Below are 57,671 nucleotides of genomic sequence, written 5' to 3' on the forward strand. Positions count from 1 at the left end.
CTATCTCATAACGGGTTGGAAAGGAGAATTTGGGATAAGAGGAGATGCGGAGGTGTTGGATTTCCTCTATCAAGTTGGGCTTGGTGAGAAGAATTCGATGGGATTCGGAATGTTTGTAATTGAAGAATAGGAGGATAAAATGGATATGGAATTTAGGAATTGTAAGTTAGAGCTTGACTTAAAATGTCATGCGCCAATTATTCATTTCCAGCCGGAAGAAGAAGGAGCCACTTTGCGTGCTAGTGAAGTCAAGCCAAAATTTGATCGGTACTTGATGAAGAAAGTTCCAAGTCTGAAAAACTGTTTCAAAAATCAGTATTTACCATATAAAATGAAGTTTATTGATAATAGTCCTAATGTCATTTACAAGTATAGTAAAAATGAAGGCAAGTATGATAAGCAGACAAATAATAACGAAGGCAACTTCCAATTATATTTTGCCAGAGATGAGAAACGCAGAGTAGAAACAAATCCTACAATGACAATTACTTGTTTTGATCCGCTCCTTCAGAAATTGATAGTTGAACATATCAAAAACTTTTTTATAGTGACAAATTTTGGGGCTGCTCAAGGAAAAGGGTATGGTAGTTTTACTGTAATTGATGAAGAACAGAGTAAAATTGAAAGAATTCTAAGGGAAGAGTTTGGATTAAAGACTCTTTATAAAATGGATTTTAGGAAAGCAGCTAAAAATTTGAAGTTCTCAAAGAAGATAAAAGTGATTTTTGAAAATATTGAAAAATTCTATAAAATAACCAAGAGTGGCTATAACTATCAGGGAGAATATGCTCGAAGTGCCTTGTTTTATTATATGCATGATAAAATGATTGGAAATGAAAAAGCTGCTTTAAAGGATAAAGTAATAGAAAAACCTTTTGGAACTATCCCCTACCACCTTAATCAGCAGACACATAACGAAAAATATGTTCGAGCACTGCTGGGGCTATCTTCTTATTTATCATTTACAGATATAAGAAAAAACACAAAAAAAGAAGAGAAAGATATTTCTGTTAATATTAACATTATGCATGAAGCAAATAAAATTGAAGCAAATATTGAACGATTTTCTTCACCAATAACTTTTAAAGTAATCAACGATATTGTTTACATTATTCCTAAACAGAGATGGTGTAAGTATATTTTAAACAAGAAATTTAAATTTAAATATAAGGTATCGAAAAATGTTCCTAGAAGCTGGATGAGTGCCATAAAAGATAATAAAATGAGAAAAATAGAATATGAGAGATTTATAAGAAAACTGGATGAAAAATTAAAAAGGGAAGAGATATACCTACAAACTCCAGAGGAGTTTGATTTACTAAAATTTTTAGACTTTGCTGTGCAATATTATAATAAAATGGAACCCAAAGGTTATGCACATACCATCCAAATTTCATATGATATTAGATAACAGGGGAGATGAATAAATGAAATATGTAGGTATAACAATCGGTCCAATTTTTAAAACCATTGGAGAGGCGATCTCTCCGGCAGGTTTGTGGTTTGGCAGTTATTTTTTCTCAACGGTGACAAAGAAACTCTGTGAAAAACTTGTTGGGATTCCAAATGTCAATATTTTTTCACCGTTTTATGACTCTAATAGTAATCAAAACCCACAAGAAGATGGTATTGGTCGTTACCATGATCGGATTTTATTTTTAGATAATGATAGTACATTAACTTCGGAAGGACTTGAAACAATAATTTCAAAAGTGAAAGAGGAAATGACTGAGAAATTCGGAAAGTTTAATACAAAGGAGATTAGGGACTTTGTTGACAACTATCTGAGAATTGATTTTGTTATTCTTGATGAAAAAACCATGAATGGAATTATAGAAAAAAGAGAAAAAGAAGGTGAGGATGGAAACAATATAGCTATTATACTGAATGATGCTTTGGATGCGCTGGAGCTAATGGCAGCAGGTAAGGGAAGAACAGATATGAACTTATTTGCTCCATTCTTTGCAGGCAAGAAAGACAATCGGAATTGCTATATTAAAGGAAGTGAGCTATTTACAGATACCAAGCTAAATAGCCAGTTGCTTACAAGCTACTCAGACCACGCTTCTGAATTGAAATCAATAGAAGATATAGCTCTATCTCGAAAGAAAGAGGAAAACTCTTCTGACAGGTCCCCTAGTGGTGAGATAGCACCAATCAGAAGCGAATATTATGCAGTCGTTAATTCGGATGGGGATAAGGTCGGAACTCTTTTGAAAGCTTTATGTAAAGATGTAGAAATCCCTGAACAATCTGATAGGATAAACAGTTTTTCGAGGGCCTGTTTAGACTATGCTGGTGAAGCGGCTAAGCTTGTCGGAGATTATGGCGGGATGACTATTTATGCTGGGGGGGATGATTTACTGTTTATCGCCCCTGTTCATTCTATTTTTGCCCTATGTCAGAAACTAAATATATTATTTATAGATACTTTGTCAAAAAGTATTAAGGAGTTAAAGGAGGAAGTCAAGATTAGCTTGTCTTTTGGTGCTGCTATTCAGTATGTAAAATATCCTCTATATGAAGCGCTGGAAAGAGCTAGAGTTCAACTTTATAAGGCTAAAGAAAGTTACGGTAAACGTCCGAATGGTAGTGAAATCAGCGGAGGCAATCGTCTGGGGATAGAGTTGGTAAAACACAGCGGAAAAACCGTTCAATTGATGGTGGAAAATGAGAAGTTGGAGGCCATAGATAATCTGATAAAATATCGAGCAACTACGAACGATCAAGCACTGGAATCTGTCCTTTATAATCTGCAGGATACAGAAATTATTTTTAAGTTGTTGTTTGAGAAAACCGCACAGAATATATTTGATTTTCAAGAATATAAAATGAGGTTTTTGAATAACTTTAACAATCCAAACCAGTTGTCTTATCATAGTTATCTTGACGAAATAGCTAAATTTTTCTATGACAACTATTTGAAAGAGTATCAATATAAGCCAGATACGAAAGTAAAGGTTGATGGGGTTTGTACAAAACGAAACATAAGTATAGGGGAATTCTATACTAAAGAGTTACAGGCTATTTTATTTTTGGTGAAGTTTTGGCAGGGAGGTAAGTGATGACAGAATATCTTGTGACTTTTAAACCGCTGGGAGACTACTCTTTTGGCTCAGATAGGCGCTTTAGCTTTGCCGGTAGAAATAACTATTCAGCTGATGAGTATGCGCCTTATTTTATCCGTACTAATCGCGTTCCTGAACAGTCCACAGTCTTTGGGATGATACGCTATCTTATCTTAGTCAGTAATGGGATTGAGCTGAACCAGGATTTTCAGTATGATGGGAATACGCGAAATAAAATCGAAGCTCTAATCGGAGAGAAGAGCTTTTCTCTAAATGGAAGTGTACAACATTTCGGAAAATTAGAAAAAATCTCTCCCATCTTTCTGCTAAAAAATAGTGAGGAAATTGTCATACCAAATCCGTTTAACAACAAGCAGGGGAAAGAGGGGATTGAACAGTTTGCACCAATGATACTAGAAGAAATTAAAGTATCGACTAGTTTTGGTGAGATCTCTCTTCCTAAATCTAAGGAATATAATCCTAAAGAAGGGTATGGAAATGGCTATTATAATATTAATACAGGCTGTCTAGAAGCAATTGAAGATATTTTTAGGACTAAAGTAGCGACTGGTGTAAGGCGTGTTACGCAGAATGATCTGCAGAACCTGAAGATAAATATTCGAGATTTATGTGAGTCATTTGTGAATGACGCTATGAAACAGGGGGGGTCTAATTTAGATAGTAATAGCAATCTTAGTTTAACTGAGTTTATCAATGATTTTATGGATTTACTAGACGAGCACAACAAAAGGGAAAAAAATCTCTTTCAAGAAGAATTAGAAAAACTGATCAAAAATTTTGATGCTGACCGTCTATTTAAGCGAGAGGTACATCAGCTACATAAGGACTATGAATTTGCTGTCTATGTAAAGGTTAAGGATAATTTCATATTAAAAGATGGTATCGTTCCTATGGGACAGAAAGGCACCCTTTTCAAGGTTTCTGTTCAAAAATCTGAAAATAATGAGAATAATTTAGAAAGTGAAATCACAAAGCATTTCCAGAAACATACTCCAAAAGGGCAAACCTGGCATTACTGCCTCTCAGATGTGTGCCTCTTAAATGATGTGACAGGCTTTGCGATCTTAGAGGAAAAACTAGTTCGTCAGCTTCATACAGACCTTAAGGAAAATCGTCTGAAAGGTCTCAGTCTGCAAGGCCATCACCTTCTATACAAGGCGGGCAGTGTCTTTTATGGTGATGATAAAATTCCGTTAAAATCTGGCATAGAAGCAGCAGGCTATAATGTTATTTGCAAAATTGAAGGAAGTAAGGTGTAAAAAATGAAAGCAAAAATTTTTGTCATTGAATGTTTAACAAACTTGCATGTAGGAAATGGAGATGTTAATTTTAACATCATTGATAACGAAGTGGAGCGAGATGTTGTGACGGGATTCCCGACGATCAACTCTTCAGGCGTTAAAGGTGCTTTGAGGGCCTTCTTTGAAGAAAATAAGTTATTATCGAACATTAATGGAATATTTGGTTCGGACGAAAATGGGAGTACTACTTCAGGCGCATTAAAATTTCTTAGCGCGAATCTACTAGCCCTACCAATTCGTTCGATAAGTGGTGGGGATAAGCCTTATTCAATACATGCTCCGAAAACAGCTTGTGAAGATTTCAAGAAAATGCTTAAAAATTTTCAATTAGAAGATGTTTCAATAGAAGATATAAAGGGCGGAGATGAGAAGATAACTCTGGACGAAGATAATTCTTGCTACGAAAAGGATGGTTTACCAGTAATTGCTCGAAATAGTGTCGGAGAACAAACTAATTTGTGGTATGAGGAAGTTGTGCCCCACAAATCGATTTTCTATTTTGCAGTGGTGACATCAACCAGTGAGGCAGATGACCTTTTAGATGTGTTTACAGAGTCGGTGAGAGGAAAAATCATCCAGTTTGGTGCAAATGCTTCCGTAGGTTATGGACTTTGCAAGGTTATTAAAGTGATTTCAGAAAATGAAGAAGGAGCCAACAATGGATAAGAACAGAATAAATCAGTTGCTTCCTATTGCTGTTGAGGTGATTAAAAAAGAGCTTTCGGAGCCAATTCCAAATGAGTTTCGAGGATATATCGCTTCTTTCGGAGCGGCAGTTACTATGGGAAGTCTCCCTGCAGCAGTTGCCTACTATTCGGCTGCATCAAAAAATGCCAAAGAAGATCGCACCAAGCTCCCTGTTATGATTTTGGAAGTTTTGAAGGGAGAAAATGCAGCTATTACAGTAGACACCTTGTTTGAGTATGTGACATCGTTCAAAAATGATAATGAGAGTTTCGCTATTAAAGAAGATGTACTGCATGCAGCAATCGCAATCAAACTAGGGTTAAATTTGTTTGAAATTGAGTCAAAGGATAAAAAAGTCAAGGAAGACGAGAAAAATGGAGGGTAAGGATGATGTTTAATTCAAAAAACATGTCTTATATCTACTATCATGAATATTTTGAAGGCTTAAAAGAGCGGAAAGAGCCATCAGGTCTAGTTTATGAACTGGGTAATTCAAAATCTAGTGAAGAGCAATTTCGTGAGAGAAATAAAGCTTTGCAGGATTTTAAATTTGACCTTTCTCTATCACCTCTGGAGCATTTGAAAAATGCTTCAAAAGATGTAGCAAGTGTTCAAACCTTTTTTTTGCAAACTATTTATCCTGGTCTCATGATAGGAACGGGCAATCCCCATGATTTGAAATCAAAGGGTTCTATATATTCTGGCTTTTCATTTGATTATGTAACGGGACTGCCCTATATACCTGGCTCCTCTGTCAAAGGGGTACTGAGAAGCGTCTTTCCTACGAAAGAAGATACCAAAGATGATATTAATCAGCAAAAGATGGAGTATATTAAGTCACTTCTTAAACCAGGACTTTCTGATAAAGAAGTTTATGGCTTGAAAGATGATATTTTCGAAGATAATGATGTCTTTTTAGATGCTTATCCCTGTCCAACCTCTAAAAAAAATACGAAGCAGCAGTGTTTAGCTTTGGAATTCATTACGCCTCATAGTGACATCATCAAGAATCCTATTCCAATCAACTGTCTGAAAGTTAAGCCTGGAATCTCTTTTGAATTTGGCTTTTATCTGAACGATTGTCAGCTTTCGGATGGACCTCAGATTACGATTAAAGAAAAAATAGAGTTATTTAAAACCATCTTGACTGATGTAGGCATTGGCGCCAAAACGAATGTTGGTTTCGGACAGTTAGAGTAGTAGAGCTCAATCGACAACTGTATTTACAAATCTTATCCGAGGGTCTCGTGCAACTCACGCAGCTATTAGAGGCAAAATATGGTGATATTAGATTGGATATTATCATTTCCAGTCGTGTAGCTCGAAAAGGTATAGAGGAGCATGTCCATATTCAGGAGTCTGAATATAAGCGTTCCTTTACAACGAGTTTAAAAACAAGTGAAGTCAGCTATCGTTCTGGGACAGATGTTCAATTTCAGTTAAAAAAAGCGACGGAATCACAAAGGTTAATTTTGGCGGATTTTGCTTCGAATATTCGTCGGATGTATCTGCGAGGCCTTCCAGTTTTTCGAGATCAGAGAGCAGTCTTGCGCAATTTATTTGAGGATTCTTATGTATTTTCTCTGTTAACACTGTCTTCAGACAGTCGTATCCGCTTTTTGCTTGCTCAAAATGATGTATCAGAAGCTCTGATGGAATACTATACATCCCAAGCTATAAAAAGTAATTAAACTTATTTGCATCTGATTGTCGATCGAATGGAGTATCTGAGTTACAGAGTGTTGAAGTCGTAATTAAAACAGTTTGCTTCAGAGATTTTAGCTTATACAGCGAGACAGGATGATTATGAGAAATCTATTGAGATATTTACAGAGATTTGTGATCAACTACTGCCACTTTTGAGAGATAAAAAGTATCCATATGAGTTGTTTGCCTTTGAAGTATTCCTGCAACTAAGCGATGTCTACCTGCGTTCTGGCCGTTCTTGTCAAGCAGGTCAAGTCATTTCTCAAAGTTTAGAATTGGTAAAGATTTCTGAAAATAGCTTAGAAAATCTTTTTAGTCTCTATCGAATCAAGGAAAAACTCGCTGTATTTTATATTGACAGTGGTCAGTATAAAAAAGCTTCTCACTTAATGGCAGATCTCCACGCTATTTTTAAAGAGCTGCTAGATTTATTGTTAGCTTATGATTCAATTTCAAATTATTTTCAATCCTTGAAGTCCGAATACTATGGGGATGTTCTCTGTATGGAAATCTATAGTCTCTTATTTCAAGCCCAGCAGGAAGATTTTAAATTAGAGACTATCATCCGTTTATCTGATGAGGGCTTGCAACAGTATCCGAGTTTCCCAGGAGAATTGGAACGTCATCGGCAATATCGTAGTAGAATTGAACTTCTGAGAAAGGATGCTAAAGCTGCGCTTCATTGGTTGATTTTAGCGATTGACTATGATCATAGGATGGATAGTGAGATAGATGAGGTTGTGATTCAAGATTTTTGGGATAGGGTTGAGCGACAAGAGACAACCATTAGTCAACAGTTCTATGCCATGTATTACTCTTTAATCATGACTGAGGCTTGTCAGCAGGATATAGAATTTGCTAAACTACTTTATACTGCCTTTGTCAAACATCCAATCTATCAAGAGTTCTTTTCATTTCACAAGCGAAATAAGTTAACAAAGTTAGTAAATACGGAGAAAATTTTCTACCATCCTATGGAGATAGTCTATTGGAATTTTGCTAATTATTATCGCTTTGAGGGAAAAATGGAAGACAGCCTGAATTGCTATGATAAGGATATTAAAGTATGTATGAGAAACCAAGATAGTTTCACGCTGAAACTACGCTCCATCCCAATCTATGCAGCTAAAATTAGCTGCGAGAAGTTGCAAGGGAAAAAATCTAATACTTACGAAAAATTAAAAGCTACCCTTCATCAATCGGAAAACATGATGAAGGGCTATACTGGCAAAAACGATGTTGATTTTTCAGAAACGGAAGAATTGCTGAGAGAATGGACGGGATTTTTTGACAATCTTGATCAAAAATCGGAGACTATTTCTGATAAGCTTTGGTCTTTTTCTCAGAAATGGAGATATTAAATGGAGTATCGTTTTATTGTAGATGCTGAGGTGGATGGTCTTTATGGTCCCCTGCTGACGATGGCTGTCATAGTCACAAAGCTAGATGGAACGGAAGTAGCCACTTTTTACGGTGGTGTACCTAGGCAGATTGCAGAGACCAAAGAAGCCTGGGTGTTGGAACATGTCATTCCCTACATAGGAGCTTATCAAGCTTTTGATACAGAAGAAGAGCTCTTGGAAGAGGTCTGGCAGCTCTGGTGTACTTATCGGACTTCCGCGCGTTGCTTTGCAGATGTACCCTTTCCTGTAGAGAGTCGGCTTTTTCATAAGATGGTAGAAAAGGACAGGCAAAATAGAGCATTTATGGCTCCCTTTCCAATTATTGATGTTGCCAGTCTTTTGTACGCAAGAGGATTTGAACCCATTGGAAACCGACTGGATTTAGTTTCGCATTTCGAAGGAAGACTACATAATGCGCTAGATGATGTCAGACTATCAAGTCGTATCATCCAAAGACTGCTTGGTGAGTGAGATGTTTTCGTTATTCCTGAGACCATGAAGAGTCCAGATCCGCTTTTATTTTTTATTGAAGCAGTGCCAAGTGTATCTGGACGAGGAGAAACGATTGCTGTTGTCCAAGCAGTTTGAGTTATCGCATTTTCATAATTTGCGGGCAAACTGTCGCTATTATCTTAAAAGATATAAGTCCAATAAGTCTCTTTTAGAGATTGAAAAAGACTTGACGATGGCGATTAAGGAAGTTCATCGCAAAAAGTCGGTCGATGATTTGATGCTTTTAGAGGCACGAGTCAAGCAGATATACGATCCTATGTTTAATGAGATTCTGAATCAAAGTGGTTTTTCTTTTGTTAAGCGAACCAAGCGGCCACCTCGAGATCCACTAAATGCTTTGATTAGCTTTTGCAATACGATTTTGTACAGTCGTGTTCTGCGCCTGATCTGGCAGGCTAGACTGGATCCTAAAATTGGAGTGCTCCATGCTTCAAATAATCGTCCTTACAGTTTGCATCTGGATTTTGCGGATTATATGAAGCCGGTTATCGTGGATCGAGTGATTTTGAGTTTGATCAATAAACATCAAATCAATGCCACAGATCATTTTGAAGAAAGGGAAGATGGCTCGGTTTATCTGAATCGGGAAGGGAAGTATATCGTCTTGAGAAGTTTTGAGGAAAAACTACAGACGAGGCTAGTCATGGGAGGATCGACCTATACCTATGCCCAGCTCATCCAGCACGACATTCGGCAGTTTAAGAGAATCTTGCAGCAGGATGGGGACTTGAAGCGCTTTAAACCCTACAAATACTATTAAAAAGTCGGTCGATCTTTTCGATATTTTGTCTCTTTTTCAAAAGCTGTCAACCAAGCGGTTTAGGAGCGATGGGTACAAAAAGATCGACCGACTTTTTTCATTGAAATCTTGAAAAAAGCACTATTTTTTGATACAATCAATCTAGAAACAGCGAAAATACTGTTGTTATACCTTACCTATAAGGAATTGAGACGTTGCTTCCTACAACAAAAGCCAGAACCTCAATTCGTGATTCTGTTATACCTTACCTATAAGGAATTGAGATTTGACTGTCTCCTATGAGACTTTTTAATTTCTCCCAGCAGCTCTTTGGTTATACCTTACCTATAAGGAATTGAGACAATGTGGGTCTAGGTAATGTGGCTTCTCAACCTGACGTGAATCGTTCTACCTTACCTATAAGGAATTGAGACTCTATCTCCCACGTTAGGATATGATGAAGCAAATTGTTATACCTTACCTATAAGGAATTGAGACATTATCTTTGGGCGACGATCTGAAGTGTCCCAGTGAGTGACTTGAACACTATAAGTTGGACGTTATACCTTACCTATAAGGAATTGAGACGCTTGTCCCCAGAGTCCGTTAGTCTCTGCGTCGAATGAGAAAAGTTCTACCTTACCTATAAGGAATTGAGACGAGCGAGCAATATCACGATTGCGTTTATAAGGTTGGTCGTAATACCTTACCTATAAGGAATTGGTTTGTTCAACTGAAAAAACTTGCGGGAGCAAGTTTTTTGTGGTATATTGGAAGTGCTTTCATGATGAATATCTTATTCGGAGGTTGTTTATGTCTGAGAGTCAATCTGTATATAGTCACCATATCTTTGTTTTGCCCTTTGCGGCCAAGGGGCTGGAGTCTTTTCCGAAGTCTTCCAAGTGGAAGAAACTCAGCCAAGATGCTAATGAGCTTCCCTATCTAAATTTAGAAGATGCTGAAAAAAGTGAGCGATTAAAGTACGCTTATCGCCGATATTTTAATAAAGAAGCAGAGGAGCTGATTTTCCGCAATCCTGAGCTGGTCACAAACTATGCTTATACTGGCTTAGAAAAAGGTGAGGTGTATCGAATTTCTTATTATAATCAAATCAACAAACTTGAGTGTTATGATCTGACGCTTGACTATATCATGCTTCGTTATTTTCCAAATTTAAAAGCAGGTTTCCTGATTTTTTCAATGGAAAATCGTTACTATGATGAATTGGAAGATATTAAAAACATCAACCAGTATGGTCGCCATCTCTATGCTCCTTTTTTGACTCCATTGTTGTGTGGTTTAGTCTCACCAAATAATATTGAGCTGATTAAGAGTGAAAAAATTAACGAGCCTCCACAGCCGTGCGACTTGATTTCTACCTATGGAATCATGTCAGCTCCGAAAGAAATTTTGCAGGATTTCTTTGGCTTGCCAGAGGAAGCGATATTCCCAGAGGATATCTCGCAGTTTGAATCTAAGCCTCATCTGGAGATCATCATTGATGACCGCATGTATGTGGTGAGCTACATGATGGTTCCTGAAGTAGAGGAGTTGATTTATAAAACGGCGAATTGGGCGAATTTTGATGATTCGAAGCAGAGTTTAGAGGAGATGAAGCTTCTTTATAGTATTTTATACGTTGATAAGGGAGATTCAACATGTCTGAGTCGAGATATGCTAAAGGCAGAGTTGGAAAAGCTTCTCTATACGAGGTGGTCAGCTGAGGGAAGTCTTTATATGGCCAGTCAGCACTCGATGATTTTTATGAGTAGTTCTGATTTTCCAGAGTTTTTCCTCAAAGGCTACTTTTTGTCGGAATATCTGGACTTAGCCTTGATTACGCTCAGTCAGAGGATTGGTATTCTGAAGTATTCTAAGGATGCGGGGGATAGGGTCAATGCTAGAGTTTCTGATAAACTGAAGTTGCAGAAGGCTTACACGACCTTTAAAAATCAATTTCTGCTTCCGGAACTTTGCCCGCAGGAGCAGGCGATTGAGATCTACGAATTGCTGCAAACTTCTCTCTATATCGAGAAGCATATCAATCTCCTAGATAGTCAAATCAGTGAACTGCATGATATCAGCCAGACGGAAGCAAGCAATAAATTGAATGACAGAGTATTAGTACTAACCGTTTTAAGTATTGCATTAGCAATCATTCCGAACATCAAAGAACTGCAGGAACACTGTCTGACGATTTGCAATCTGAGCCTGACGTATTCATCTTGGCTTACTTTGCTTATTCCTCTTTTGACAATTGCTTTTATCTATTTCAAAAAGCGAAAATAAATGTATATTATCTGGACATACGATGCTCATCACAAGCGCGTGGCTAAGGTTTTGAAATCTTGAAAAAAGCCCTGTTTTTTGATACAATCAATCTAGCAACAGCGAAAATGCTGTTGTTATACCTTACCTATAAGGAATTGAGACGATCCATCATTTTGACCTCCGCCAACTGGGGCTTTGCCCTGATTAGCGTTATACCTTACCTATAAGGAATTGAGACCTTGCCATTCCACATTGTACCCCAACTCATCCAAGACTGAGATAGTTATACCTTACCTATAAGGAATTGAGACGCTCCGCACTTTGGACAAGGGAACTTATGCATCACTTTGCCTCCGTTATACCTTACCTATAAGGAATTGAGACTCGTCGTTTGGGTGACGAAAAGGAATATGCGAATATGAATGTAACGTTCTACCTTACCTATAAGGAATTGAGACGCTGCTGCAAAGGCTTGTGCATTCTTGTTACGTTGAGTGTTCTACCTTACCTATAAGGAATTGAGACCCTGAGCTTTTTCTTGATTGGCAGCTCTTTGTGCTGCTTCTGTGGGTTATACCTTACCTATAAGGAATTGAGACTTCGTTTGATAGAAAACGTCTTTGCCTTTGTTGTTGTAGTAGACCTTTCCGTTCTACCTTACCTATAAGGAATTGAGACACGGTCTTCCATTTTAAATTATGTGGATTTGGATGGTTTTTAAGTTCTAGATTACCTATAAAATATTGTCCATGTGTCTTTGTCTGTCTCCAAGGCACCAAAAAAGCGAGCAAATTCACGTCTGCTAGGAAGCATGAGAATTTGTTCGCCTTTTGTTTCGTAAGAATTATCAAGAAAAGCTCTCTTAGTAGGAGAGCTTTTTCCGTGTTTCAACCATGATAGTATAGAGCCTAAGTTAGATAACTGGTCAGTTTTTTGTTACTTCATGATAGTGTTACGAATATTTATTGGTCTATTGGGTTAAATTAAAAACATTATTTTCTATTTTATTTACCGAAAAAGCACTGTAATACAAGTAACCAATCCTTCTGTACTAGTCCTTTTTTAGTTTATCTATGGTATAATAGAAGATAGATTTATCAATTGGAGAATGAAGGATTTTATGATTAAACTTGTAGCAACTGATATGGACGGAACCTTTCTAGATGGAGAGGGGCGGTTTGATATGGAACGCCTCAAAAACTTACTTGTTTCCTACAAGGAAAAGGGGATTTATTTTGCTGTGGCTTCAGGTCGCGGTATCTTGTCGCTGAAAAAGCTATTTGCGGATGTGCGAGATGAAGTGATTTTTATAGCTGAAAATGGGAGCTATGTTGAGTTTCATGGTGAGGATATGTACGAGGCTACTATGTCTCGGGATTTTTACTTGAGCACTTTTGAAGCTTTGAAGAAATCGCCTTATTTTGATGAAAGAAAAATGCTCCTGACTGGGGAAAAAGCTTGTTACGTATTAGACACAGTGGATGAGACCTATCTCAAATTCAGCCGTCACTACAATGAGAATATCCAAAAAGTAGCGAGTCTGGAATTTATCAAGGATGAGATTTTTAAATTCACCACGAACTTCACAGAAGATACGATAGAAGTTGGAGAGGCCTGGGTCAATGAAAATGTTCCTGGTGTCAATGCCATGACAACAGGTTTTGAATCCATCGATATTGTCTTGGACTATGTTGATAAGGGTGTGGCTATTGTTGAGCTAGCCAAAAAACTTGGTCTAACCATGGATCAGGTCATGGCGTTTGGAGATAATCTCAATGACCTTCACATGATGCAGGTCGTCGGGCACCCAATCGCTCCCGAAAACGCGCGACCAGAGATTTTAGAATTAGCAGAGATAGTGATTGGCCACCATAAGGACCAATCAGTGATGGCTTATATGGAGGGTTTGTAATGGCAGATATTAAATTGATTGCACTTGATTTGGATGGCACATTGCTGACAACGGATAAAAAGCTGACAGATCGTACCAAGGCGGTCCTCAAGGCTGCGCGTGATCGTGGCATCAAGGTCGTTCTGACAACAGGTCGTCCTTTGAAAGCTATGGATTTCTTTCTCCATGAGCTAGGGACTGATGGTCAGGAGGACGAGTACACCATCACCTTTAATGGTGGTCTGGTACAGAAAAATACAGGAGAGATTCTCGATAAAACCGTCTTTTCAATCGATGATGTGGCACGATTGTATGAGGAAACTGAAAAACTCGGATTACCGTTAGATGCCATTTCAGAAGGAACAGTCTATCAAATCCAGTCGGACCAAGAAAGTCTCTATGCTAAGTTCAACCCAGCCCTGACTTTCGTACCTGTCGCTTTTGAAGATCTATCTAGTCAGATGACGTATAATAAATGTGTGACCGCCTTTGCCCAAGAACCTTTGGATACAGCGATTCAACAGATTTCTCCAGAATTGTTTGACCAATATGAAATCTTCAAATCGCGTGAAATGCTATTGGAATGGTCACCGAAAAACGTCCACAAGGCAACAGGTTTAGCGAAATTAATTAAACACTTGGGCATCGACCAAAGTCAAGTTATGGCTTGTGGGGATGAGGCTAATGATCTTTCCATGATTGAGTGGGCAGGTCTGGGAGTTGCCATGCAAAATGCAGTTCCTGCTGTTAAGGAAGTTGCCAATGTGATTACCCCTATGACCAACGACGAGGAAGCCGTTGCCTGGGCTATCGAAGAATACGTGCTAAAGGAGAATTAGAATATGGGATTATTTGACCGTCTATTCGGGAAAAAAGAAGAGCCGAAAATCGAAGATGTTGTAAAAGAAGCTCTGGAAAATCTTGATTTATCAGAAGAGGTTGAAGAAAACCAAACGGCAGTCGAAGAAACTTCTCAGGAAGAGACAGCAAGGGACAAAGTGGAAGAAACACTTGCTCAAGAAGAAATTCCACAGGTCACGACAGATGGGGCCATTGAACCAGAAGCAGTCGAGGAAATGGCTCAAGAAGAGCCTGAGCTAGAAGCTGATGAATTGGAGCAATTCCAAAAGGCAGAAGAAGTTCTAGAAGAAGAGAGCCAAGAAACTATAGAGAGCGAAGAAGAGTTCGCGTCTGAAGTAGAAGAAGAAAGTCCTCAGGTTGAAGAAACTGTTCAGGAAAAATATGACCGCAGTCTCAAGAAAACCCGTACGGGATTCGGAGCTCGTTTGAATGCCTTCTTTGCCAACTTCCGCTCTGTCGATGAGGACTTCTTCGAAGAATTGGAAGAGCTGCTCATCATGAGTGATGTCGGTGTGCAGGTTGCTTCGAACTTAACAGAAGAGCTTCGCTATGAAGCTAAATTAGAAAACGCTAAGAAGACTGACGCACTTCGTCGTGTCATTATCGAGAAATTGGTTGAACTCTATGAGAAGGATGGCAACTACGATGAAAGTATCCACTTCCAAGATGGTTTGACAGTCATGCTCTTTGTTGGTGTTAATGGTGTTGGGAAAACAACTTCTATCGGGAAATTGGCTCACCGCTACAAACAAGCTGGCAAGAAAGTCATGTTGGTTGCTGCAGATACCTTCCGTGCTGGAGCCGTTGCCCAGCTAGCAGAATGGGGCCGTCGTGTTGATGTTCCTGTTGTGACGGGGCCTGAAAAAGCTGATCCTGCTAGTGTTGTCTTTGATGGGATGGAACGTGCTGTAGCAGAAGGAATTGATATTCTCATGATTGATACAGCAGGTCGTCTGCAAAACAAAGACAACCTTATGGCCGAGTTGGAAAAGATTGGTCGTATTATCAAACGTGTCGTTCCAGAGGCGCCACATGAAACCTTCCTAGCACTCGATGCGTCAACTGGACAGAATGCCTTGGTACAAGCCAAAGAATTTTCGAAAATTACCCCTGTTACTGGTATTGTATTGACAAAAATTGACGGAACTGCCCGAGGTGGTGTTGTTCTGGCTATCCGCGAAGAACTCAATATCCCAGTGAAATTAATTGGTTTCGGTGAAAAAATCGATGATATCGGGGAATTTAACTCAGAAAACTTTATGAAAGGTCTTTTAGAGGGCTTGATTTAATACAAAATAAATATCCTGCAAGTCAATCTTGCAGGATATTTTTGCTATTCTAAACGGCCATCTTCACGATAGGCGATATCTGGTTGCCAGGTCCATTTGGCTCCATATTTTTCAAGTAAGTCAAAGCTAGCTTGTGGTCCCATGCTTCCAGCTTTATAATCGTAGAGTGGAGCTCCATTTTCAGCCCAGAGCTCTTCGATACGGTCAATCAATTTCCAAGAAGCACTTACTTCATCCCAGTGGCTAAAATTGGTTGGGTTGTTGTTCAAGACATCGTAGATCAGTTTCTCGTAAGGATCTGGTGAAGCTCCAGTAGCGGTAGCATCTGTACGATAATCCAGAGAGCTTGGTGCTAGGTTAAATTCTTCACCTACTTGTTTACCATTGAGGCTGAGAGAGAAGCCCTCTGTTGGCTGGATATAGATGGTTAAGATATTTGGTGCCAATGGTTCTCCGAAGATAGAGTCCATTTGCTTAAAGACGATATTGACATGAGTGCCTTTTTCTGTCAGGCGTTTACCAGTACGGAAGAAGAAAGGAACGCCACGGAAGCGATCGCTGTCTACAAAGAAGGCACCGGATGCAAAGGTTTCTGTTGTAGACTCAGGGTTAACGTTTGGCTCGCTACGGTAGGAAATGTATTTCTTACCATCAATCTTTCCAGAACGGTATTGACCACGGATAAAGTGTTCTTTTAGTTCTTCCTCACTTGGTTGGTGGAGATTTTTAAATACTTTAATCTTCTCAGCACGAATCTCATCTTTTGTAAAGCTGGCAGGCTTGTCCATGGCTAAAAGTGATAAAAGCTGGAGAGTGTGGTTTTGAACCATGTCACGGAGGGCACCAGATTCATCATAGTAGCCACCACGTTCCTCAACTCCCAAGCGCTCAGCAAAGGTAATCTGCACATTATCAATGTGCTCACGGTTCCAAACATTTTCAAAGATCATATTGGCAAAACGAACCGCAAAGATACTTTGAATCATTTCTTTCCCCAAGTAATGGTCGATACGGTAGATCTGTTCTTCATCAAATGTTGCTAAAAGATCTTCATTCAGCTTACTTGCAGTTTCATAGTCTGTACCAAAAGGTTTTTCAACAATCAAGCGCTCAAAGCCTTTGCCGTCAACGATGTTTTCAGACTTGAGGTGTTTGGCAATGGTACCAAAGAATTGAGGAGCCATCGATAGGAAGAAGAGTTTGTTGTGGTCCGTTTGGTATTTCTCATCAAGCTCAGCCTGTAATTCACGTAAAGCAATGTAATTATCAGTATCATTAACATCATGACTTTGATAGTAGAAATGACTAGCAAACTCTTGGGCTTGCTCGGTACTATCTGCCAAATCAAGGATGGACTCGACAACTACAGATTCAAAATATTCCTTACTCCAAGGTCTACGAGCTGTTCCGATAACTGCAAAATGTTCAGAGAGATTGCCTGATTTATAGAGTCTGAAAAGGGAAGGGTAGAGTTTGCGTTTAGCTAAATCTCCACTCGCACCGAAAATTGTAACAATAACCTTTGATGACATCTAGCTACCTAATTTCTATATTTTTTCCTAGTTGGACTAGGGATGAGATTTCCTCATTATCATAGTTTTTATTTTATCATAATTTTCAAAAAAATCAAAAAATCCAATACGTAATTAAAAAACTGTAAGGATTTCCTTACAGTTTCGTTTTATACGTTTAGGACCTTGTCCAAGAACTCTTTCAGACGAGGGTGTTGTGGGTTATCAAAGATTTGGTCTGGTGTTCCATCTTCCAGGAATTCACCATCAGCCGTAAAGATAACACGATTGGCTACCTGACGAGCAAATCCCATCTCGTGGGTTACGATGATCATGGTCATACCTTGCTCCGCCAATTCCTTCATAACGTTTAGTACATCTCCAACCATCTCGGGGTCGAGGGCAGAAGTTGGCTCATCAAAGAGCATGATGTCAGGATTCATGGCTAGACCACGTGCGATAGCCACACGTTGTTTTTGACCACCTGAAAGGCTATCTGGGTTGGCATTCGCTTTATCTGCTAGTCCAACCTTTTCAAGCAATTCCATCCCCAATTTTTCAGCTTCTTCTTTGGTCATCCGTTTGTGTTCAATAGGTGCAAAAGTGATATTCTCTAGGACGGACATATGAGGGAAGAGGTTGAAGTGTTGGAAAACCATTCCTACGTTCTCACGAACATGGTCGACATTGGTCGATTTTTCAGTCAAATCATAACCATTTACTGTGATATGGCCACTCGTTACCTCCTCGAGAAGGTTAAGGCTACGGAGGAAAGTGGATTTACCAGAACCGGAAGGACCGATGATACAAACAACATCTCCTTCATAGAATTTGGTTGTAATACCTTTCAAAACTTCATTTTTTCCATAATACTTATGCAAATCATTTACATCAATTTTTAGTTTTGCCATTAACGAATCCTCTTTTCTAAGCGTTTCGCTAGTCTAGTCAAAAGCGTGATAATTACAAGATAGAAGATAGCAAGGATTGCATACATCTTGAAACTTTGGTAGTTACGGGCGATGATAATCTTACCAGTTTGGAAGAGTTCAACCAGACCGATAGCTGACACGATAGTTGTATCTTTAAGAGCAATAACGAACTGGTTGACGAAGTTTGGAAGCATTAGTTTAGTTGCTTGCGGCAAGATAATCTTACGCATGGTTTTTCCATAAGAGATACCAAGACTGCGACTGGCCTCCATTTGACCAACTGGAACGGCTTGGATACCACCACGAACAATTTCAGCAATATAAGCAGCCGAATTTAGCGAAAGGGCAATGGTACCAGCAACAAAGTCGTTGATTGGACTTTGTTGGCCTGTGATAGACTCGATGAAGTTTGGAATTCCCCAGAAGATGAAGGCTGCAAGAATCATCAAAGGAATACCACGAATAACGTCAACGAAAATCTCAGAGATAAGACGAAGAGATTTGTATGGACTAACGCTGAACATACCAAAGATAATCCCAATCACGATCGCAATCGCAAACGAAATAAGGGCTAGAGCGAGAGTGATTCCAAGCCCGCTAAGGAGTTGCTTGTAGTTGTTTTGAAGCAAACCCCAGATAGTGGTTTCGTCAACTGTATTTGTAGAAGTAGTTGATGCTTCGCTGGCTAGATACTTGTCAAGAATTTTTTGGAATTCACCGTTTGCTTTTAGGTTGGCAAGTCCCTTGTTGAACATCTGAATCAATTCAGGATTGCTGCCTTTCTTGACTGCAAAGGCTGTTTCACCGATTGGAGTTCCAGCGATTGGCGTTTTCAATTTTTGCCCTTGGCTGATAGAATATTTGAGAACAGGCTCATCATCCATCACGGCATCGATAGCTCCAGTGTTTAGACTGTCATACATAGAAGAGCCATCTGAAAAAGTTTTAATTTTGTAGCCGTATTTGCTTTGGTTCTCTGTAAGGAATGTTTGAGAAGCCGTCCCGTTTTTAACACCAACTGTCTTATCCTTGAGGTCTTCATAAGAAGCGATGGTGCTTGATTCTTTTACACCGAGAATGGTATTAGCAGTGTAGTAGGAATCTGAGAAGTCAAACGTTGCTTTACGAGCATCCGTCACAGACATACCAGCGATGATACCATCAGCTTGTCCAGCCTGAACGGCGCTGATAGCTGCATCAAATCCAGGATTGGTAATTTCAATCTCAATTCCTTGATCCTTGGCAATAGCCTTGATCAAGTCCATATCAATACCAGTGTACTCGTTGTTTGAATTTTGAAATACGAAGGGAGCAAAAGATGAATCACTGGCAATAACATACTTGGATTTAACTGTGTCAGCTTTTACTACTCCTAGTGAGAAAATGGGAAATAAAATTAGCAAAAATGCTAGGATTTTTTTCTTCATTTTAAGTCTCCTTTCCGAATATTTTCCCATTATAACAGAAAATATTTCAGAAGGCAAATTTTACAGACTTATATGTTAGAAAATATAACATAAAAGCCCTTTGTTTCTTTCTTGAATTGCCACTACAAAGTGCTATAATAATAGCATATAATAGAAGAAATGAGGGTAGGAACATGAAGAATAAAAAAATATTTAAAGACTTCCAATCTTCCCAAACGGGTTTAAATATTTACACAAGTCCTTTGTTAGCCTTTGTTTTTGTCTTTATAGGAGAGTTTGTTGCATATACTTTGTATGGTATTAGTTTGTTAGCTCTCATCGGACTTGCTAGAAATTTTGGAGAGGCTGGTCAAAATCTTGCAACTTACTTGCAAACCTTGCAGCAGAGCTTGACGGATAAAACAAGTGACTTTCGTTTAATTTTAGCATTGCTGTCCTTTGGTTTTATTCTCAATACTGTGTTCAGATGGACTAAAAAAGTTGAGAAAAGATCTATTAGAACCTTGGGATTTTATAGAGAAAATTTCCTTAGCAGTCTTCTGAAAGGATTTGGCCTAGGTTTGGCACTTTTTCTTCTGACCTTGTTAGGTTTGGTGGTCTTGGGGCAATATCGTTTGGAATCCATTCGCTTGAATCCTTATTCGCTTACTTTTGTCGTCTTTACTATCCCATTTTGGATTTTACAGGGGACAGCAGAAGAAGTGGTGTCCCGTGCTTGGCTTCTTCCACAATTGGCCTCAAGAACCAATCTAAAACTTGCTGTTGTCATATCTAGCATATTCTTTACCCTGCTTCATGTGGGAAATTCTGGTCTAACACCTCTATCTCTAGTGAATCTCTTCTTATTCGGAGTTGCCATGGCTCTTTACCTTCTCAAAACTGATACAGTTTGGGGTGTTGCAGGTATTCATGGAGCTTGGAATTTTGCTCAGGGCAATATTTTTGGCATTTTAGTTAGCGGTCAACCGTCAGGAACGTCTCTGATGATCTTTTTACCACAAGGCGATCAAGGCTGGCTATCAGGAGGCTCTTTTGGGATTGAAGGTTCTATCATGACAAGTTTAGTCTTGTTACTTCTGATTGTCTATCTCGCTAATCAATTAAAGAAAGAAAATGAAAGGATGTGACTTAGGTCCGTCCTTTTCTTCGTGAAAATGCTATAAGTATGCTAAAATAGGAATAGCACATGGAGAGAGGATTCTTATGATCAATCGGATTACAGATAATAAATTTAAACTAGTATCAAAATACGAACCTTCAGGAGATCAACCCCAGGCAATTGAGCAGTTGGTTGATAATATTGAAGGTGGAGAGAAAGCCCAAATTTTGATGGGGGCGACGGGTACAGGGAAGACCTATACCATGAGTCAGGTCATTTCCAAAGTCAATAAACCAACTTTGGTCATTGCCCATAACAAAACCCTAGCTGGTCAGCTCTATGGAGAGTTTAAGGAATTTTTCCCTGAAAATGCTGTTGAGTACTTTGTGTCCTACTATGACTATTACCAACCAGAGGCCTATGTACCTTCTAGCGATACCTATATTGAAAAGGACAGCTCTGTTAATGACGAGATTGACAAGCTCCGCCACTCAGCGACTTCAGCCCTTCTGGAACGTAATGATGTCATCGTTGTGGCTTCTGTCTCTTGTATCTATGGTTTAGGTTCGCCTAAGGAATACTCTGATAGCGTGGTTAGTCTCCGTCCAGGTCTTGAGATTTCGCGTGATAAACTCTTGAATGACTTGGTAGATATTCAGTTTGAACGCAATGATATTGATTTCCAACGGGGAAGATTTCGCGTTCGTGGGGATGTGGTAGAGATTTTTCCAGCTTCCCGAGATGAACACGCTTTTCGAGTAGAGTTTTTCGGGGATGAGATTGACCGTATCCGTGAAGTTGAGGCTTTGACAGGTCAGGTATTGGGAGAAGTGGATCATTTGGCGATTTTCCCTGCGACTCACTTTGTGACCAATGACGATCACATGGAAGTTGCTATTGCCAAGATTCAGGCAGAGTTGGAAGAGCAGTTAGCTGTCTTTGAGAAGGAAGGAAAACTGCTAGAAGCCCAGCGTTTGAAACAACGGACAGAGTATGATATCGAGATGTTACGTGAGATGGGTTATACAAATGGGGTTGAAAACTACTCTCGTCACATGGATGGTCGTAGCGAAGGAGAGCCCCCTTATACGCTTCTTGACTTTTTCCCAGATGATTTCTTAATCATGATTGACGAGAGCCACATGACTATGGGGCAGATTAAGGGAATGTACAATGGAGACCGTTCTCGTAAGGAAATGCTGGTTAATTATGGTTTCCGCTTGCCGTCTGCCTTGGACAATCGTCCTCTACGTCGGGAGGAGTTTGAAAGTCATGTGCATCAGATTGTTTACGTTTCAGCGACACCTGGTGACTATGAAAATGAACAGACCGAGACAGTGATCGAGCAAATCATTCGCCCAACAGGGCTTCTAGACCCAGAGGTGGAAGTCCGTCCAACTATGGGACAGATTGATGACCTCTTAGGTGAAATCAATGCCCGTGTTGAAAAAAATGAGCGAACCTTTATCACAACCTTGACCAAGAAGATGGCAGAAGACTTGACCGACTACTTTAAGGAAATGGGTATCAAGGTTAAGTACATGCACTCGGATATCAAGACTTTAGAGCGGACTGAGATTATCCGTGACCTACGTTTGGGTGTCTTTGATGTCTTGGTCGGAATCAACTTGCTCCGTGAAGGGATTGACGTTCCTGAGGTAAGCTTGGTTGCCATTCTCGATGCTGATAAGGAAGGTTTCCTTCGTAACGAACGTGGCCTCATCCAGACCATTGGACGTGCTGCACGTAATAGCGAAGGACATGTCATCATGTATGCGGACACGGTGACTCAGTCTATGCAACGTGCCATCGATGAAACGGCCCGTCGTCGGAAAATTCAGATGGCTTATAATGAAGAGCATGGTATCGTTCCACAAACCATTAAGAAAGAAATCCGTGACCTGATTGCCGTAACCAAGGCAGTTGCCAAGGAAGAGGACAAGGAAGTAGATATCAATAGCCTCAACAAACAAGAACGCAAAGACCTTGTCAAGAAACTAGAGAAACAAATGCAAGAAGCCGTCGAAGTGCTTGACTTTGAACTGGCAGCTCAGATCCGTGATATGATGCTGGAAGTCAAGGCGTTAAACTGAAAAAATTATAAAGAAATAGAAATATATAGAAAGACATAATATGACAGCAAAAAAAACTAGACACATAGGCATTGAATGTTGTAGAATTTTAGCTATGTTGATGATTTGCAATTTACATGTTTTGGGTATGGGAGGCATTTTGGAGAAAGTTGATAGTCAAAAAGATCTTTACTATATTTTTGCAAATTTTTTAGAAGCTTTCTCATATTCAGCTGTAAATATTTATATTTTAATCAGTGGGTATGTCGGTCTTTATTCACAATTTAGTTATAAAAAAATGTTTAGTTTTTGGGTACAGATTATTTTCTATACTATTTCAATTACTTTTGTATTTGCTATTTTTTCAAAATCATCTGTCAACTTAAGTGATTGGTTTTCAGCTTTTACTCCAATAAGTCATGGACAGTATTGGTATATGAGTTGTTATTTTGGTTTAGTCTTAATAGCACCATTTTTGAATCAAGCAGTGCTGACATTGAAAAAAGAACTATTGCTTCCAATTATTAGTGGAGCATTTATATACTTTTCCGTCATACCCACAGTATTTAAACAAGATACTCTGGGTCTGTGGGGTGGATATAGTGTATTATGGATGATTCTCTTGTACACTTTAGGAGCAATTATTAGAAAATTCAATTACGAAAGTCATTTTCAAATACGTAATGTTAGTGGTTTAATTTTATTTCTAACTAGTTTAACTTTTATATTGTGCTGGTTTGGTTATGAACAGTGGAGAAGTTATATTTCTCCAACGGTCACACTTCAAGGCATAGCAATCTTTTTACTATTCTTGAAAATTAAAAATCTTCCTTTAACTTTTAAGAGACTAGTTCTTTTAGTATCTCCACTAACTTTGGGGATTTATCTGTTTCATGTACATCCTCTTATTTTTAGAAGAATTATACCAAACATTTATACTTTAGTTGAAGAACAAGAATTACTCATGTTTGTCATTATTATTCTAGTTATGACACTTGTCCTATTTTTTTCAGGCGCTATCATTGAGTATTTTAGAAATAAATTAATGGCGTATATTCTCGCTTTAATTAAGAATTTAAAAAATCTTAAACAAACTTAAAACTTTATTGTTTTATTAAAAATAGGAGCAAGAGCACTAAATTATACACTGAGACAGTGACCTTAAACTTTTACTGAGATTATCTCTAACCTGATTGCCATAACCAAGGCGGTTGATAAGGAAGTCGATATCAATAGCCTCAACAAACAAGAGCGCAAAGAACTCGTCAAGAAACTAGAGAAACAAATGCAAGAAGCTGTCGAAGTGCTTGACTTTGAACTGGCAGCGCAGATTCGAGATATGATGCTGGAAGTCAAGGCGTTGGATTAGAATTTTAGAAGGAGATAAAATGGAAGTGTTAAATTATTTTACAGGTAAATTTAGTGAATCTGAATTAAAGAATCATTTTGACTCGTTGGACGAAAATAAACTGAAATCCGAACTTGAAATCTTTATTAATCAATATTTAGAGTTATCTGAAGAAGAACAATTAAAATATGCAGACAAGGTTCTGTATGTTTGTATGAATTTAATAGAAAAAATAGGTAAGATCGCAGCAAAAAATATATTAGTTACACTAAATAAAATATTATTAAATAATGTCCAGTCATTTAATTGGTTTGAAAATTTTGAATATTTATATATTTTGTATAGATATTTATTTTTAACAAAGGAATATGAAGAATATTCTATATTGTTTGAAAATGATAGTTATTTCTTTAAAATCCGTGATTTAATATTAAAAGAAAATCTAGAGGATGGAAAAAAACTTATTTCGACCATACTTTCAGTTTTTGTTGTATTATTTGAAAAAGATAGTTTGCCAGAAGAAAGAAGAAACTATTTTAAGAAGGAATTAGAATCATTCATTGGCTTTATATTTAAAGATCATGATTTTAAAGATAATGATTTTAAAGACATTTTATATTGGTATTTTGAATTAGATGAGCTTGTTTCAATTTTTCAATTTGAGCACTTAAAGATAATAAATGACTATTTTATGGAGAATCCTCAAGCTGAAGATATTGATGACTATCTAGATTTTGTGTTAAGACACTTTGATGATGTAATTGAAGATTCGATTGATGTTGTTCGAAAGATAGCAGAAGAAAATGATTCGGATATAATTCGCAACCAAGCTATTAAGTTAATTGAGAAGTATAATCATGATATTTTGAATGAGAAAAGTGATTCAGAATTTATCCTGTCATTTGATGCTAATCAACTTTTAGAACAAGCGGATAAGATTATATACTATATACGTTCTAAATTAACTGTTGATGCTACAGAGTTAAAAGAAATTGGTTCCTTTGGACATTATACTAAGATTGACACATTAACAAATCATCTTATAAAAGCTGACTGGAAAAATGACAATAAAAATGAAAATGATTCTAAAGAAAAATCTCCCTTTTTACGACTGACTAATCTAAAACAGTTAAATGATCCGATGGAAGGAAGAGTAATATATGATTATTTGGGTATAGATAATACGTTTTTCAAACAATATCAAACTTCCAATGTTTTTATATCTTCTCTAACCACGGTATCTGATAGTTTACCTATGTGGAAGGAATATGCAGATTCATCTCAAGGTGCCTTCCTTGAATATGATCTGTCTTATCTTGAAGATATTGTTGCTCATAAATCAATAGAGTTTGTTAAAGTTCATTATTTAGATTTAATGTCAGAAAATAAAGACGAAACAGAGGTTGGTAAATTTCTTCATAATTTAAAACAAATTTTTGAAAAATTACAGGAGCTGGAAGCTGAAAAAGAATTAATAGATTTTGCTGAGAAATTAAAGAAGATTTCTTACCTTTTCAAAGTTAAAGACTATGAGTATGAAATGGAGTATCGTATTTTAATTAATTTAGATGATACAGCGATACAAAATATTATTAATAGAGATGCTAATGATTCATCAAATGAGAAATACTTGAAGAAAGAAGAAATTGGGTTAGAAGTTTTTGATAAAGTTAACCATAATGATTTTAGCTTGAAGAAGGAAGAAATTGGATTAGAGATTTTTGATAAGGTTAACTATAAAGATTTTAGGAAGTATATCGTATTAAGTCCAAAAGATAAAGGTAGATATGATTTATTTGTATACATCAATTTACTTCCCTTGAAATACTCAAAAGTTATTCTAGGTCCAAAGGTTACGGATGCAGACTATATTGCTCCTTATCTCAAACTTGCCAATCCTGATATAGAGATAGAAAGTTCGAAAATTCCTTATCGTTGAGTTGAGAAAAAATTAAAGCTTCAAAGAAATTATAATCTTTTTATTAATAAGGAGAATCTAGTAATGAAAAAATGGTTACTTTTAATTTTCTGTATTATAAATATTGTCCCTTTATTCTTTATTCTACGTTTTGCCTTCCTTATCTTTACAACAACTTATGATATTTTTCCTGAAGCAAATCAAGCGGAAGTAGAGACAGCAGTAAGAAGAACCCTTGATTTGTATGGTTTTAAAGGAGATATGAAGGTTACGAAGTTTTCTAGAGATAAATGGACTTCTGAAAAATACAAAATTGAATACGATTATAGTGAAGAGGTTGATGGAAGTAGAGTCACTGTGAGTCATGCCTTGTTTTATCGTCCAAAGTCCTCAAAATACAATCCCCAAAAGACTGATGAAGAACTAGCCTATGATGGGACTACGAAAACCATGTTACAAGAATTTTCAGACATGGCTCATAAACTACTCAACCAGCATCCTGTCAGTGTTTCTAACAAAGAAAAGGTAGAGAGTTTTTTTAAGCAATATGAAAATCCAAATCTAGAATATGTGAACAGTTACTGGAGTGTCGATACTGAATCTGAAAATATCCAAGACTATTATGCCCTCATTGAAAAGAACCGTAAGGAAGGAAAAGCTTTTCAAGGTTTGTATGATATTCCTATTGATGAATTCTTGGAAAAAGAAATGATTAAAGGATACATCATCTATCGCGATACTGTTTTAGAAGAGGGTGAGAAAGATTATTTTGATAGTGAAGGCGGACTGACAGGATTTATTTCAAATGGGATAGATAATGCCGAGTTGCCAGATGCCTTTTATGAGGTTTCTTACTACTATGGTGCTAAAGGATATCGTTCAGGTAGTAGTGTTTCTTTAAAAGTTCAAAACCATAAGATGCTCTATTATGGAAGTAATTTTAACTAAAAATTTTATATGTAATAATTTGTGTTAAAATAATAGACGAGATAATTTAAAAGTGATGGATATTAGTCATTAGTTAGTAGTTTGAATTTAAAGGAGAAATAAATAGTGAAAAAATCGAGTACTTTTAACAAGCTTATTTATACTGTCCTATATTCCTTACTGATAGCATTTGTTATCGCTCATTTCATATTATGGTCATTTGGTTTATCATTTACTCCGATTATTTGGAATATTTGGATCTTTCTTCTAATTTTTACTCTATTTATTCGCTTTTTGAAGTCCTTTGCAATTCTTGATCTTCTATTTGGGATATTTGGACTGAAATTTATTCCCATAGCGTGGAATACAAGGCTTTTTGTTCCAATTATCCTCTCTATTTCGCATATTTTTATTTACTTTTTAAAGGGGAAATATCGCTTCCTTGAAGGAGTGCGCAGTGCGATTTGTAGTTTTTATATTTGGTTATTTGTAATTGTCGTCTTCGCTTTTATTCCAAATCCTCCTGTTCCAATCACTATTGATTATGAAGTTAGGGAACAAGAAATTGTCATAACAAAAGGATATTTGCTTCATGATGTATACTATTATCATGAGCTGATTAATCCCTTTATCATGAAATCTGACATCAAGTCTGAAAAAATTCTATAATAAATTAGAAAGTGAGTAAATTTATGTCCCGTGCCCAAGCAACTATTTTAACCAACATCTGTCTAATCGAAGATCTAGAAAATAAGCGAGTAGTCATGCAATATCGCTCTCCTGAAGAGAATCGCTGGTCTGGTTATGCCTTTCCTGGAGGTCATGTTGAGAATGGCGAGGCTTTTGCCGAGTCAGTTATCCGTGAAATCTACGAAGAAACAGGTCTGACCATTCAGAATCCCCAACTGGTTGGTATTAAAAATTGGCCTCTAGATACAGGTGAACGCTACATCGTCTTTTGTTACAAAGCGACAGAGTTTACTGGAAATCTCCAATCTTCAGAAGAAGGAGAAGTATCTTGGGTGCAAAAAGACCAGATTCCAAACTTGGATCTGGCCTATGATATGTTACCTTTGATGGAGATGATGGAAGCTCCGGACAAGTCTGAATTTTTCTACCCTCGCCGTACAGAGGACGGCTGGGAGAAAGAAATTTTCTAGTCTTTTACTAAATAACCTAATTGATCCAAGGCCTCCTCGATATAGTGGAGGTCTTGTTGTGTCTCAGCTTCAACAAGGTGATAATGAATGCCATCTGTCAATTCAGAAAGTGGTCTAAAGTCAGAATTTTCAACTTGTTCCAGAAAGTGCTGGACATCTCGACGACAGGTGAGTTTGAGCAGAGTTTCAATTTCACCATAAACGGGATGATCGATTAAGATATTTTGAACGCGTCCGCCATTATCTACAATAGCTAGAAGTTCCTGCCCAATTTCTTCCAGTTCATGTTTCACTTTAAAGAGTTTGTGAACGTAAGGACTGGCATTGTTTTCTTTATAGATATAGCCACGATTGGTGGATAGGATAGGAGCACCATCGGCTCTCAAGATGGCAATATCTTGGACGATAATTTGGCGCGTGACATGAAAGTGTTCAGCCAAGGTCTGACCATTGAGAGCTTTTGGTGACTCTTTTAAAAGTTTGAGAAGAGCTTGTTTGCGATCTTTTGTCATAGCTTTTCCTTTTAGCGACGTTTTCGAAGCACTTTATAGACAGCTAGTGCTAATGTATAGTCTACCATACTATGAACGATTGTACCAAAACCAACTAGGACAAAGAGAACATAAAACATATTTTCAACATTTGTACCTGAAGTAGCATAGAAGATGATACAAGCTACCACCTCAGCAATAGCATGAACAACACCCAAAACAAAGTTAAAAATCCAAGATGCCTTTGGTTTATCCAAGGTTTCAGGGAATTTTTTTAAGTAAAATGCTCCCAAAATACCAAAAACGATGTGAGAAAAGGCGCGCAGGACGATAACCATGGGATAGCCTGCCATCAGGAAGCCAAGACTAGAAGCGATGATCACAAAACCAGCCATCAAGGGTGATAGGAACATGGCGATAAAGATGGCGATATGACTTCCCAAGGTATAAGAAGCGGGTGGGATGACGATTTTAAAAGGCATAATGATTGGAATCAAAATCGCGATTGCTGTGAGTAGGGCAGTCATCGTCATAAACTGCGTTTTTTTCCGTATATCCATAAGAACCTCCATTTAACTGTATATACACAAGTATAGTACAATAAATAGATAGACATGTCAAGAATTTATTTTGATTTTATTGAAAATTTTCAAAAGTATAGGTGGTAGATTCAAAGGATTTTCATATATTTTCAAAATTTTGAACTAATGACTCTTTGATAAATAACCATTTATGAGTAGAAGATGAGCCTTTACTGGTGAAAACTAAAACTCCACCTTCAGGACGAAAGTGGAATTATGTTTATTTCTTCAAGGTTTCGAGACGTGGGACAATTGCTACTGTGAGAACTGCAGAGATGAGGAGTTCAGCAATTGAGTTTGTAGAGATAACCGTTGCCAGGAGTTTTTGGATATTTCCATTGAAGACATTTCCAAAAAGTAAGAAGATTCCCCCAAGTACAAAGACGGTGTTGGTAAGTGAACCGAGAGCTCCGGCAATGATGAGACCCGTTCTGTTTTTCAATAATTTATAAACTAAATAAGGTGTCAGACCAATCAAAATGCGAGGTAGAATGGCGATCATTGCGGAATAGATGTTTCCGTTTGGTACAAAAGGTGAGAATAGATAGCTGGTTGGAAGGATGGTAATCGTGTTAACCGTCAAGCTAAGTAGCCCCATCAAGAAACCAAGTGTAACACCAACTCGTGGGCCGTAAATAATACTTGCAATAATAACAGGAATATGCACGATAGTTGGTTTGATTGGAAATGGGAAAAGATTAAATAGGAGAGAGCTCAAAAAGTGGATAACGAGCATAACTGCAAAAAAGATAGCAATTGGAGCAATGTTAGAGCGTTTGTTCATCGAGGGTTTCCTTTATTCTTTCTAAAATAGTATTCAGGTCAGCTAGGGCGCCTTTGCCGTGATCGCCACAGGCTAGTAGAGATTCCTTTGGAGAGATAATCTGATAACCATAGGTCTCTAATGTTTTTAGATTAGCCTGAGTTGCCGGATGGTCATACATTTTTGTGTTCATGGCTGGTGCGACTAACTTTTTGACATGGTCTGGCAGGGCAAGAGCTATACTCGTAACCATGTTATCCGCAAAACCATGTGCTAGTTTGGCAATGGTATTAGCGGTAGCAGGGACGACGATAAAAAGGTCGGTTTCTTTGCCTCTTTCAATATGATTGACTTGATCAGGATAGGGTTCCTGCATGACATCAAGGTGAACAGGATTTTGTGAGAGTACCTGTAGTGTCAAAGGCTGGATAAACTCTCTCGCCGCCTCGGTCATTAAGACAGTGACATTATGGCCTTGTTTTTTTAAAGAACTGACGAGATCAGCTGCTTTATAGGAGGCGATGGAACCTGTCACTGCGATTAGAATGTTTGCCATGGCTTTCCTTTCTAAGAATCGTATGCTTGAATTTTTTCAAGAAGGAGGCTTGCAATTTCCTCTTTGGTTTGAACAGTTTGAAGATGCTCTTTCTCAACAAAGATTGCCCGATGCTGATTTGCTGAAATTTGAGTAAGGTCATTTGCAATGATCAAGTCTGCTCGGTTCTTGATAAGACTCTGTCTAGCAATTTCTATGAGATAATCCTCAGAGACATCAACTAGCAGTTTGAAACCAATCAGATGAATAGCTGGATTCCATTCCTTGACTAGAGAGATGATTTTAGGTGTTTTTTTCAGGAATAAAACCTGAACCTCATCAGTTGAAGAAATCTTAGTCTGATGATTCTGCTTGTTTAAAAATTCTTCTAGATTAGAGCTAGCCTGTACTTCCTCAAGCCCCGTCATATAAACAGGTGTGTAGTCTGATACAGCCATTGAGTGGACTAAGACCTGATATTCCTTAACACGTTCTTGCATAACAACTAGAAGGTCGTTGGTATTGTCAATTTCTCGAATGCTTAGGTTGGGATGAGTTTCTGGCTTCACAGCTCGTTTTGTCGTTATCAAACAAACTTCGTGTCCCGCAGCAAGCAAGGTTTCTGTGATGGTTTTCCCCAAGCGACCTGTGGAATGGTTCGTAATAGAGCGGACGCTATCGATAGCTTCACTCGTACCGCCCGACGTAACTAAAATTTTCATAGGACTATTGTACACAAAAATAAACAGTAAGTAAAATGAAAGCGATAAATTTTTTCTAAAACGAAGGAATACTATAGTCTAAAACTATAAAAGCATATAAAATTTTAAAAAGCGCTATTGTAACCCCTGAAATATTGATATTTACGAACGTTTTAAGAGTTTAAGGGTGTTAAAAATCTTGTTTTGTGTTATAATGAATTATCACATTAGAGATTAGAGGAGTTTGTTATGAAAACAGATATTGAAATCGCGCAGAGTATTGAGTTAAAGCCAATCGTGGATGTTGTGGAAAAGCTTGGTATTTCTTACGACGATTTGGAGTTGTATGGAAAGTACAAGGCTAAGCTAAGCTTCGATAAAATTCGTGCAGTTGAGAGCAATCCAGTTGGTAAATTAATCTTGGTAACTGCCATCAACCCAACGCCTGCAGGTGAAGGGAAATCAACCATTACCATTGGTCTTGCAGACGCCTTGAACAAGATTGGTAAGAAAACCATGATTGCCATTCGCGAACCGTCACTTGGTCCAGTCATGGGGATCAAGGGGGGGGCAGCCGGTGGTGGTTATGCCCAAGTGTTGCCAATGGAGGACATCAACCTTCACTTTACTGGGGATATGCATGCCATTACAACTGCCAACAATGCTCTTTCTGCCTTGATTGACAATCACCTGCACCAAGGAAATGAGTTGGGAATTGACCAACGTCGTATCCTTTGGAAACGTGTTGTGGACTTGAATGACCGCGCTCTTCGTCATGTGACCGTTGGACTTGGTGGTCCTCTAAACGGTATTCCACGTGAGGACGGTTTTGATATTACAGTTGCTTCTGAAATCATGGCCATTCTTTGCTTGGCGACTGATATTGAAGATTTGAAACGTCGTTTAGCTAATATCGTTATCGGTTATCGCTATGACCGTACACCAGTTTCTGTAGGTGATTTGCAGGTTGAGGGTGCTTTGGCTTTGATCTTGAAGGATGCTATTAAGCCGAACTTGGTTCAGACAATTTACGGTACACCTGCCTTTGTACACGGTGGTCCATTTGCCAACATTGCTCATGGATGTAACTCTGTTTTGGCAACAAGTACAGCCCTTCGTTTGGCTGATTATACTGTTACTGAAGCTGGTTTTGGTGCGGACCTTGGTGCTGAGAAATTCCTTGATATCAAGACACCAAACTTGCCAACTTCTCCAGATGCAGTAGTTATTGTCGCAACCCTTCGTGCCCTTAAGATGAATGGTGGCGTAGCTAAGGACGCTCTTACAGAGGAAAATGTGGAAGCAGTGCGCGCAGGTTTTGCTAACTTGAAACGCCATGTTGAAAATATTCGCAAGTTCGGTATTCCAGCAGTTGTTGCGATTAATGAATTTGTCACGGATACAGAAGCTGAAATCGCAGCTTTGAAGGAACTTTGTGCCTCAATCGATGTGCCAGTTGAACTAGCAAGTGTCTGGGCTGATGGTGCAGAAGGTGGCGTAGCGCTTGCCGAAACGCTTGTCAAGACTATCGCTGAAAATCCAGCCAACTACACACGTCTTTATGACAATGATCTTTCTGTCCAAGAAAAGATTGAAAAGATTGTTAGTGAAATCTACCGTGGTAGCAAAGTAAACTTTGAGAAGAAAGCTCAAACGCAAATCGCTCAGATTGTTCAGAATGGATGGGACAAATTGCCAATCTGTATGGCAAAAACGCAATATAGTTTCTCTGACAATCCAAATGCACTTGGAGCACCTGAAAACTTTGAAATTACCATTCGTGAATTGGTACCAAAATTAGGTGCAGGCTTTATTGTAGCCCTTACTGGTGATGTTATGACCATGCCAGGACTTCCAAAACGACCAGCAGCTCTCAACATGGATGTTGAAAGTGATGGAACTGTTCTAGGATTGTTCTAATGATATAAATGATATTAAATGAGTTTGGAAATGCTATCCAAGCTCTTTTTCTTATCTAGATATGAGGAGTTATCTTCAGCTGATGAGAGAGTTTTCTTCTACACGCAACCAGTCTAGGTAAAGATATTTTCCCTGATTTTTGATATAATAGTAACATTGACTTCAAGAATAAGGAAGAGAAAATGAACGCATTATTGAATGGAATGAATGACCGTCAGGCTGAGTCGGTGCAAACGACAGAAGGTCCCTTATTGATTATGGCGGGGGCTGGTTCTGGAAAGACTCGAGTTTTGACTCACAGAATCGCCTACTTGATTGATGAAAAGATGGTTAATCCTTGGAATATCTTGGCCATTACCTTTACCAATAAGGCTGCGCGTGAGATGAAGGAGCGTGCTTATGGGCTCAATCCAGCAACTCAGGACTGTCTGATTGCGACCTTTCACTCCATGTGTGTTCGTATTTTGCGTCGTGATGCAGATCACATTGGCTACAATCGTAATTTTACTATTGTAGATCCTGGTGAACAACGTACCCTTATGAAGCGCATTCTCAAGCAGTTAAACTTGGATCCTAAAAAATGGAATGAACGAACCATTTTGGGAACCATTTCCAATGCCAAGAATGATTTGATAGATGATGTGGCTTATGCTGCTCAAGCTGGTGATATGTACACGCAAATTGTGGCCCAGTGTTACACAGCCTATCAAAAAGAACTTCGTCAGTCAGAATCGGTTGACTTTGATGATTTGATTATGTTGACCCTGCGCCTCTTTGATCAGAATCCTGACGTCTTGACTTACTATCAGCAGAAGTTCCAGTACATTCACGTTGATGAGTACCAAGATACCAACCATGCCCAGTACCAACTGGTCAAACTCTTAGCTTCACGCTTTAAAAACATCTGCGTGGTTGGGGATGCGGACCAGTCCATCTACGGTTGGCGTGGGGCTGATATGCAGAATATCTTGGACTTCGAGAAAGATTATCCTCAAGCCAAGGTAGTTTTGCTAGAAGAAAATTATCGTTCAACTAAAACCATTCTCCAAGCTGCCAATGACGTCATCAAAAACAATCAAAATCGCCGCCCCAAGAATCTCTGGACCCAGAATGCCGATGGGGAGCAGATTATTTACTATCGTGCAAATGACGAACAGGACGAGGCTGTTTTTGTAGCCAAAACCATCGATGAACTTGGTCGCAGTCAAAACTTCCTCCACAAGGATTTTGCAGTTCTTTATCGAACTAATGCGCAATCCCGTACTATTGAGGAGGCTCTCCTAAAGTCCAATATTCCTTATACTATGGTTGGTGGGACCAAGTTCTACAGCCGTAAGGAAATCCGTGACATTATCGCCTACCTCAATCTCATCGCTAATCTGAGTGACAATATCAGTTTTGAGCGCATTATTAACGAACCAAAACGTGGAATTGGCCCAGGAACAGTTGAGAAAATCCGTGACTTTGCTAACCTGCAAGAGATGTCTATGCTGGATGCTTCAGCCAACATCATGTTGTCTGGCATCAAGGGAAAGACAGCCCAGTCGATCTGGGATTTCGCAAATATGATTCTGAATTTGCGCGAGCAACTGGACCAGTTAACCATTACAGAGTTAGTTGAGGCTGTTTTAGAAAAAACAGGTTATATCGATATTCTCAATGCCCAAGCAACCTTGGAAAGCAAGGCTCGGGTTGAAAATATCGAGGAATTTCTCTCTGTTACCAAGAACTTTGATGACAATCCTGATAGTCAAGAAGAGGAAACCGGTTTAGATAAACTAAGTCGTTTCTTGAATGACCTTGCCTTGATTGCGGACACAGATTCAGGCAGTCAGGAGACGTCAGAAGTGACCTTGATGACCCTCCATGCAGCTAAGGGACTCGAGTTCCCAGTTGTCTTTATCATCGGGATGGAGGAAAATGTCTTTCCGCTTAGTCGCGCAGCTGAAGATCCAGATGAGCTAGAAGAGGAACGCCGTTTGGCCTATGTAGGTATCACACGCGCAGAAAAGATCCTCTATCTGACCAATGCCAACTCTCGCCTGCTTTTCGGTCGTACCAACTACAATCGTCCGACCCGTTTTATCAATGAAATTAGTTCGGACTTGCTTGAGTATCAAGGTTTGGCTCGTCCAGCTAATACCAGCTTCAAGGCATCTTATAGCAGTGGTGGGATTGCTTTCGGTCAAGGAATGAGTTTGGCTCAGGCTCTTCAAGAACGGAAACGCAATGCTGCACCAAGTTCTATCCAGTCAAGTGGTCTTCCATTTGGACAATTTGCAGCAGGAAATAAAAAAGATTCAAGCAATACAAACTGGTCTATTGGGGACATTGCTCTCCACAAGAAGTGGGGTGAAGGTACAGTCCTTGAAGTTTCAGGTAGTGGCGCTACTCAGGAACTAAAAATCAATTTCCCAGAGGTAGGACTGAAAAAACTCCTAGCCAGCGTAGCCCCAATTGAGAAAAAAATCTAATTTTTCATCCTTCTCACGAATAATAAAGTGAGGAGGATTTTTATGTATAGTATTTCATTCCAAGAAGATTCACTCTTACCGAGAGAAAGACTGGTTAAAGAAGGAGTAGAGGCTCTGAGCAATCAAGAATTGTTAGCCATTCTGCTCAGAACAGGAACGCGTCAAGCAAACGTTTTTGAAATTGCCCAAAAAGTCTTGAATAGTCTAAACAGCTTAACTGATTTGAAAAAAATGACTCTGCAGGAATTGCAAAGTCTGTCTGGTATTGGACGTATTAAAGCCATTGAACTACAAGCGGTAATTGAACTGGGTCATCGCATTCACAAACATGAAACCCTTGAGATGGAAAGTATTCTCAGTAGTCAAAAGCTAGCCAAGAAAATGCAACAGGAACTTGGTGACAAAAAACAAGAGCACCTAGTGGCGCTCTATCTCAATACTCAAAATCAAATCATTCATCAGCAGACCATCTTTATCGGATCTGCGACACGTAGTATTGCTGAACCGAGGGAAATCCTTCACTATGCATTGAAGCATATGGCCACCTCTGTGATTCTCGTTCATAACCATCCATCTGGTGCCGTATCTCCTAGTCGAAATGACGACCATGTCACTAAGCTGGTCAAGGAAGCTTGTGAACTGATGGGAATAGTTTTCTTGGACCATCTGATCGTCTCGCACTCAGATTACTTTAGTTACCGTGAAAAGACGGATCTGATTTAGAGTTCGTTAACAACATAGTCAAATAGCGTTTTATCTTTGGGTCGATTTTCAAAGAGAAATTCAGGATGCCATTGAACACCAAGATAAGGAAAGCCGTCCGTAGTTGTCACAGCCTCAATGATTCCATCTTTAGGATCATGTGCTACAACCTTAAGATTAGGAGCTAGATCTTTAATACTCTGGTGGTGGAAGGAGTTGATATGGGAGATTTCTCCATAGATTTCTCGGAGAATTGTATCAGGCTCCGTTACGAGGCGTTGGGTCGTGTATTCGGCTGAACAGTCCTGCCAATGATCCTCGATATCTTGGTGAAGCGTACCTCCCATAGCGACATTGAAAAGCTGGGTACCCCGACAAACAGAGAAAATTGGTTTCTTCTGCTTGATGGCTTCTCTGATAAGGGCTAATTCAAACTGGTCTCTTTGAAGATGGTAGTCATCGCTGTCAATGGTTTTAGGTTCACCATAGAATTTTGGATCAACATTTTGCCCACCCGTAAGGATGAGTTTATCAATCATAGCGACGTAATGGCTTGCCATTTCTTGATCACCAATCGGAAGGATGATTGGAATTCCGCCAGCGTCCTTGACTCCTTCAACAAAGCCTTTTGCTGCATAGCTCATCATGACATCATCATCTGGATGAGCTTTTTCATTTCCTGTAATCCCAATAACTGGTTTTTTCATAAATGCTTTCGCTTTCTAATCCTCTTTACGCATAAAATAGAGGAGAGTTTGGAGTTCGCTTGTCAAATCGACATACTGAACGACCACATCTTTTGGAAGATGAAGGTGGACGGGTGAAAAACTGAGAATACCTTTTATACCCGCATCGACCAAAAGATTGGCAACTTCTTGTGATTTAACACTTGGAACAGTTAGGATAGCAGTTTTGACATCTGCTTCTTTGATTTTTTCTTTAATCTGAGAGATACCATAGATTGGAATCCCATCAGGTGTCTGGCTCCCAACTTCTGGATGGTCATCTAGGTCAAAGGCCATGATAATTTTCATCTTGTTACGCTCATGGAAGCGGTAGTGGAGAAGTGCATGCCCCATATTTCCAATTCCAACCAACATAACATTAGTAATCGAGTTATCATTTAGGAGATCAGCAAAAAACGTCATCAATTTTTTGACATCATAACCAAAACCACGACGACCTAGTTCGCCAAAATAGGAGAAATCTCGACGGACAGTCGCAGAATCGATACCGATAGCCTCTGCAATTTGCTTAGAGTTGGCACGTTCAATTTTTTCTGCATGAAATCTCTTGAAAATTCGATAGTAAAGAGAGAGTCTTTTTGCTGTTGCTTTTGGAATAGCAGACTGTTTATCTTTCACAAAATCACAACCTTTCTATTCTTCTATTTTATAGAAACATTGTGAAAAAATCAACAAAAACAAGAAAAAACTAAGAGAATTCTTAGTTTTAATCTGAAAAATTAGTTTGTGATAAAAAACGGTAGAGATCGCCAACTAATCCTTGATAAATCACTTTATCATTCCGTGTTAAGGAACTGATTAGGAGAGTGTCGGGCAGGGTAACACAGCCTGATAGTGATAGCATAAGCTCTTCGTAATCGGCAAATTCAAGTGTACGTTCTACGTGATAGTTATCTTTATAAGTCAAACGAAACATAGCCAATCATCTCTCTTCTTTTGTGAAGATTCCGCGTTCTACAAGACTGTCCATGAGGAAGTAGAATTTCTCTTGGTGGATATGGTGTTCTTCAGATTTAAAGATATTGACCAAACGAAGACCTGATTTGTCAGTGATATTAATTTTAACACCTGTAAGCTCTTTGTTGATGATAATTTTTAGTAGGAAACCTTCACCACTATTAGGAACTTTTTCAAGTAGACGAGTCAGTTCGTAGTTTCCTACCTTTGTTTCAAAGAAAGTATTGTCTCTTAGTGTGAATTTTTTGACAGATGGGCTAAGTGTGTAGTCGTAGCGGCAGTTTTGTAGTTTAATGGTTTTTTCGAATGCCATTAGGTTAATCTCCAATAATATTTTTTAAGGTTTGTGCCAGTTGTTTCAGTTCGTTCTCGGTATTAAGAGGGGACAGACTAATACGGACAGACTCTTTTAAACGATGGGAATCCGATTCATAAAGAGCTTCGAGTACATGACTGGTCTGCACAATACCAGCAGTACAGGCTGAACCAGTTGAGATTGAGATTCCTTCAAGGTCTAACCGAAGCAAGAGTAAGTCATTTTTTTGACCAGGAAAGCCAATGTTGAAAACATAAGGAAGCTGGTGTTTGCTTTCGTTGAGATAGAAGTCGAGTTCCGCAATTTCACCAAGAAAAGCAGTTTTTAATCCCTCTAGTTTTTGGTAATGCTCGGCCTGATGATCCAAGTCTTCTTTGAGGGCAGCAACCATACCGACGATGGCAGCAAGGTTTTCTGTTCCAGCCCGTTTCTTTTGTTCTTGATCGCCACCGTGAAGGTAGGAATCAAAGCCCGTGGAAGAAGCATAAAGAAAGCCAACTCCTTTTGGTCCATGGAACTTGTGAGCGGAAGCACTAAGGAAATCAATTCCTAATTCTTCAGGATGGATAGGGATTTTTCCGATAGCTTGAACAGCATCAACATGATAAGCAGCAGGATGCTCTTTTAAAATATGTCCAATTTCAGCGATAGGTAAGAGACTACCCGTTTCATTATTGGCATACATGGTAGAAACTAGAATGGTATCGTCACGTAACGCTTCTTGAATTTGCTGAGCAGTGATTTCTTGATTTACTGGTTGGATGATGGTCGTTTCAAAGCCAAAATGTTGCACCAGGTAATCAATGGTCTCAAGCACAGAATGGTGCTCAATAGCTGTCGTGATGATGTGTTTTCCACGCTCTTGATGGCGGAGACAATAGCCGATAATAGCGGTATTGTTACTTTCTGTACCGCCAGATGTGAAAAAGATTCGTTGTGGCTTGGTTCTAAGTAAGTGAGCCAACTCCTGACGCGCTTCACGGAGCAGTTTACCAGCATGGCGACCATGACTGTGAATACTTGAAGGATTCCCATGGGTTTCCTGCATGACCTTGGTCATTTCTGCGATAGCTACTGCTGACATTGGAGTAGTAGCAGCATTGTCCAAATAAATCAAAGAATCACCTTATTCCTTTTTATTATATGCAAAGAGTGGGCTAACTGGTTTTCTTTCGTGGATACGGACGATGGCATCACCAATCAATTCGCTAGCGGTGATATAACATACATTTTCCGGAGTTCTTTCTTTGGTTGCTACAGAGTCTGTCACAAGGATTTCTTTAATGTTAGCTGCGTCAAGAAGCTCAGCAGCGCCTTCTACAAAGAGACCATGACTGGATACCGCATAGATTTCAGTTGCACCTTCACGTTCGACGATTTTTGCTGCTTCTGAGAAAGTACGTCCAGTATTTAGGATATCGTCAATCAAGATGGCCTTCTTGCCTTCAACATCACCGATGATATAACCTTGGCTACGCTCTGAATCGTCTTGAGCATAGTCAATGATTGCGATTGGTGCATCTAAATATTCAGCTAAGCTACGGGCACGTTTGACGCCAGAGTTTTTTGGACTAACAACAACGACATCTGATCCCAGCAACCCTTTATCGCTGTAGTGTTTAGCAAAGAGAGGAATTGTATAGAGGTTATCTACTGGAATGTCAAAGAAACCTTGAACCTGAACAGCGTGGAGGTCAAGCGTTAGAACACGACTTACACCAGCCTTGACAAGCATATTGGCAACTAGTTTTGCAGTGAGAGGTTCGCGAGAAGAAGCGATACGATCCTGCCGAGCATAACCAAAGTAAGGAAGGACAACGTTGATACTATGAGCACTTGCACGTACACAAGCATCGACCATGATTAACAACTCCATCAAGTGGTTGCTAACGGGGTAGCTGGTTGATTGGATGATGTAGACATCGTAACCACGGACACTCTCTTCAATGTTGACCTGGATTTCACCATCAGAAAATTGGCGTGAAGATAATTTTCCGAGAGGTACCCCAACCGTCTCTGCGATTTTTTGTGCAATTTCATGATTGGAATTAAGTGCAAAAAGTTTCATGTTGTTTCTATCTGACATTATAGACCGTCCTCTGTAAACTCTAAATATTTTATCTCCATTATTTTACCAGAAAATGGAGATTATTTCAGCATTTTTTCATGCTTTTAATAAAACGAATTAATTTTGAAGGAGCCTTTTGATAAGTGATACTATTTTCTGAAAGAAATTGCTGAAAATCTCGTTTTCCTTTCTCGTGATCAGTGACCTCTAGCTCCAGTTCGTAGTCTGTATGATCAAAGTAGTGACTTTCATCTAGTGCCATTAGACCAATCGACGTTTCCGTTTCGTAACGAATAGTTGCAAGACAGCCCAGAACAAACCAGTCTTGGCTTTCAATACCAATTTTAGCGAGCTTCTCTAAAACGAGCCCTTGAGGTAGTTTTTGTTTTTCTAAGTATGATTCAGCCTCTGGAAGAGTTAGTTTCTGGTTGTATTCCATATTTCCTACAGTTTGTGGCACTTTCAAGGTCAACTCCGCCCAATCTGAAAAGGTGCGAATGCGCATGGCAACCTTTTTTTCACGCAATTGGAAATCAGGTGTATCAATGTAGTAGTTTTTCTGTAGGACGGGTTGGATATGGGAAAACTGTTCTTTTAAATGATCGTAATCCTCTTTTTTCAGTAGTGTTTTCAGTTCAATTTCTAAATGTTTCATTTTTCTAACCTTTTTTCTATCTTTGAAAGCGATTTATGGTATAATGGACAATGTATTTATTGTATATGATTGTAGTGAAAAAATCAAAAATTTTCAACAACACAATCACATACCAAAAGGGAGAAAATATGACCATAGAATGGGAAGAATTTTTAGATCCTTACATTCAAGCTGTTGGTGAATTGAAGATTAAACTTCGTGGGATTCGCAAACAATATCGTAAACAAAACAAGCACTCTCCGATTGAGTTTGTTACTGGACGGGTGAAGCCGATCGAAAGTATTAAGGAAAAAATGAATCGCAGAGGGATTGGCTACGATACTTTGGAACATGACTTGCAGGATATCGCGGGTTTGCGGGTCATGGTGCAGTTCGTCGATGATGTTCAGGAAGTTGTTGCGATTTTACGCAAACGCCATGATATGAGAGTAGTACAGGAACGTGACTACATCACTCATCGTAAGGCTTCGGGTTATCGCTCCTATCATGTGGTGGTAGAGTATACAGTTGACACCATCAGTGGTGTTAAGACGATTCTGGCTGAAATTCAAATCCGGACTTTAGCCATGAATTTTTGGGCTACGATTGAGCATTCGCTCAATTATAAGTATCAGGGGGATTTCCCAGAGGAGATCAAGAAAAGGCTGGAAATTACTGCCAAAATTGCTCATCAACTAGATGAAGAAATGGGTAAGATTCGAGATGACATTCAGGAAGCACAGGCTCTCTTTGATCCTTTAAGTAGAAAACTAAACGACGGTGTAGGAAATAGTGACGATACAGATGAAGAATACAGGTAAACGAATTGATCTGATTGCAAATAGAAAACCGCAGAGTCAAAAGGTTTTGTATGAGCTGAAAAATCAGTTGAAAAAACATCATTTTATACTCAACGACACCAATCCTGACATCGTCATATCAATTGGTGGGGATGGGATGCTTTTGTCTGCCTTTCACAAGTACGAGAATCAGTTAGATAAAGTTCGATTTATTGGCGTACATACAGGACACTTGGGATTCTACACGGATTACCGCGACTTTGAGCTGGACCAGTTGGTTACCAATCTCCAACTAGATACTGGCGCCAAGGTTTCCTATCCTGTTTTGAATGTCAAGGTGACACTTGAAAACGGAGAAGTTAAGACCTTCCGTGCATTAAACGAAGCCAGCATTCGTCGGTCAGACCGCACCATGGTTGCAGATATCATCATTAACCATGTTCCGTTTGAGCGATTTCGAGGAGATGGAGTAACTGTTTCAACGCCGACGGGAAGCACTGCCTACAACAAGTCCTTGGGTGGAGCTGTCTTGCATCCGACCATTGAAGCCTTGCAACTGACTGAAATTGCGAGTCTTAACAACCGAGTCTATCGCACTTTGGGATCATCGATCATTATTCCAAAAAAAGATAAGATTGAACTCTTGCCGACACGCAATGATTACCACACGATATCAGTCGATAACAGCGTCTATTCATTCCGTAATATCGAACGGATTGAGTATCAAATCGACCATCACAAGATTCACTTCGTAGCGACACCAAGTCACACTAGTTTCTGGAATCGCGTCAAAGATGCCTTCATCGGCGAGGTGGACGAATGAGGTTTGAATTTATCGCAGATGAACATGTCAAAATCAAAACCTTTCTTAAGAAACACGAGGTTTCTAAAGGACTTTTGGCTAAGATAAAGTTTCGAGGCGGGGCTACTTTGGTCAACGACCAACCTCAAAATGCAACTTATCTCTTAGATGTTGGAGACAGGGTTACCATTGATATTCCAGCAGAGGAAGGGTTTGAGAGCCTTGAAGCTATTGATCGACCACTAGATATCTTGTATGAGGATGACCATTTTCTGGTTTTGAATAAGCCTTATGGAGTAGCCTCTATTCCTAGTGTTAATCATTCTAATACCATTGCCAATTTTATCAAGGGTTACTATGTCAAGCGGGAATATGAAAACCAGCAGGTTCACATCGTGACCAGGCTTGATAGAGATACATCTGGTTTGATGCTCTTTGCCAAGCACGGCTATGCTCATGCACGTTTAGACAAGCAACTGCAACGAAAGTCTATCGAAAAAAGGTATTTTGCACTGGTTAAAGGAGCTGGTGTTTTGGATCCTGAAGGGGAAATTATTGCCCCGATTGCGCGTGATGTGGACTCCATTATCACGAGACGAGTCGCAAAAGGTGGGAAATACGCTCATACATCTTATAAAGTTGTAGCGTCTTATGGAAATATTCACCTAGTCGATATTCGCCTGCATACTGGTCGAACTCATCAGATCCGAGTGCATTTTTCTCATATTGGCTTCCCCTTGTTGGGAGATGATCTCTATGGTGGTAGCCTAGAAGATGGCATTCAACGCCAGGCCCTGCATTGCCATTCCTTATCATTTTATCATCCCTTCTTAGGGCATCAGCTAGAGCTGGAAAGCCCTTTGCCAGATGATTTTAACAATCTTATCACTCAGTTATCAACTAATACTCTTTAAAATCTATTTTGAGTATAATTAATTATCTTAAAGGAGAAACTCATGGAAGTTTTTGAAAGTCTCAAAGCCAGTTTAGTTGGCAAAAATGCTCGTATTGTTCTACCTGAAGGGGAAGAGCCTCGTATCCTTCAAGCGACAAAACGCTTGGTAAAAGAAACAGAAGTTGTTCCTGTTTTACTTGGAAATCCTGCAAAAATTAAAATTTATCTTGAAATCGAAGGGATCATGGATGGTTATGAAGTGATTGATCCCCAACACTATCCTCAATTTGAAGATATGGTGGTTGCACTTGTAGAACGTCGTAAAGGAAAAATGTCAGAAGAAGAAGCGCGCCAGGTCTTGCTAAAAGATGTTAACTACTTTGGTGTTATGCTTGTCTATATGGGCTTGGTAGATGGAATGGTATCAGGTGCTACTCATTCAACTGCCGCAACTGTTCGTCCAGCTCTTCAGATTATTAAAACACGACCAAATGTTACACGGACATCAGGTGCCTTTCTTATGGTACGTGGTACAGAACGTTACTTGTTTGGTGACTGTGCCCTCAACATCAATCCAGATGCGGAAGCTTTGGCTGAAATTGCTATCAACTCAGCGATTACTGCAAAAATGTTTGGAATTGAACCCAAAATCGCTATGTTGAGTTATTCTACAAAAGGCTCTGGTTTTGGTGATAGTGTTGACAAGGTGGTTGAAGCAACTAAACTGGCACATAACTTACGTCCTGACCTTGAGATTGATGGAGAATTGCAATTTGACGCAGCCTTTGTCCCAGAAACAGCAGCTCTAAAAGCTCCAGGAAGCAATGTGGCAGGTCAAGCAAATGTCTTCATTTTCCCAGGTATCGAAGCAGGTAATATTGGTTATAAGATAGCTGAACGTCTAGGTGGTTTTGCGGCTGTCGGTCCCGTTCTACAAGGATTGAATAAACCAGTCAACGATCTATCACGTGGATGTAACCCAGATGATGTTTACAAATTGACTCTCATCACAGCAGCTCAGGCGATCAATCAATAAAGAAATGGAGTCTCTTCCTCTCGTAGAAGAGGCTTTTTTAGCGCTAAGAAAAGGACAGTTAGGAGCTTCTATGTTATACTAGATATATGTTAGATTTGAAAGAATACGGTGTTGATATGTGGCCAGAGGAGAAGATTTCCTCTTTCCGCGAGAAACTCCTCAACTGGTACGATGAAAACAAACGGGATTTGCCATGGCGTAGAAGTAAAAATCCTTATCATATCTGGGTTTCTGAAATTATGCTCCAACAGACTAGAGTAGACACAGTTATTCCCTACTATGAACGATTTTTGGACTGGTTTCCAACTGTGGAAAGTTTGGCTAATGCGCCTGAAGAACGTTTGTTGAAAGCATGGGAGGGGTTGGGTTATTATTCTCGAGTGCGCAATATGCAGGCTGCGGCCCAGCAGATTATGGCTAACTTTGGTGGTCAATTTCCAAACACCTATGAAGGAATTTCCAGTCTGAAAGGGATTGGTCCTTATACTGCGGGAGCAATTTCCAGTATCGCTTTTAATTTACCCGAGCCCGCAGTTGATGGCAATGTCATGCGAGTTTTGTCTCGCTTGTTTGAGGTCAATCATGATATCGGAGTTCCTAGCAATCGAAAGATCTTCCAAGCTATGATGGAAATCTTGATTGATCCAGAACGGCCGGGTGACTTTAACCAAGCTTTGATGGATTTGGGTTCTGACATAGAGGCGCCAGTTAATCCTAGACCAGAAGAAAGCCCTGTTAAGGACTTTAGTGCAGCCTATCAGAATGGGACCATGGATATTTATCCGATTAAAGAACCCAAGAAAAAACCTCTTCCAATCTATCTCAAGGCTTTGGTTGTGCGCAATGCTCAAGGTCAATATCTACTTGAGAAAAACGAAAGTGAGAAACTGCTAGCTGGTTTTTGGCATTTCCCCTTGATAGAAGTAGAGGAGTTTTCACAGGAAGAGGAACAACTGAATCTATTTGCTCAGGTCGCTGAAAAAAGCGTTACTTTCGGTCCAACACCCCAAGAAAGTTTTGAGCAAGATTATGATTTAGAAGTTGATTGGTCTTATCAAGTATTTGATCAAGTCAAGCATGTCTTTAGTCATCGGAAATGGCATATTCAAATCCTAGCGGGTCAGGTGACAGAATCAAAACAGTTTTCTGACAGAGAAATTCGCTGGGTTTCTCCTCAGGAATTTTCTGATTATCCATTTGCTAAACCTCAACAAAAGATTTGGCAGGCTTATAAAACACTTCTTGAAGATGAGGGCTGGAATTAGCCATTTGTGCCTTCTTTACATTTTTTTGTTATAATAGATAGAGAAAAGGTGAACATATGAAAAAAATATTAGTTGTAGATGATGAGAAACCAATCTCAGATATTATTAAGTTCAATATGACCAAGGAAGGTTATGAGGTTGTAACAGCCTTTAACGGTAGAGAAGCTATTGAGCTATTTGAGGCAGAGCAACCAGATATTATTATTCTAGACTTGATGCTACCTGAAATTGATGGTTTAGAAGTAGCCAAAGCCATTCGTAAGACGAGTAGTGTGCCTATCATTATGCTCTCAGCCAAGGATAGTGAGTTTGACAAGGTTATCGGTTTAGAACTTGGGGCAGATGATTATGTCACAAAGCCTTTCTCAAACCGTGAATTGCAGGCGCGTGTCAAGGCTTTACTCCGTCGTACAGATCTCGCTTCAGTGGATAGTCAAGAAACTGATGAAAAGAAATCCCAACCCCTACAGATTGGCGATTTGGAAATTCTGCCGGACGCTTACGTAGCCAAAAAATATGGTGAGGAACTGGAATTGACCCACCGCGAGTTTGAGCTCTTGTACCACTTGGCTTCCCATATTGGACAAGTCATTACTCGTGAACACTTGCTTGAGACTGTCTGGGGCTATGATTATTTTGGTGATGTTCGTACAGTGGATGTGACTATCCGACGTTTACGTGAAAAAATTGAAGACACTCCAAGCCGTCCAGAATACATCCTAACACGTCGTGGTGTGGGTTACTATATGAGAAATAATGATTGAAGATATTAGACAAACGATTCTGACCAGTGATTTTATCTTTATTTTGATTTTGCTGGGCTTTATCTTGGTGGTCACCTTGCTATTGCTAGAAAATCGCCGTGATAATATTCGTCTAAAGCAGATTAATCAAAAGGTCAAGGATTTGATTGCAGGGGATTATTCTCGAGTTTTGGATATGCAGGGAAGTTCTGAAATTACCAACATCACCAATAATCTCAATGATTTGTCTGAGGTCATTCGTTTAACGCAGGAGAATTTGGAGCAAGAAACAAAAAGGCTTAACAGTATTCTTTCTTATATGACAGATGGAGTTCTTGCGACCAATCGCCGTGGTCAGATTACTATGATTAACGATATGGCTAAGAAACAGCTGGGTATCATAAAAGAAGAAGCATTGAACAAAAGCATTCTAGAATTGCTTAAGATAGAGGAAGAGTATGAACTGCGTGACCTCATTACACAGATTCCCGAATTGATGATTGATTCCCAAAATGCTAATGGAGAATATCTTAGCCTTCGTGTGCGTTTTGCACTCATTCGTCGTGAGTCTGGATTCATCTCTGGTTTGGTTGCCGTTTTGCACGATACGACTGAACAGGAGAAGGAAGAGCGTGAACGGAGACTCTTCGTGTCCAATGTTAGCCATGAGTTGAGGACTCCTTTGACCAGTGTTAAATCTTATCTTGAAGCCTTAGACGAGGGAGCCTTGTATGATCCTGTTGCTCCTGATTTTATTAAGGTTTCGCTTGATGAAACCAACCGTATGATGCGGATGGTGACAGATCTCTTGCATCTCTCTCGTATTGATAATGCGACCACTCAGTTGGATGTGGAATTGATTAATTTTACAGCCTTCATCACCTTTATCCTCAACCGCTTTGATAAGATGAGAAGTCAGGATGAGGAGAAAAAATATGAGCTGGTTAGAGATTATCCTATCAATTCTGTTTGGATCGAGATCGATACTGATAAGATGACCCAGGTGATTGATAATATTCTCAACAATGCCATCAAGTACTCACCAGATGGTGGGAAAATTACTGTCAGCATGAAAACTACTGATGACCAGATGATTTTATCCATAAAAGACCAAGGTCTAGGTATTCCAAAGCAAGATTTGCCGAAGATTTTTGACCGCTTTTACCGTGTGGATCGTGCAAGAAGCCGGGCTCAAGGTGGTACTGGTCTAGGTCTGGCTATCGCCAAAGAAATCATCAAACAACACAATGGCTTTATATGGGCCAAAAGTGAATACGGTAAGGGATCAACCTTTACCATCGTGCTCCCTTATGATAAGGATGCCGTAAAAGAAGAAATATGGGAGGACGAAATAGAAGACTAGAATGAGTGAAATAGGCTTTAAATACAGTATTTTAGCATCAGGTTCCAGTGGAAATTCCTTTTATCTGGAGACCCCAAAAAAGAAAATCTTAGTGGATGCAGGGTTGTCTGGTAAGAAAATTACCAGTCTCTTGAGTGAAATCAACCGCAAACCTGAGGATCTGGATGCGATTTTGATTACGCATGAGCATTCCGACCATATCCATGGAGTCGGTGTATTGGCTCGTAAGTATGGTATGGACCTTTACGCTAATGAGAAAACTTGGCAGGCTATGGAAAATAGCAAGTACCTCGGCAAGGTAGATTCATCGCAGAAGCACATTTTTGAAATGGGAAAAACCAAAACCTTTGGCGATATCGACATTGAGAGTTTTGGGGTCAGCCACGATGCGGCAGCGCCACAGTTTTACCGCTTTATGAAAGACGACAAGAGCTTTGTTATGCTGACCGATACAGGCTATGTAAGTGACCGTATGGCTAGAATAGTCGAGAATGCTGACGGCTATCTCATTGAGTCCAACCACGACGTGGAAATCTTGCGAGCAGGTTCTTACGCTTGGCGACTCAAACAGCGAATTCTATCAGATCTCGGTCACCTCTCTAACGAAGACGGTGCTGAGGCCATGATTCGTGCAATGGGAAATCGGACCAAGAAAATCTACCTCGGACATTTGTCCAAAGAGAACAATATCAAGGAGTTGGCTCATATGACCATGGTCAATCAGCTGGCTCAAGCTGATCTGGGAGTAGGAGTAGACTTTAAGGTTTATGATACCTCTCCAGATACAGCAACACCACTGACAGATATATAAAAAGAAGGCGAGTGCCTTCTTTTGTTGTTTTTTACAATCCTGCAAATTCTTTGATTTCTTCTGCTGACATGGAAGAGTCGCAACGGACATTGATTTGGTCATCAGCAACATGAACGAATCCCGGAACAGTTGGGATACCATAACGTGAACGGAAATCTTGCAAAGCATTGAGTTGGCTAGGTTCTTCGCTATTGATGAAGTAGATATGTGCTTTAGTTTCAGCTACGACACCTGCCAATGTGCCAGCAAATTTACGGCAGTAAGGGCAAGTTTTACGACCAATAAAGAAGGTTGCAGTTTCTTTTTTATCAAGAGCTTCTTGCGCACGCGCAACTGTAGTGACTTCAAGGTCTTTGATGTTATCTAAAAATTGTTCCATGAGATTACCTCGCTTTCATTGATAAGTCTAGTATGCCATAAAGTTCCTAAAATTGCTTAGATTTGATACGAAAAAAGATGAGATTGGCTGGTCTCATCTTTTATAGATTTTTATTTTACAAAAGCATTGATTTCTGCTTCGATGTTAGCAATCTTAGCTTGTGATTCTTCGTTACTTTCACCCACAACGGCAATGTAGAACTTGATTTTTGGTTCAGTACCTGAAGGGCGAACGGCAATCCATGAACCGTCAGCAAGTGTGTATTTCAAAACATCACTTGGAGGAGTTGTCAAGTTTGTAACAGTACCGTCAGCAGCAGTAGCAGTTTGTGCTTTGAAGTCTTCTACAACAGTGATAGCTGTTGCGTTCCATTCTTTTGGACCATTGTCACGGAATTTAGCCATAATCGCTTTGATTTGCTCAGCTCCATCAACCCCTGAGAGAGTTACAGAGATAGTCTTTTCAGCGTAGTAACCGTACTCTTTGTAGATTTCTTCGATACCGTCAGCAAGAGTCAGACCACGTGAACGGTAGTAAGCAGCAAGCTCAGCAACAACAAGAACGGCTTGGATAGCATCTTTATCACGTACGAATGGTTTGATTAAGTAACCGAAGCTTTCTTCAAATCCCATCATGTAAGTGTGGTTGTGTTTTTCTTCGAATTCTTGGATCTTTTCAGCGATGAATTTGAAACCAGTCAAAACGTTGAACATGGTTGCGCCGTAGCTTTCAGCAATCTTCGTTACCAAGTCAGTTGATACGATGGATTTGCAGAGAGCAGCATTTTCAGGAAGAGTGCCAGCATTTTTGTGGGCTTCCAAGATGTACTTAGACATGATGGCACCGATTTGGTTACCTGAAAGGTTGAGGTAGCTTCCATCTTTTTGAAGGACTTCAACACCAACACGGTCAGCATCAGGGTCAGTTGCAACAAGAACATCCGCACCAACTTGACGACCAAGCTCTTCAGCAAGGGCGAAAGCTGCTTGGCTTTCTGGGTTTGGAGACTTAACAGTAGAGAAGTCTGGGTCTGGAGTTGCTTGCGCTTCAACAACTTGAACAGAGTCAAATCCTGCTTGGGAAAGAGCACGACGAGCCAACATTTCACCAGTACCATGAAGTGGTGTGTAGACAATCTTCATGTCTTTACCGAATTCTTCAATCAAGGCTGGGTTGATATTTACGTCCTTAACCTCTTTAAGGTATTCTACGTCAACAGCTTCGCCGATAACTTCAATCAAGCCAGAAGCTTTTTCAGCTTCGACATCAGCAACTTCCACAGCGAATGGATTTTCGATAGCACGGATATAAGTCGTCAAAGCGTCCGCGTCATGTGGAGGCATTTGTCCACCGTCTTCTCCATAAACCTTGTAACCGTTAAATGGAGCAGGATTGTGACTGGCAGTAATCATGATACCTGCAAAACAGTTGAGGTGACGAACTGCAAATGAGAGTTCTGGAGTTGGACGGAGGCTTTCAAATACGTAAGATTTGATACCGTGTTTAGCAAGAACTGCCGCAGATTCAAAGGCAAACTCAGGTGAGAAGTGACGACTATCGTAGGCAATTGCCACACCACGTTCTTTTTCATTCCCACCTTTTGATTCAATCAAACGAGCCAAACCTTCAGTTGCTTGACGAACAACATAGATATTGATACGATTTGTACCAGCACCGATCAAACCACGCATACCAGCAGTACCAAATTCAAGATTGGTATAAAAGGCATCTTCCTTTGTTTTTTCGTCCATATTTTCCAAATCTTGACGAAGGTAGTCTGGAAGGTCAGCAAAATCGACCCATTTTTGATAATTTTCTTGGTAAGTCATAGAGTGTCTCCTTTGTTTATTTGCTTTAATCGCTTTCATTATATCACGATTTGACATTTTAGTAAAACGTTAGCATAACTTTCTGAAAAAGCTTGAAATGAAATGGATTCTACAGTCTTGAACCCCTTAGGGAAACATGCTATACTACATATATGATTATTTTACAAGCTAATAAAATTGAACGTTCATTTGCAGGAGAGGTTCTTTTTGATAATATCAATCTGCAAGTAGATGAACGAGATCGGATTGCCCTCGTTGGGAGAAATGGAGCGGGTAAGTCTACTCTTTTGAAGATTTTGGTTGGAGAAGAGGAGCCAACTAGTGGGGAAATCAATAAGAAAAAAGATATTTCTCTGTCTTATCTAGCCCAAGATAGCCGATTTGAGTCTGAAAATACCATCTACGATGAAATGCTCCATGTCTTTGATGACCTACGTCGAACTGAGAAGCAACTCCGTCAGATGGAACTGGAGATGGGTGAAAAGTCTGGTGAGGATTTGGATAAACTGATGGCGGATTATGACCGTTTGTCAGAAAATTTCCGTCAGGCTGGTGGCTTTACCTATGAAGCTGATATCCGTGCTATTTTGAATGGCTTCAAGTTTGACGAATCTATGTGGCAGATGAAAATTGCCGAGCTTTCTGGTGGTCAAAATACTCGTCTGGCTCTAGCAAAAATGCTCCTTGAAAAGCCTAATCTCTTGGTCTTGGACGAGCCAACCAACCACTTGGATATTGAAACCATAGCCTGGTTGGAAAATTACTTGATAAACTATAGCGGTGCCCTCATTATTGTCAGCCACGACCGTTATTTCTTAGACAAGGTTGCGACGGTTACACTCGATTTGACCAAGCATTCCTTAGATCGCTATGTGGGAAATTACTCTCGTTTTGTCGAGCTGAAAGAACAAAAACTAGCAACGGAAGCTAAGAACTATGAAAAGCAGCAGAAGGAAATCGCTGCTCTGGAAGACTTTGTCAATCGTAATCTAGTCCGAGCTTCAACGACCAAACGCGCTCAATCTCGCCGGAAACAATTGGAAAAAATGGAGCGTTTGGACAAACCTGAAGCTGGTAAGAAATCAGCCAACATGACCTTCCAATCTGAAAAAACGTCTGGGAATGTTGTCCTGACAGTTGAAAATGCAGCCATTGGCTATGATGGGGAAATACTCTCAGAGCCTATCAATCTGGATCTTCGTAAGATGAGTGCTGTTGCCATCGTAGGACCAAACGGCATTGGGAAGTCAACCATTATCAAGTCAATAGTAGACCAGATCCCTTTTATCAAGGGAGAAAAACGTTTTGGTGCCAATGTTGAGGTTGGCTACTATGACCAAACCCAAAGCAAGCTAACACCAAGTAATACTGTTCTGGATGAACTTTGGAATGATTTTAAACTGACTCCAGAAGTTGAGATTCGCAACCGCCTTGGTGCCTTCCTTTTCTCAGGAGATGATGTCAAAAAGTCAGTCGGCATGCTGTCTGGTGGCGAGAAAGCTCGTTTACTTCTTGCCAAACTTTCAATGGAAAACAATAACTTCCTGATTCTTGACGAGCCGACCAACCACTTGGATATTGATAGCAAGGAAGTGCTAGAAAATGCCTTGATTGACTTTGACGGTACCTTGCTATTTGTTAGCCATGACCGTTACTTTATCAATCGTGTCGCCACTCATGTTTTGGAATTATCTGAGAACGGCTCGACTCTTTACTTGGGAGATTACGATTACTATGTTGAGAAGAAAGCAGAAGTAGAAGCGAGCCAGACAGAGGAAGCTTCAATGAGTAATCAGGCAAAAGAAGCAAGTCCAGCCAATGATTATCAAGCTCAGAAAGAAAGTCAGAAAGAAGCCCGTAAGCTCATGCGCCAAATAGAGAGTTTAGAGGCTGAAATCGAAGAGTTAGAGAGCCAAAGCCAAACCATTTCTGAAAAAATGCTGGAAACCAATGATGCTGAAAAACTCATGGAATTGCAGACTGAACTGGACAAAATCAGCCATCGTCAGGAAGAAGCTATGCTTGAGTGGGAAGAATTATCGGAGCAGGTGTAAGAAATGGAACATCTTGGAAAGGTATTTCGTGAATTTCGAACAAGTGGGAAATACTCCTTAAAAGAGGCAGCAGGTGAATCATGTTCAACCTCTCAGTTATCTCGCTTCGAGCTTGGGGAGTCTGACCTAGCAGTTTCTCGTTTCTTTGAGATTTTGGACAATATTCATGTGACTATTGAAAATTTCATGGACAAGGCTAGGGATTTTCAAAATCATGAACATGTTGCCTTGATGGCACAGATTATTCCGCTTTACTACTCAAATGATATTGCAGGTTTTCAAAAGCTTCAAAAGGAACAGCTTAAGAAAGCGAAGAGTTCGATCAATCCCCTCTATTTTGAGCTGAATTGGATTCTGCTACAAGGCCTTATTTGTCAAAGAGATGCCAGTTACACTATGAAGCAGAGTGATTTGGATAAGGTAGCAGATTATCTCTTCAAAACAGAAGAATGGACTATGTATGAGTTGATTCTTTTTGGTAATCTCTATACTTTCTACAATGTGGACTATGTGGCTCGGATTGGTAGAGAAGTCATGGAGCGAGAAGACTACTATAAAGAAATTGGTCGCCATCGAAAACTCGTTTTGATTCTAGCTCTTAACTGTTACCAGCATTGCTTGGAAAATTTTGCTTTTGAAAATGCCAGCTATTTTGAAGCTTATGTAGAGAAGATTATTGGTGATGGTATCAAACTGTATGAGCGTAATATTTTCCATTATCTAAGAGGCTTTTCCTTGTACCAAAAAGGACAGTGTAATGAAGGTTGTAACCAGATGCAGGAAGCCATGCATATTTTTGATGTACTTGGACTTCCAGAGCAAGTGGCTTACTATCAGGAACATTATGAAAAATTTGTAAATCCTTAAATTTCCCAAATAAGGGAAAAACGAAGAAACTCCTTTCAGTTTTGATACAATAGTTTCAAAATTTGAGAGGAGCTTTTTATATGAATCGACATGCAATCCAGTTGATTAGTCGTGGGGCTATTAATAAGGTAGGGAATATGCTCTATGATTATGGAAACAGTGTTTGGTTGGCTTCAATGGGAACGATAGGACAGACTGTTCTTGGGATTTATCAAATTTCTGAACTGGTCACATCGATTCTGGTCAATCCCTTTGGAGGAGTGATTTCAGACCGCTTTTCGCGTCGCAAAATTTTGATGACGACGGACTTGATTTGTGGCGTTCTCTGTTTAGCTATTTCTTTTATCAGAAATGATAGCTTGATGATTGCTGCCTTGATTTTTGCCAATATTGTTCAGGCGGTTGCCTTTGCATTTTCTCGTACAGCTAACAAAGCCATTATAACTGAGGTTGTAGAGAAAGACGAGATTGTGACCTATAATGCTCGTTTAGAGCTCGTTTTGCAGGTTGTAGGTGTTAGCTCCCCTGTACTTTCTTTCCTCGTTTTACAATTTGCCAGTCTCCATATGACACTCGTTTTAGATGCTATTAGTTTTTTCATCGCATTTATCTTAGTAGCTTTCCTTCCCAAAAAAGAGACTCAGTTACAAGAGAAAAAGACTTTCAGCTGGAAAAATATTCTTTCTGATATGAAAGAAGGGATTCGCTATATTTGGCGCCAGCAAGAAATTTTTTTCCTTTTGTTAGTCGCTTCCAGTGTTAATTTCTTTTTTGCAGCCTTTGAATTTCTCCTCCCTTTTTCAGATCAGCTTTACAGGGTAGAAGGAGCTTATGCAACTATTTTAACTATGGGCGCTATTGGTTCCATTGTGGGAGCTCTTCTAGCTAGTAAAATAAAGGCAAATGTTTATAATCTTTTGATTCTATTGGCTTTGACTGGAGTTGGAGTTTTTATGATGGGATTACCACTGCTAACTTTTCTTTCCTTTTCTGGAAATTTAGTTTGTGAACTGTTTATGACGATTTTTAATATTCACTTTTTTACTCAGGTGCAAACTAAGGTTGAGGGGGAATACTTGGGAAGGGTACTAAGCACAATTTTTACCTTAGCCATCCTATTTATGCCGATTGCAAAAGGCTTTATGACAGTGCTGCCAAGTGTTCATCTCTTTTCTTTCTTGATAATTGGAAGCGGGGTTGTTGCCCTGTCTTGTTTATCCCTCGTTTATGTACGAAGTCATTTTAAAAAAGAGTTATAATTTCTCTTTTTTAGAAAATATTACACTACAAACCATTTTTCAGTCCTTCTCTATTGTGAGGAGGGCTTGATTTGTGGTAAAATGGTTTTATGAATGAAAGAATGAATGAGTTAGTTGCCTTACTCAACCGCTATGCAACCGAGTACTATACGAGCGATAATCCCTCGGTTTCAGATAGCGAGTATGATCGCCTCTACCGAGAGTTGGTCGAGTTGGAAGCTGCCTATCCAGATCAAGTTTTAGCGGACAGTCCGACCCATCGTGTTGGTGGCAAGGTTTTAGATGGTTTTGAAAAATACAGTCATCAGTATCCCCTTTATAGTTTGCAGGATGCTTTTTCACGTGAAGAGTTAGAAGCTTTTGATGCGCGTGTTCGTAAGGAGTTACCCCATCCTACCTATATCTGTGAGTTGAAAATCGATGGTTTGTCTATTTCTCTTACTTATGAAAAGGGGATTTTGGTCGCTGGGGCGACACGTGGTGATGGTTCTATTGGAGAAAATATCACCGAAAACCTCAAGCGTGTCAAGGATATTCCTTTGACCTTACCAGAAGAACTTGATATTACCGTTCGTGGGGAGTGTTACATGCCACGCGCTTCCTTTGATCTGGTCAACCAAGCTCGCCAAGAAAATGGAGAGCCTGAATTTGCCAATCCTCGTAATGCGGCAGCTGGAACCCTGCGACAGTTGGATACAGCAGTAGTAGCCAAGCGCAATCTTGCCACTTTCCTCTATCAAGAAGCTAGCCCTTCAACTCGTGATAGCCAAGAAAAAGTTTTGAAGCACCTAGAACAACTCGGTTTTGTGGTAAATCCTAAGCGAATTTTGGCTGAAAGCATAGATGAAATCTGGGATTTTATCCAAGAAGTAGGAAAAGAACGGGAACATTTGCCTTACGATATTGATGGAGTGGTTATCAAAGTCAATGACTTAGCAGGTCAAGAAGAACTCGGTTTTACAGTTAAAGCGCCTAAGTGGGCAGTTGCATACAAATTTCCTGCTGAGGAAAAAGAAGCCCAACTACTCTCAGTTGACTGGACAGTTGGCCGTACTGGTGTTGTCACGCCAACTGCCAACCTAACTCCTGTTCAGCTTGCTGGTACGACTGTTAGCCGTGCAACACTACACAACGTAGATTATATTGCTGAAAAAGATATCCGCAAAGACGATACAGTTATCGTCTATAAGGCTGGGGACATCATCCCTGCTGTCTTGCGTGTGGTAGAGTCTAAACGTCTTTCTGAAGAAAAACTAGATATTCCATCAAATTGCCCAAGTTGTGACAGTCACTTGCTTCATTTTGAAGACGAAGTGGCTCTTCGTTGTATCAATCCTCGCTGTCCTGCTCAAATTATGGAAGGCTTGATTCACTTTGCCTCTCGAGATGCCATGAATATTACGGGCCTTGGTCCTTCCATAGTTGAGAAACTCTTCGCTGCCAATCTAGTCAAGGACGTGGCAGATATTTATCGTTTGAAAGAAGACGATTTCCTCCTTTTAGAAGGCATCAAGGAAAAGTCAGCCTCTAAACTCTATCAGGCTATTCAAGCCTCTAAGGAAAACTCAGCTGAGAAACTCTTGTTTGGTTTGGGAATTCGTCATGTAGGAAGTAAGGCTAGTCAGCTCTTGCTTCAGCATTTCCATTCAATTGAAAATCTGGCTCAGGCAGACCCAGAGGAAGTGGCAAGTATAGAAAGCTTGGGTAGTGTAATTGCCCAAAGTCTTCAGACTTATTTTGCTACAGAAGGGTCTAAGATTCTCTTAGATGAGCTGAAAGAAGCAGGGGTCAATCTAGACTACAAAGGTCAGACTGTAGTAGCAGACGCAGCCCTGTCAGGTTTGACAGTAGTTCTGACTGGAAAACTGGAACGTCTCACTCGCTCAGAAGCAAAAAGCAAACTCGAAAGTCTGGGAGCTAAGGTAACCGGCAGTGTATCCAAGAAAACAGATCTAGTCGTAGCAGGAGCGGATGCAGGAAGCAAACTCCAAAAAGCTCAAGAACTTGGTATTGAAGTTCGAGATGAAGCCTGGTTGGAAAGTTTGTAGAGAATAGTAGAAAGCTAGGTGTTAGATAGTCTGAAACCATCTCGCTTGAAGTGTTTTTACCTAGATTGAATCTATTGTCAGTCAGATATTCAATCGCTGAATCTATCAGCACCACATAAAAAATTTAAAATGAAATTAGGAAAAGAAATGTTTAATTACCCTGTAGTCATCCATTTTCATCGAAAAAATGGGGATTATGCAGCCTGTTCATTTAGTAGAAAACAGGCGGACAATGTTGAAAAATTGTATTATGAGAATAACTTTTTTGGCGCAAAGTTCTCTTTCACAGTCACAAGTCAAGAAAAGTTAGAAAACCTAAAGTTCTCAGTTGAAATTGATGGAAAAGTTAAGGAATATCCCGTGCGTTATAACCACTATCCCCTTCTGACAGAAGTTTGGATTTTAGAGGGCGATGAGACGGTTTATTATTCTGAAAACCCGGCCATTGCTAGTCCTTACTACAAAGATCAAAATCCATTTGCTTTTG

55 protein-coding genes, 1 pseudogene and 1 CRISPR repeat array (2 of these 57 cut by a window edge) are annotated in these 57,671 nt (G+C 39.5%); of the genes and pseudogenes, 39 read left to right on the forward strand and 17 right to left on the reverse strand.

All coding sequences use genetic code 11. The features are described 5' to 3' along the window. The 15 genes from cas6 to ftsY form a co-directional block, all read left to right on the forward strand. On the forward strand, positions 1-130 hold the end of the coding sequence (gene cas6 / locus D8801_RS01680) for a CRISPR-associated endoribonuclease Cas6 (protein WP_125847374.1). 599 nt of this gene lie to the left of the window's left edge; only the last 130 of its 729 coding nucleotides appear in the window; its start codon lies off the left edge, out of view; it ends in the stop codon at positions 128-130. A 9-nt stretch (positions 131-139) separates the two neighbouring features. Then, positions 140-1,411 carry a hypothetical protein gene (locus tag D8801_RS01685; RefSeq protein WP_125847376.1) on the forward strand — a complete coding sequence of 424 codons (1,272 nt, stop codon included), beginning with the start codon at positions 140-142 and terminating at the stop codon, positions 1,409-1,411. Positions 1,412-1,427: 16 nt separating this feature from the next. Continuing rightward, on the forward strand, positions 1,428-3,065 hold the full coding sequence (gene cas10, locus D8801_RS01690) for a type III-B CRISPR-associated protein Cas10/Cmr2 (RefSeq protein ID WP_125415193.1): 1,638 nt from the start codon (positions 1,428-1,430) through the stop codon (positions 3,063-3,065). Beyond that, positions 3,065-4,348 (forward strand): hypothetical protein, encoded by a 1,284-nt coding sequence (locus D8801_RS01695; protein WP_125415194.1) that lies wholly within the window; start codon positions 3,065-3,067, stop codon positions 4,346-4,348. The genes cas10 and D8801_RS01695 overlap by 1 nt, the downstream gene beginning before the upstream one ends. 3 nt (positions 4,349-4,351) lie before the next feature. Further along, entirely contained in the window at positions 4,352-5,056 is a 705-nt protein-coding gene (locus tag D8801_RS01700; RefSeq protein ID WP_125847378.1) for an RAMP superfamily CRISPR-associated protein, read from the forward strand. After that, the gene (locus D8801_RS01705; RefSeq protein ID WP_260468132.1) at positions 5,049-5,462 is read left to right on the forward strand and encodes a hypothetical protein; all 414 of its coding nucleotides are present in this window, start codon (positions 5,049-5,051) and stop codon (positions 5,460-5,462) included. Before D8801_RS01700 ends, D8801_RS01705 begins: the two co-directional genes overlap by 8 nt. A 2-nt stretch (positions 5,463-5,464) precedes the next feature. Next, entirely contained in the window at positions 5,465-6,277 is an 813-nt protein-coding gene (gene cmr6 / locus D8801_RS01710; RefSeq protein ID WP_125847382.1) for a type III-B CRISPR module RAMP protein Cmr6, read from the forward strand. A 92-nt stretch (positions 6,278-6,369) separates the two neighbouring features. Next, positions 6,370-6,768, forward strand: a complete 399-nt coding sequence (locus D8801_RS01715) for a hypothetical protein (RefSeq protein ID WP_221761545.1) — start codon at positions 6,370-6,372, stop codon at positions 6,766-6,768. A 168-nt stretch (positions 6,769-6,936) separates the two neighbouring features. Then, positions 6,937-8,145, forward strand: a complete 1,209-nt coding sequence (locus tag D8801_RS01720) for a hypothetical protein (protein WP_125847386.1) — start codon at positions 6,937-6,939, stop codon at positions 8,143-8,145. Beyond that, entirely contained in the window at positions 8,146-8,658 is a 513-nt protein-coding gene (locus D8801_RS01725; RefSeq protein WP_125847388.1) for a 3'-5' exonuclease family protein, read from the forward strand. It begins immediately after the preceding gene. Between the two features lie 55 nt (positions 8,659-8,713). Next, on the forward strand, positions 8,714-9,460 hold the full coding sequence (cas1, locus tag D8801_RS01730) for a CRISPR-associated endonuclease Cas1 (RefSeq protein ID WP_260468133.1): 747 nt from the start codon (positions 8,714-8,716) through the stop codon (positions 9,458-9,460). A 792-nt stretch (positions 9,461-10,252) separates the two neighbouring features. After that, positions 10,253-11,728 carry a hypothetical protein gene (locus D8801_RS01735; protein ID WP_125847392.1) on the forward strand — a complete coding sequence of 492 codons (1,476 nt, stop codon included), beginning with the start codon at positions 10,253-10,255 and terminating at the stop codon, positions 11,726-11,728. Positions 11,729-11,847: 119 nt separating this feature from the next. Further along, a CRISPR array of direct repeats spans positions 11,848-12,388; the repeat unit is 25 nt; unit sequence TACCTTACCTATAAGGAATTGAGAC. A gap of 442 nt (positions 12,389-12,830) precedes the next feature. Then, on the forward strand, positions 12,831-13,622 hold the full coding sequence (locus tag D8801_RS01740; protein WP_125847394.1) for a Cof-type HAD-IIB family hydrolase: 792 nt from the start codon (positions 12,831-12,833) through the stop codon (positions 13,620-13,622). Then, positions 13,622-14,440 carry a Cof-type HAD-IIB family hydrolase gene (locus D8801_RS01745; protein WP_125847396.1) on the forward strand — a complete coding sequence of 273 codons (819 nt, stop codon included), beginning with the start codon at positions 13,622-13,624 and terminating at the stop codon, positions 14,438-14,440. The genes D8801_RS01740 and D8801_RS01745 overlap by 1 nt, the downstream gene beginning before the upstream one ends. Before the next feature lie 3 nt (positions 14,441-14,443). Beyond that, complete coding sequence (gene ftsY / locus D8801_RS01750) at positions 14,444-15,751, forward strand: signal recognition particle-docking protein FtsY (protein WP_125847398.1); 1,308 nt, start codon at positions 14,444-14,446, stop codon at positions 15,749-15,751. Positions 15,752-15,795: 44 nt separating this feature from the next. Here ftsY and zwf read toward each other — a convergent pair whose 3' ends face one another. The 3 genes from zwf to D8801_RS01765 all read right to left on the reverse strand — a co-directional run bounded on the left by zwf (position 15,796) and on the right by D8801_RS01765 (position 19,621). Further along, a complete protein-coding gene (zwf, locus tag D8801_RS01755; protein ID WP_125847400.1) occupies positions 15,796-17,283 on the reverse strand; it encodes a glucose-6-phosphate dehydrogenase in 1,488 nt (495 codons plus the stop codon). A 149-nt stretch (positions 17,284-17,432) separates the two neighbouring features. After that, positions 17,433-18,173, reverse strand: a complete 741-nt coding sequence (locus tag D8801_RS01760) for an amino acid ABC transporter ATP-binding protein (RefSeq protein ID WP_001096337.1) — start codon at positions 18,171-18,173, stop codon at positions 17,433-17,435. Further along, positions 18,173-19,621: an amino acid ABC transporter substrate-binding protein/permease gene (locus tag D8801_RS01765; RefSeq protein ID WP_125847402.1), complete on the reverse strand. Its 1,449-nt coding sequence runs from the start codon at positions 19,619-19,621 to the stop codon at positions 18,173-18,175. The genes D8801_RS01760 and D8801_RS01765 overlap by 1 nt, the downstream gene beginning before the upstream one ends. A 173-nt stretch (positions 19,622-19,794) precedes the next feature. Here D8801_RS01765 and D8801_RS01770 point away from each other — a divergent pair, with 173 nt between their 5' ends. The 8 genes and pseudogenes from D8801_RS01770 (at position 19,795) to D8801_RS01805 (ending at position 28,145) form a co-directional block, all read left to right on the forward strand. Then, entirely contained in the window at positions 19,795-20,748 is a 954-nt protein-coding gene (locus D8801_RS01770) for a CPBP family intramembrane glutamic endopeptidase (protein WP_125847404.1), read from the forward strand. Positions 20,749-20,824: 76 nt separating this feature from the next. Beyond that, complete coding sequence (uvrB, locus tag D8801_RS01775) at positions 20,825-22,813, forward strand: excinuclease ABC subunit UvrB (RefSeq protein WP_125847406.1); 1,989 nt, start codon at positions 20,825-20,827, stop codon at positions 22,811-22,813. Positions 22,814-22,853: 40 nt separating this feature from the next. Continuing rightward, positions 22,854-23,891, forward strand: coding sequence for an acyltransferase (locus tag D8801_RS01780; RefSeq protein WP_125847408.1), 1,038 nt, complete (start codon positions 22,854-22,856; stop codon positions 23,889-23,891). 81 nt (positions 23,892-23,972) lie between these two features. Further along, positions 23,973-24,161: pseudogene (locus tag D8801_RS01785) on the forward strand (UvrB/UvrC motif-containing protein); the annotation flags it as partial. A 19-nt stretch (positions 24,162-24,180) separates the two neighbouring features. Beyond that, positions 24,181-26,079: a DUF2971 domain-containing protein gene (locus tag D8801_RS01790; RefSeq protein WP_125847410.1), complete on the forward strand. Its 1,899-nt coding sequence runs from the start codon at positions 24,181-24,183 to the stop codon at positions 26,077-26,079. A gap of 63 nt (positions 26,080-26,142) precedes the next feature. Beyond that, positions 26,143-27,006, forward strand: coding sequence for a hypothetical protein (locus tag D8801_RS01795; protein WP_125847412.1), 864 nt, complete (start codon positions 26,143-26,145; stop codon positions 27,004-27,006). A gap of 105 nt (positions 27,007-27,111) precedes the next feature. Continuing rightward, positions 27,112-27,654 carry a hypothetical protein gene (locus D8801_RS01800; protein WP_125847414.1) on the forward strand — a complete coding sequence of 181 codons (543 nt, stop codon included), beginning with the start codon at positions 27,112-27,114 and terminating at the stop codon, positions 27,652-27,654. A 23-nt stretch (positions 27,655-27,677) separates the two neighbouring features. Next, complete coding sequence (locus tag D8801_RS01805) at positions 27,678-28,145, forward strand: 8-oxo-dGTP diphosphatase (protein ID WP_125847416.1); 468 nt, start codon at positions 27,678-27,680, stop codon at positions 28,143-28,145. Here D8801_RS01805 and D8801_RS01810 read toward each other — a convergent pair. From D8801_RS01810 to coaB, 5 genes are all read right to left on the reverse strand, one after another. Further along, positions 28,142-28,657 carry a transcription repressor NadR gene (locus D8801_RS01810; RefSeq protein ID WP_125399343.1) on the reverse strand — a complete coding sequence of 172 codons (516 nt, stop codon included), beginning with the start codon at positions 28,655-28,657 and terminating at the stop codon, positions 28,142-28,144. The two genes, D8801_RS01805 and D8801_RS01810, sit on opposite strands and share 4 nt — an antisense overlap. 11 nt (positions 28,658-28,668) lie before the next feature. After that, positions 28,669-29,196, reverse strand: coding sequence for an ECF transporter S component (locus D8801_RS01815; RefSeq protein WP_125847418.1), 528 nt, complete (start codon positions 29,194-29,196; stop codon positions 28,669-28,671). Positions 29,197-29,437: 241 nt separating this feature from the next. Next, entirely contained in the window at positions 29,438-30,001 is a 564-nt protein-coding gene (locus D8801_RS01820; protein WP_125847420.1) for an ECF transporter S component, read from the reverse strand. Continuing rightward, the gene (coaC, locus tag D8801_RS01825) at positions 29,985-30,536 is read right to left on the reverse strand and encodes a phosphopantothenoylcysteine decarboxylase (RefSeq protein ID WP_001274053.1); all 552 of its coding nucleotides are present in this window, start codon (positions 30,534-30,536) and stop codon (positions 29,985-29,987) included. Before coaC ends, D8801_RS01820 begins: the two co-directional genes overlap by 17 nt. Positions 30,537-30,547: 11 nt before the next feature. Beyond that, entirely contained in the window at positions 30,548-31,237 is a 690-nt protein-coding gene (gene coaB / locus D8801_RS01830; RefSeq protein ID WP_125847422.1) for a phosphopantothenate--cysteine ligase, read from the reverse strand. Between the two features lie 228 nt (positions 31,238-31,465). Here coaB and D8801_RS01835 point away from each other — a divergent pair, with 228 nt between their 5' ends. The 3 genes from D8801_RS01835 (at position 31,466) to radC (ending at position 36,333) form a co-directional block, all read left to right on the forward strand. Then, complete coding sequence (locus D8801_RS01835; protein WP_125847424.1) at positions 31,466-33,136, forward strand: formate--tetrahydrofolate ligase; 1,671 nt, start codon at positions 31,466-31,468, stop codon at positions 33,134-33,136. A 182-nt stretch (positions 33,137-33,318) separates the two neighbouring features. Further along, positions 33,319-35,610, forward strand: coding sequence for a DNA helicase PcrA (gene pcrA, locus D8801_RS01840; protein ID WP_125847426.1), 2,292 nt, complete (start codon positions 33,319-33,321; stop codon positions 35,608-35,610). A 42-nt stretch (positions 35,611-35,652) separates the two neighbouring features. Next, positions 35,653-36,333: a RadC family protein gene (gene radC, locus D8801_RS01845; RefSeq protein ID WP_000286939.1), complete on the forward strand. Its 681-nt coding sequence runs from the start codon at positions 35,653-35,655 to the stop codon at positions 36,331-36,333. Here the strand turns inward: radC and D8801_RS01850 are convergent. The 7 genes from D8801_RS01850 to D8801_RS01880 form a co-directional block, all read right to left on the reverse strand. Next, positions 36,330-37,019, reverse strand: a complete 690-nt coding sequence (locus D8801_RS01850) for a gamma-glutamyl-gamma-aminobutyrate hydrolase family protein (RefSeq protein ID WP_125847428.1) — start codon at positions 37,017-37,019, stop codon at positions 36,330-36,332. The two genes, radC and D8801_RS01850, sit on opposite strands and share 4 nt — an antisense overlap. A 15-nt stretch (positions 37,020-37,034) precedes the next feature. Next, positions 37,035-37,676, reverse strand: coding sequence for a redox-sensing transcriptional repressor Rex (locus D8801_RS01855; RefSeq protein WP_000653416.1), 642 nt, complete (start codon positions 37,674-37,676; stop codon positions 37,035-37,037). 88 nt (positions 37,677-37,764) lie between these two features. Then, positions 37,765-37,974, reverse strand: a complete 210-nt coding sequence (locus D8801_RS01860) for a DUF4649 family protein (protein ID WP_125847658.1) — start codon at positions 37,972-37,974, stop codon at positions 37,765-37,767. A gap of 6 nt (positions 37,975-37,980) precedes the next feature. After that, positions 37,981-38,328, reverse strand: a complete 348-nt coding sequence (locus tag D8801_RS01865) for a DUF1831 domain-containing protein (RefSeq protein WP_125847430.1) — start codon at positions 38,326-38,328, stop codon at positions 37,981-37,983. A gap of 4 nt (positions 38,329-38,332) precedes the next feature. After that, positions 38,333-39,448, reverse strand: a complete 1,116-nt coding sequence (locus D8801_RS01870; protein WP_125847432.1) for a cysteine desulfurase family protein — start codon at positions 39,446-39,448, stop codon at positions 38,333-38,335. A 9-nt stretch (positions 39,449-39,457) separates the two neighbouring features. Further along, positions 39,458-40,417: a ribose-phosphate diphosphokinase gene (locus D8801_RS01875; protein WP_084975459.1), complete on the reverse strand. Its 960-nt coding sequence runs from the start codon at positions 40,415-40,417 to the stop codon at positions 39,458-39,460. Between the two features lie 67 nt (positions 40,418-40,484). Continuing rightward, entirely contained in the window at positions 40,485-41,054 is a 570-nt protein-coding gene (locus D8801_RS01880; RefSeq protein ID WP_125847433.1) for a CYTH domain-containing protein, read from the reverse strand. Between the two features lie 128 nt (positions 41,055-41,182). On the opposite strand from D8801_RS01880, the gene yjbM reads away from it, so the two are divergent. From yjbM to D8801_RS01920, 8 genes are all read left to right on the forward strand, one after another. Further along, positions 41,183-41,854, forward strand: a complete 672-nt coding sequence (gene yjbM / locus D8801_RS01885) for a GTP diphosphokinase (RefSeq protein ID WP_061416815.1) — start codon at positions 41,183-41,185, stop codon at positions 41,852-41,854. Then, a complete protein-coding gene (locus D8801_RS01890; RefSeq protein ID WP_084976276.1) occupies positions 41,838-42,656 on the forward strand; it encodes an NAD kinase in 819 nt (272 codons plus the stop codon). The genes yjbM and D8801_RS01890 overlap by 17 nt, the downstream gene beginning before the upstream one ends. After that, complete coding sequence (locus tag D8801_RS01895; protein ID WP_125847435.1) at positions 42,653-43,549, forward strand: RluA family pseudouridine synthase; 897 nt, start codon at positions 42,653-42,655, stop codon at positions 43,547-43,549. The genes D8801_RS01890 and D8801_RS01895 overlap by 4 nt, the downstream gene beginning before the upstream one ends. 42 nt (positions 43,550-43,591) lie before the next feature. Next, entirely contained in the window at positions 43,592-44,566 is a 975-nt protein-coding gene (pta, locus tag D8801_RS01900; RefSeq protein WP_125847437.1) for a phosphate acetyltransferase, read from the forward strand. An 86-nt stretch (positions 44,567-44,652) separates the two neighbouring features. Continuing rightward, positions 44,653-45,831 (forward strand): A/G-specific adenine glycosylase, encoded by a 1,179-nt coding sequence (gene mutY, locus D8801_RS01905; RefSeq protein WP_125847439.1) that lies wholly within the window; start codon positions 44,653-44,655, stop codon positions 45,829-45,831. A gap of 56 nt (positions 45,832-45,887) precedes the next feature. Continuing rightward, positions 45,888-46,595 carry a response regulator YycF gene (gene yycF / locus D8801_RS01910; protein WP_000723164.1) on the forward strand — a complete coding sequence of 236 codons (708 nt, stop codon included), beginning with the start codon at positions 45,888-45,890 and terminating at the stop codon, positions 46,593-46,595. After that, positions 46,588-47,937 (forward strand): cell wall metabolism sensor histidine kinase VicK, encoded by a 1,350-nt coding sequence (gene vicK / locus D8801_RS01915; protein WP_125847441.1) that lies wholly within the window; start codon positions 46,588-46,590, stop codon positions 47,935-47,937. Before yycF ends, vicK begins: the two co-directional genes overlap by 8 nt. A gap of 1 nt (position 47,938) precedes the next feature. Further along, the gene (locus D8801_RS01920) at positions 47,939-48,748 is read left to right on the forward strand and encodes an MBL fold metallo-hydrolase (protein ID WP_125847443.1); all 810 of its coding nucleotides are present in this window, start codon (positions 47,939-47,941) and stop codon (positions 48,746-48,748) included. Between the two features lie 31 nt (positions 48,749-48,779). On the opposite strand, the gene D8801_RS01925 is transcribed toward D8801_RS01920, so the two are convergent. Further along, complete coding sequence (locus D8801_RS01925) at positions 48,780-49,127, reverse strand: DUF6568 family protein (RefSeq protein WP_125847445.1); 348 nt, start codon at positions 49,125-49,127, stop codon at positions 48,780-48,782. Positions 49,128-49,237: 110 nt separating this feature from the next. After that, positions 49,238-50,956 (reverse strand): phospho-sugar mutase, encoded by a 1,719-nt coding sequence (locus tag D8801_RS01930; RefSeq protein ID WP_125847447.1) that lies wholly within the window; start codon positions 50,954-50,956, stop codon positions 49,238-49,240. 152 nt (positions 50,957-51,108) lie between these two features. On the opposite strand from D8801_RS01930, the gene D8801_RS01935 reads away from it, so the two are divergent. The 5 genes from D8801_RS01935 to pulA form a co-directional block, all read left to right on the forward strand. Beyond that, positions 51,109-53,010, forward strand: a complete 1,902-nt coding sequence (locus tag D8801_RS01935; protein ID WP_125847449.1) for an ABC-F family ATP-binding cassette domain-containing protein — start codon at positions 51,109-51,111, stop codon at positions 53,008-53,010. Positions 53,011-53,013: 3 nt separating this feature from the next. Beyond that, positions 53,014-53,877, forward strand: a complete 864-nt coding sequence (locus D8801_RS01940; protein WP_125847451.1) for an Rgg family transcriptional regulator — start codon at positions 53,014-53,016, stop codon at positions 53,875-53,877. Between the two features lie 80 nt (positions 53,878-53,957). Next, positions 53,958-55,136 (forward strand): MFS transporter, encoded by a 1,179-nt coding sequence (locus D8801_RS01945; protein ID WP_125847453.1) that lies wholly within the window; start codon positions 53,958-53,960, stop codon positions 55,134-55,136. 89 nt (positions 55,137-55,225) lie between these two features. After that, positions 55,226-57,184: an NAD-dependent DNA ligase LigA gene (ligA, locus tag D8801_RS01950; protein ID WP_125847455.1), complete on the forward strand. Its 1,959-nt coding sequence runs from the start codon at positions 55,226-55,228 to the stop codon at positions 57,182-57,184. A 147-nt stretch (positions 57,185-57,331) separates the two neighbouring features. Then, positions 57,332-57,671 carry the beginning of a type I pullulanase gene (pulA, locus tag D8801_RS01955; protein ID WP_125847457.1) on the forward strand. The gene runs 1,946 nt beyond the window's last position, so only the first 340 of its 2,286 coding nucleotides appear in the window; it begins with the start codon at positions 57,332-57,334; its stop codon lies off the right edge, out of view.

This window comes from Streptococcus oralis (genome assembly GCF_003943415.1).
Lineage (GTDB): Bacteria > Bacillota > Bacilli > Lactobacillales > Streptococcaceae > Streptococcus > Streptococcus oralis_BJ.

Excerpts from the sequence above, each read along its gene's own strand:
- D8801_RS01685 (WP_125847376.1), top strand. The coding sequence starts at position 140 with ATGGATATGGAATTTAGGAATTGTAAGTTAGAGCTTGACTTAAAATGT.
- cas10 (WP_125415193.1), top strand. The coding sequence starts at position 1,428 with ATGAAATATGTAGGTATAACAATCGGTCCAATTTTTAAAACCATTGGA.
- D8801_RS01695 (WP_125415194.1), top strand. The coding sequence starts at position 3,065 with ATGACAGAATATCTTGTGACTTTTAAACCGCTGGGAGACTACTCTTTT.
- D8801_RS01700 (WP_125847378.1), top strand. The coding sequence starts at position 4,352 with ATGAAAGCAAAAATTTTTGTCATTGAATGTTTAACAAACTTGCATGTA.
- D8801_RS01705 (WP_260468132.1), top strand. The coding sequence starts at position 5,049 with ATGGATAAGAACAGAATAAATCAGTTGCTTCCTATTGCTGTTGAGGTG.
- cmr6 (WP_125847382.1), top strand. The coding sequence starts at position 5,465 with ATGATGTTTAATTCAAAAAACATGTCTTATATCTACTATCATGAATAT.
- D8801_RS01725 (WP_125847388.1), top strand. The coding sequence starts at position 8,146 with ATGGAGTATCGTTTTATTGTAGATGCTGAGGTGGATGGTCTTTATGGT.
- D8801_RS01735 (WP_125847392.1), top strand. The coding sequence starts at position 10,253 with ATGTCTGAGAGTCAATCTGTATATAGTCACCATATCTTTGTTTTGCCC.
- D8801_RS01740 (WP_125847394.1), top strand. The coding sequence starts at position 12,831 with ATGATTAAACTTGTAGCAACTGATATGGACGGAACCTTTCTAGATGGA.
- D8801_RS01745 (WP_125847396.1), top strand. The coding sequence starts at position 13,622 with ATGGCAGATATTAAATTGATTGCACTTGATTTGGATGGCACATTGCTG.
- ftsY (WP_125847398.1), top strand. The coding sequence starts at position 14,444 with ATGGGATTATTTGACCGTCTATTCGGGAAAAAAGAAGAGCCGAAAATC.
- zwf (WP_125847400.1), bottom strand. The coding sequence starts at position 17,283 with ATGTCATCAAAGGTTATTGTTACAATTTTCGGTGCGAGTGGAGATTTA.
- D8801_RS01760 (WP_001096337.1), bottom strand. The coding sequence starts at position 18,173 with ATGGCAAAACTAAAAATTGATGTAAATGATTTGCATAAGTATTATGGA.
- D8801_RS01765 (WP_125847402.1), bottom strand. The coding sequence starts at position 19,621 with ATGAAGAAAAAAATCCTAGCATTTTTGCTAATTTTATTTCCCATTTTC.
- D8801_RS01770 (WP_125847404.1), top strand. The coding sequence starts at position 19,795 with ATGAAGAATAAAAAAATATTTAAAGACTTCCAATCTTCCCAAACGGGT.
- uvrB (WP_125847406.1), top strand. The coding sequence starts at position 20,825 with ATGATCAATCGGATTACAGATAATAAATTTAAACTAGTATCAAAATAC.
- D8801_RS01780 (WP_125847408.1), top strand. The coding sequence starts at position 22,854 with ATGACAGCAAAAAAAACTAGACACATAGGCATTGAATGTTGTAGAATT.
- D8801_RS01790 (WP_125847410.1), top strand. The coding sequence starts at position 24,181 with ATGGAAGTGTTAAATTATTTTACAGGTAAATTTAGTGAATCTGAATTA.
- D8801_RS01795 (WP_125847412.1), top strand. The coding sequence starts at position 26,143 with ATGAAAAAATGGTTACTTTTAATTTTCTGTATTATAAATATTGTCCCT.
- D8801_RS01805 (WP_125847416.1), top strand. The coding sequence starts at position 27,678 with ATGTCCCGTGCCCAAGCAACTATTTTAACCAACATCTGTCTAATCGAA.
- D8801_RS01810 (WP_125399343.1), bottom strand. The coding sequence starts at position 28,657 with ATGACAAAAGATCGCAAACAAGCTCTTCTCAAACTTTTAAAAGAGTCA.
- D8801_RS01815 (WP_125847418.1), bottom strand. The coding sequence starts at position 29,196 with ATGGATATACGGAAAAAAACGCAGTTTATGACGATGACTGCCCTACTC.
- D8801_RS01820 (WP_125847420.1), bottom strand. The coding sequence starts at position 30,001 with ATGAACAAACGCTCTAACATTGCTCCAATTGCTATCTTTTTTGCAGTT.
- coaC (WP_001274053.1), bottom strand. The coding sequence starts at position 30,536 with ATGGCAAACATTCTAATCGCAGTGACAGGTTCCATCGCCTCCTATAAA.
- coaB (WP_125847422.1), bottom strand. The coding sequence starts at position 31,237 with ATGAAAATTTTAGTTACGTCGGGCGGTACGAGTGAAGCTATCGATAGC.
- D8801_RS01835 (WP_125847424.1), top strand. The coding sequence starts at position 31,466 with ATGAAAACAGATATTGAAATCGCGCAGAGTATTGAGTTAAAGCCAATC.
- pcrA (WP_125847426.1), top strand. The coding sequence starts at position 33,319 with ATGAACGCATTATTGAATGGAATGAATGACCGTCAGGCTGAGTCGGTG.
- radC (WP_000286939.1), top strand. The coding sequence starts at position 35,653 with ATGTATAGTATTTCATTCCAAGAAGATTCACTCTTACCGAGAGAAAGA.
- D8801_RS01850 (WP_125847428.1), bottom strand. The coding sequence starts at position 37,019 with ATGAAAAAACCAGTTATTGGGATTACAGGAAATGAAAAAGCTCATCCA.
- D8801_RS01860 (WP_125847658.1), bottom strand. The coding sequence starts at position 37,974 with ATGTTTCGTTTGACTTATAAAGATAACTATCACGTAGAACGTACACTT.
- D8801_RS01865 (WP_125847430.1), bottom strand. The coding sequence starts at position 38,328 with ATGGCATTCGAAAAAACCATTAAACTACAAAACTGCCGCTACGACTAC.
- D8801_RS01875 (WP_084975459.1), bottom strand. The coding sequence starts at position 40,417 with ATGTCAGATAGAAACAACATGAAACTTTTTGCACTTAATTCCAATCAT.
- D8801_RS01880 (WP_125847433.1), bottom strand. The coding sequence starts at position 41,054 with ATGAAACATTTAGAAATTGAACTGAAAACACTACTGAAAAAAGAGGAT.
- yjbM (WP_061416815.1), top strand. The coding sequence starts at position 41,183 with ATGACCATAGAATGGGAAGAATTTTTAGATCCTTACATTCAAGCTGTT.
- D8801_RS01890 (WP_084976276.1), top strand. The coding sequence starts at position 41,838 with ATGAAGAATACAGGTAAACGAATTGATCTGATTGCAAATAGAAAACCG.
- D8801_RS01895 (WP_125847435.1), top strand. The coding sequence starts at position 42,653 with ATGAGGTTTGAATTTATCGCAGATGAACATGTCAAAATCAAAACCTTT.
- pta (WP_125847437.1), top strand. The coding sequence starts at position 43,592 with ATGGAAGTTTTTGAAAGTCTCAAAGCCAGTTTAGTTGGCAAAAATGCT.
- mutY (WP_125847439.1), top strand. The coding sequence starts at position 44,653 with ATGTTAGATTTGAAAGAATACGGTGTTGATATGTGGCCAGAGGAGAAG.
- yycF (WP_000723164.1), top strand. The coding sequence starts at position 45,888 with ATGAAAAAAATATTAGTTGTAGATGATGAGAAACCAATCTCAGATATT.
- vicK (WP_125847441.1), top strand. The coding sequence starts at position 46,588 with ATGATTGAAGATATTAGACAAACGATTCTGACCAGTGATTTTATCTTT.
- D8801_RS01920 (WP_125847443.1), top strand. The coding sequence starts at position 47,939 with ATGAGTGAAATAGGCTTTAAATACAGTATTTTAGCATCAGGTTCCAGT.
- D8801_RS01925 (WP_125847445.1), bottom strand. The coding sequence starts at position 49,127 with ATGGAACAATTTTTAGATAACATCAAAGACCTTGAAGTCACTACAGTT.
- D8801_RS01930 (WP_125847447.1), bottom strand. The coding sequence starts at position 50,956 with ATGACTTACCAAGAAAATTATCAAAAATGGGTCGATTTTGCTGACCTT.
- D8801_RS01935 (WP_125847449.1), top strand. The coding sequence starts at position 51,109 with ATGATTATTTTACAAGCTAATAAAATTGAACGTTCATTTGCAGGAGAG.
- D8801_RS01940 (WP_125847451.1), top strand. The coding sequence starts at position 53,014 with ATGGAACATCTTGGAAAGGTATTTCGTGAATTTCGAACAAGTGGGAAA.
- D8801_RS01945 (WP_125847453.1), top strand. The coding sequence starts at position 53,958 with ATGAATCGACATGCAATCCAGTTGATTAGTCGTGGGGCTATTAATAAG.
- ligA (WP_125847455.1), top strand. The coding sequence starts at position 55,226 with ATGAATGAAAGAATGAATGAGTTAGTTGCCTTACTCAACCGCTATGCA.